60 protein-coding genes (1 of these 60 running past the window's edge) are annotated in these 55,925 nt (G+C 67.4%); 25 read left to right on the plus strand and 35 right to left on the minus strand.

From position 1 onward, the window contains the following. Together glyS and U1872_RS17095 are read right to left on the minus strand one after the other, a co-directional pair. The coding region (gene glyS / locus U1872_RS17090; protein ID WP_332794130.1) for a glycine--tRNA ligase subunit beta at positions 1-1,294 on the minus strand (1,294 nt) is incomplete at its 3' end. Between the two features lie 127 nt (positions 1,295-1,421). Next, positions 1,422-2,291 carry a glycine--tRNA ligase subunit alpha gene (locus U1872_RS17095; RefSeq protein WP_332794358.1) on the minus strand — a complete coding sequence of 290 codons (870 nt, stop codon included), beginning with the start codon at positions 2,289-2,291 and terminating at the stop codon, positions 1,422-1,424. A gap of 267 nt (positions 2,292-2,558) precedes the next feature. Here U1872_RS17095 and U1872_RS17100 point away from each other — a divergent pair, with 267 nt between their 5' ends. The 7 genes from U1872_RS17100 to U1872_RS17130 all read left to right on the plus strand — a co-directional run bounded on the left by U1872_RS17100 (position 2,559) and on the right by U1872_RS17130 (position 7,280). Beyond that, the gene (locus U1872_RS17100) at positions 2,559-2,774 is read left to right on the plus strand and encodes a helix-turn-helix transcriptional regulator (RefSeq protein ID WP_332794359.1); all 216 of its coding nucleotides are present in this window, start codon (positions 2,559-2,561) and stop codon (positions 2,772-2,774) included. Further along, positions 2,761-3,189, plus strand: a complete 429-nt coding sequence (locus tag U1872_RS17105; RefSeq protein ID WP_332794131.1) for a hypothetical protein — start codon at positions 2,761-2,763, stop codon at positions 3,187-3,189. Before U1872_RS17100 ends, U1872_RS17105 begins: the two co-directional genes overlap by 14 nt. Before the next feature lie 33 nt (positions 3,190-3,222). After that, complete coding sequence (locus U1872_RS17110; protein ID WP_332794132.1) at positions 3,223-4,167, plus strand: TraB/GumN family protein; 945 nt, start codon at positions 3,223-3,225, stop codon at positions 4,165-4,167. After that, complete coding sequence (locus U1872_RS17115) at positions 4,164-5,027, plus strand: TraB/GumN family protein (RefSeq protein ID WP_332794133.1); 864 nt, start codon at positions 4,164-4,166, stop codon at positions 5,025-5,027. The genes U1872_RS17110 and U1872_RS17115 overlap by 4 nt, the downstream gene beginning before the upstream one ends. 293 nt (positions 5,028-5,320) lie before the next feature. Then, positions 5,321-6,010, plus strand: a complete 690-nt coding sequence (locus U1872_RS17120) for a 50S ribosomal protein L25/general stress protein Ctc (RefSeq protein WP_332794134.1) — start codon at positions 5,321-5,323, stop codon at positions 6,008-6,010. A 92-nt stretch (positions 6,011-6,102) separates the two neighbouring features. Further along, complete coding sequence (gene pth / locus U1872_RS17125) at positions 6,103-6,678, plus strand: aminoacyl-tRNA hydrolase (protein ID WP_332794135.1); 576 nt, start codon at positions 6,103-6,105, stop codon at positions 6,676-6,678. Further along, a complete protein-coding gene (locus U1872_RS17130; RefSeq protein WP_332794136.1) occupies positions 6,675-7,280 on the plus strand; it encodes a TIGR02466 family protein in 606 nt (201 codons plus the stop codon). The genes pth and U1872_RS17130 overlap by 4 nt, the downstream gene beginning before the upstream one ends. An 18-nt stretch (positions 7,281-7,298) precedes the next feature. Here the strand turns inward: U1872_RS17130 and U1872_RS17135 are convergent, their stop codons facing one another. After that, entirely contained in the window at positions 7,299-7,778 is a 480-nt protein-coding gene (locus tag U1872_RS17135) for a hypothetical protein (RefSeq protein WP_332794137.1), read from the minus strand. Positions 7,779-8,134: 356 nt separating this feature from the next. Here U1872_RS17135 and ychF point away from each other — a divergent pair, with 356 nt between their 5' ends. The 5 genes from ychF (at position 8,135) to U1872_RS17160 (ending at position 13,132) form a co-directional block, all read left to right on the plus strand. Continuing rightward, positions 8,135-9,235 (plus strand): redox-regulated ATPase YchF, encoded by a 1,101-nt coding sequence (gene ychF / locus U1872_RS17140; protein ID WP_133189705.1) that lies wholly within the window; start codon positions 8,135-8,137, stop codon positions 9,233-9,235. Between the two features lie 38 nt (positions 9,236-9,273). Continuing rightward, positions 9,274-9,588, plus strand: coding sequence for a hypothetical protein (locus U1872_RS17145; protein WP_332794138.1), 315 nt, complete (start codon positions 9,274-9,276; stop codon positions 9,586-9,588). 418 nt (positions 9,589-10,006) lie between these two features. After that, positions 10,007-11,254: a hypothetical protein gene (locus U1872_RS17150; RefSeq protein ID WP_332794139.1), complete on the plus strand. Its 1,248-nt coding sequence runs from the start codon at positions 10,007-10,009 to the stop codon at positions 11,252-11,254. Between the two features lie 115 nt (positions 11,255-11,369). Then, positions 11,370-12,644 (plus strand): alkaline phosphatase family protein, encoded by a 1,275-nt coding sequence (locus tag U1872_RS17155; protein ID WP_332794140.1) that lies wholly within the window; start codon positions 11,370-11,372, stop codon positions 12,642-12,644. Positions 12,645-12,682: 38 nt separating this feature from the next. After that, positions 12,683-13,132, plus strand: a complete 450-nt coding sequence (locus tag U1872_RS17160) for a MaoC family dehydratase (RefSeq protein WP_332794141.1) — start codon at positions 12,683-12,685, stop codon at positions 13,130-13,132. 61 nt (positions 13,133-13,193) lie between these two features. On the opposite strand, the gene U1872_RS17165 is transcribed toward U1872_RS17160, so the two are convergent. The 5 genes from U1872_RS17165 to petA form a co-directional block, all read right to left on the minus strand. Next, entirely contained in the window at positions 13,194-13,601 is a 408-nt protein-coding gene (locus tag U1872_RS17165; RefSeq protein WP_332794142.1) for a hypothetical protein, read from the minus strand. Between the two features lie 91 nt (positions 13,602-13,692). Beyond that, a complete protein-coding gene (locus tag U1872_RS17170) occupies positions 13,693-14,229 on the minus strand; it encodes an adenine phosphoribosyltransferase (RefSeq protein ID WP_332794143.1) in 537 nt (178 codons plus the stop codon). Between the two features lie 110 nt (positions 14,230-14,339). After that, on the minus strand, positions 14,340-15,158 hold the full coding sequence (locus U1872_RS17175; protein WP_332794144.1) for a cytochrome c1: 819 nt from the start codon (positions 15,156-15,158) through the stop codon (positions 14,340-14,342). Between the two features lie 15 nt (positions 15,159-15,173). Then, on the minus strand, positions 15,174-16,481 hold the full coding sequence (locus tag U1872_RS17180) for a cytochrome b (RefSeq protein ID WP_332794145.1): 1,308 nt from the start codon (positions 16,479-16,481) through the stop codon (positions 15,174-15,176). A 10-nt stretch (positions 16,482-16,491) separates the two neighbouring features. Next, positions 16,492-17,064: a ubiquinol-cytochrome c reductase iron-sulfur subunit gene (gene petA, locus U1872_RS17185; RefSeq protein WP_332794146.1), complete on the minus strand. Its 573-nt coding sequence runs from the start codon at positions 17,062-17,064 to the stop codon at positions 16,492-16,494. Between the two features lie 187 nt (positions 17,065-17,251). On the opposite strand from petA, the gene U1872_RS17190 reads away from it, so the two are divergent. The 3 genes from U1872_RS17190 to U1872_RS17200 all read left to right on the plus strand — a co-directional run bounded on the left by U1872_RS17190 (position 17,252) and on the right by U1872_RS17200 (position 19,324). Beyond that, entirely contained in the window at positions 17,252-17,701 is a 450-nt protein-coding gene (locus U1872_RS17190) for a tRNA (cytidine(34)-2'-O)-methyltransferase (RefSeq protein WP_332794147.1), read from the plus strand. 188 nt (positions 17,702-17,889) lie between these two features. Beyond that, complete coding sequence (gene hemF, locus U1872_RS17195) at positions 17,890-18,729, plus strand: oxygen-dependent coproporphyrinogen oxidase (protein WP_332794148.1); 840 nt, start codon at positions 17,890-17,892, stop codon at positions 18,727-18,729. Between the two features lie 4 nt (positions 18,730-18,733). After that, the gene (locus tag U1872_RS17200) at positions 18,734-19,324 is read left to right on the plus strand and encodes a GNAT family N-acetyltransferase (protein ID WP_332794149.1); all 591 of its coding nucleotides are present in this window, start codon (positions 18,734-18,736) and stop codon (positions 19,322-19,324) included. Here U1872_RS17200 and U1872_RS17205 read toward each other — a convergent pair. Beyond that, a complete protein-coding gene (locus U1872_RS17205; protein WP_332794150.1) occupies positions 19,297-20,037 on the minus strand; it encodes a hypothetical protein in 741 nt (246 codons plus the stop codon). The genes U1872_RS17200 and U1872_RS17205 overlap by 28 nt on opposite strands. Then, positions 20,034-20,861, minus strand: a complete 828-nt coding sequence (locus U1872_RS17210) for a hypothetical protein (protein WP_332794151.1) — start codon at positions 20,859-20,861, stop codon at positions 20,034-20,036. The genes U1872_RS17205 and U1872_RS17210 overlap by 4 nt, the downstream gene beginning before the upstream one ends. A gap of 126 nt (positions 20,862-20,987) precedes the next feature. On the opposite strand from U1872_RS17210, the gene lipB reads away from it, so the two are divergent. The 3 genes from lipB to U1872_RS17225 all read left to right on the plus strand — a co-directional run bounded on the left by lipB (position 20,988) and on the right by U1872_RS17225 (position 22,851). Beyond that, positions 20,988-21,668, plus strand: coding sequence for a lipoyl(octanoyl) transferase LipB (gene lipB, locus U1872_RS17215; RefSeq protein ID WP_332794152.1), 681 nt, complete (start codon positions 20,988-20,990; stop codon positions 21,666-21,668). A 94-nt stretch (positions 21,669-21,762) separates the two neighbouring features. Continuing rightward, entirely contained in the window at positions 21,763-22,023 is a 261-nt protein-coding gene (locus tag U1872_RS17220; RefSeq protein ID WP_332794153.1) for a hypothetical protein, read from the plus strand. A gap of 150 nt (positions 22,024-22,173) precedes the next feature. After that, positions 22,174-22,851, plus strand: a complete 678-nt coding sequence (locus U1872_RS17225) for a hypothetical protein (RefSeq protein ID WP_332794154.1) — start codon at positions 22,174-22,176, stop codon at positions 22,849-22,851. A 34-nt stretch (positions 22,852-22,885) separates the two neighbouring features. Here U1872_RS17225 and queE read toward each other — a convergent pair whose 3' ends face one another. The 8 genes from queE to U1872_RS17265 form a co-directional block, all read right to left on the minus strand. Beyond that, a complete protein-coding gene (queE, locus tag U1872_RS17230; protein WP_332794360.1) occupies positions 22,886-23,518 on the minus strand; it encodes a 7-carboxy-7-deazaguanine synthase in 633 nt (210 codons plus the stop codon). A gap of 4 nt (positions 23,519-23,522) precedes the next feature. After that, positions 23,523-24,236, minus strand: a complete 714-nt coding sequence (queC, locus tag U1872_RS17235) for a 7-cyano-7-deazaguanine synthase QueC (protein WP_332794361.1) — start codon at positions 24,234-24,236, stop codon at positions 23,523-23,525. Between the two features lie 388 nt (positions 24,237-24,624). Beyond that, complete coding sequence (locus U1872_RS17240; RefSeq protein ID WP_332794155.1) at positions 24,625-25,056, minus strand: DUF3617 domain-containing protein; 432 nt, start codon at positions 25,054-25,056, stop codon at positions 24,625-24,627. A gap of 91 nt (positions 25,057-25,147) precedes the next feature. Next, complete coding sequence (gene hslO, locus U1872_RS17245) at positions 25,148-26,062, minus strand: Hsp33 family molecular chaperone HslO (RefSeq protein ID WP_332794156.1); 915 nt, start codon at positions 26,060-26,062, stop codon at positions 25,148-25,150. 117 nt (positions 26,063-26,179) lie between these two features. Beyond that, positions 26,180-27,097 (minus strand): ornithine carbamoyltransferase, encoded by a 918-nt coding sequence (gene argF / locus U1872_RS17250; RefSeq protein WP_332794157.1) that lies wholly within the window; start codon positions 27,095-27,097, stop codon positions 26,180-26,182. A 158-nt stretch (positions 27,098-27,255) separates the two neighbouring features. After that, positions 27,256-28,455: an aspartate aminotransferase family protein gene (locus tag U1872_RS17255; RefSeq protein ID WP_332794158.1), complete on the minus strand. Its 1,200-nt coding sequence runs from the start codon at positions 28,453-28,455 to the stop codon at positions 27,256-27,258. 110 nt (positions 28,456-28,565) lie between these two features. Beyond that, complete coding sequence (locus U1872_RS17260) at positions 28,566-29,276, minus strand: efflux RND transporter periplasmic adaptor subunit (RefSeq protein ID WP_332794159.1); 711 nt, start codon at positions 29,274-29,276, stop codon at positions 28,566-28,568. Next, the gene (locus U1872_RS17265; protein ID WP_443025404.1) at positions 29,276-30,124 is read right to left on the minus strand and encodes an ABC transporter permease; all 849 of its coding nucleotides are present in this window, start codon (positions 30,122-30,124) and stop codon (positions 29,276-29,278) included. Before U1872_RS17265 ends, U1872_RS17260 begins: the two co-directional genes overlap by 1 nt. A 63-nt stretch (positions 30,125-30,187) precedes the next feature. Here U1872_RS17265 and U1872_RS17270 point away from each other — a divergent pair, with 63 nt between their 5' ends. Beyond that, a complete protein-coding gene (locus tag U1872_RS17270; RefSeq protein ID WP_332794161.1) occupies positions 30,188-30,910 on the plus strand; it encodes a GcrA family cell cycle regulator in 723 nt (240 codons plus the stop codon). A gap of 102 nt (positions 30,911-31,012) precedes the next feature. Here U1872_RS17270 and U1872_RS17275 read toward each other — a convergent pair whose 3' ends face one another. Further along, entirely contained in the window at positions 31,013-31,882 is an 870-nt protein-coding gene (locus tag U1872_RS17275; RefSeq protein ID WP_332794162.1) for an outer membrane protein, read from the minus strand. 161 nt (positions 31,883-32,043) lie between these two features. On the opposite strand from U1872_RS17275, the gene parE reads away from it, so the two are divergent. Together parE and U1872_RS17285 are read left to right on the plus strand one after the other, a co-directional pair. Further along, on the plus strand, positions 32,044-34,026 hold the full coding sequence (gene parE / locus U1872_RS17280) for a DNA topoisomerase IV subunit B (RefSeq protein WP_332794362.1): 1,983 nt from the start codon (positions 32,044-32,046) through the stop codon (positions 34,024-34,026). 49 nt (positions 34,027-34,075) lie between these two features. Next, complete coding sequence (locus tag U1872_RS17285) at positions 34,076-35,386, plus strand: serine hydrolase (RefSeq protein WP_332794163.1); 1,311 nt, start codon at positions 34,076-34,078, stop codon at positions 35,384-35,386. Positions 35,387-35,553: 167 nt separating this feature from the next. Here the strand turns inward: U1872_RS17285 and U1872_RS17290 are convergent, their stop codons facing one another. The 5 genes from U1872_RS17290 to U1872_RS17310 form a co-directional block, all read right to left on the minus strand. Then, positions 35,554-35,835 (minus strand): hypothetical protein, encoded by a 282-nt coding sequence (locus tag U1872_RS17290; RefSeq protein ID WP_332794164.1) that lies wholly within the window; start codon positions 35,833-35,835, stop codon positions 35,554-35,556. After that, positions 35,832-36,359 (minus strand): GNAT family N-acetyltransferase, encoded by a 528-nt coding sequence (locus U1872_RS17295; RefSeq protein ID WP_332794165.1) that lies wholly within the window; start codon positions 36,357-36,359, stop codon positions 35,832-35,834. The genes U1872_RS17290 and U1872_RS17295 overlap by 4 nt, the downstream gene beginning before the upstream one ends. Then, positions 36,356-37,147 carry a LysR family transcriptional regulator gene (locus U1872_RS17300; protein ID WP_332794166.1) on the minus strand — a complete coding sequence of 264 codons (792 nt, stop codon included), beginning with the start codon at positions 37,145-37,147 and terminating at the stop codon, positions 36,356-36,358. Before U1872_RS17300 ends, U1872_RS17295 begins: the two co-directional genes overlap by 4 nt. A gap of 133 nt (positions 37,148-37,280) precedes the next feature. Continuing rightward, positions 37,281-37,679: a Co2+/Mg2+ efflux facilitator ApaG/CorD gene (gene apaG / locus U1872_RS17305; RefSeq protein ID WP_332794167.1), complete on the minus strand. Its 399-nt coding sequence runs from the start codon at positions 37,677-37,679 to the stop codon at positions 37,281-37,283. After that, positions 37,676-38,881 (minus strand): trans-sulfuration enzyme family protein, encoded by a 1,206-nt coding sequence (locus tag U1872_RS17310; RefSeq protein WP_332794168.1) that lies wholly within the window; start codon positions 38,879-38,881, stop codon positions 37,676-37,678. The genes apaG and U1872_RS17310 overlap by 4 nt, the downstream gene beginning before the upstream one ends. 92 nt (positions 38,882-38,973) lie before the next feature. Between U1872_RS17310 and U1872_RS17315 the strand changes: the two genes are divergently transcribed. Next, a complete protein-coding gene (locus tag U1872_RS17315; protein WP_332794169.1) occupies positions 38,974-40,284 on the plus strand; it encodes a phospholipid carrier-dependent glycosyltransferase in 1,311 nt (436 codons plus the stop codon). Positions 40,285-40,341: 57 nt separating this feature from the next. Here the strand turns inward: U1872_RS17315 and U1872_RS17320 are convergent, their stop codons facing one another. After that, complete coding sequence (locus tag U1872_RS17320) at positions 40,342-42,237, minus strand: methyl-accepting chemotaxis protein (protein ID WP_332794170.1); 1,896 nt, start codon at positions 42,235-42,237, stop codon at positions 40,342-40,344. A gap of 68 nt (positions 42,238-42,305) precedes the next feature. Between U1872_RS17320 and U1872_RS17325 the strand changes: the two genes are divergently transcribed. After that, complete coding sequence (locus tag U1872_RS17325) at positions 42,306-43,517, plus strand: carbohydrate porin (RefSeq protein ID WP_332794171.1); 1,212 nt, start codon at positions 42,306-42,308, stop codon at positions 43,515-43,517. A gap of 20 nt (positions 43,518-43,537) precedes the next feature. Here the strand turns inward: U1872_RS17325 and U1872_RS17330 are convergent, their stop codons facing one another. From U1872_RS17330 to recO, 3 genes are read right to left on the minus strand one after another with little or no spacing between them, the layout of a single operon-like run. Further along, the gene (locus tag U1872_RS17330) at positions 43,538-44,653 is read right to left on the minus strand and encodes a glycosyltransferase (protein ID WP_332794172.1); all 1,116 of its coding nucleotides are present in this window, start codon (positions 44,651-44,653) and stop codon (positions 43,538-43,540) included. Beyond that, the gene (leuB, locus tag U1872_RS17335; RefSeq protein WP_332794173.1) at positions 44,650-45,702 is read right to left on the minus strand and encodes a 3-isopropylmalate dehydrogenase; all 1,053 of its coding nucleotides are present in this window, start codon (positions 45,700-45,702) and stop codon (positions 44,650-44,652) included. Before leuB ends, U1872_RS17330 begins: the two co-directional genes overlap by 4 nt. A 43-nt stretch (positions 45,703-45,745) precedes the next feature. Beyond that, positions 45,746-46,372 (minus strand): DNA repair protein RecO, encoded by a 627-nt coding sequence (gene recO, locus U1872_RS17340; RefSeq protein WP_332794174.1) that lies wholly within the window; start codon positions 46,370-46,372, stop codon positions 45,746-45,748. A 112-nt stretch (positions 46,373-46,484) separates the two neighbouring features. Here recO and U1872_RS17345 point away from each other — a divergent pair, with 112 nt between their 5' ends. Further along, complete coding sequence (locus U1872_RS17345; protein WP_332794175.1) at positions 46,485-47,237, plus strand: hypothetical protein; 753 nt, start codon at positions 46,485-46,487, stop codon at positions 47,235-47,237. Positions 47,238-47,281: 44 nt separating this feature from the next. Here the strand turns inward: U1872_RS17345 and U1872_RS17350 are convergent, their stop codons facing one another. The 7 genes from U1872_RS17350 to U1872_RS17380 form a co-directional block, all read right to left on the minus strand. Beyond that, complete coding sequence (locus tag U1872_RS17350; RefSeq protein ID WP_332794176.1) at positions 47,282-48,202, minus strand: GNAT family N-acetyltransferase; 921 nt, start codon at positions 48,200-48,202, stop codon at positions 47,282-47,284. Beyond that, a complete protein-coding gene (locus U1872_RS17355) occupies positions 48,199-49,155 on the minus strand; it encodes a polysaccharide deacetylase family protein (protein ID WP_332794177.1) in 957 nt (318 codons plus the stop codon). The genes U1872_RS17350 and U1872_RS17355 overlap by 4 nt, the downstream gene beginning before the upstream one ends. Before the next feature lie 86 nt (positions 49,156-49,241). Continuing rightward, positions 49,242-50,645 (minus strand): NAD(P)H-dependent flavin oxidoreductase, encoded by a 1,404-nt coding sequence (locus U1872_RS17360; RefSeq protein ID WP_332794178.1) that lies wholly within the window; start codon positions 50,643-50,645, stop codon positions 49,242-49,244. 64 nt (positions 50,646-50,709) lie between these two features. Continuing rightward, positions 50,710-51,852 (minus strand): glycosyltransferase family 4 protein, encoded by a 1,143-nt coding sequence (locus U1872_RS17365; RefSeq protein WP_332794179.1) that lies wholly within the window; start codon positions 51,850-51,852, stop codon positions 50,710-50,712. Positions 51,853-52,056: 204 nt separating this feature from the next. Further along, entirely contained in the window at positions 52,057-53,172 is a 1,116-nt protein-coding gene (locus tag U1872_RS17370) for a glycoside hydrolase family 130 protein (protein WP_332794180.1), read from the minus strand. After that, positions 53,169-53,930 (minus strand): SDR family oxidoreductase, encoded by a 762-nt coding sequence (locus U1872_RS17375; protein WP_332794181.1) that lies wholly within the window; start codon positions 53,928-53,930, stop codon positions 53,169-53,171. The genes U1872_RS17370 and U1872_RS17375 overlap by 4 nt, the downstream gene beginning before the upstream one ends. A gap of 170 nt (positions 53,931-54,100) precedes the next feature. Next, positions 54,101-54,961, minus strand: coding sequence for an alpha/beta fold hydrolase (locus U1872_RS17380; protein WP_332794182.1), 861 nt, complete (start codon positions 54,959-54,961; stop codon positions 54,101-54,103). Positions 54,962-55,024: 63 nt separating this feature from the next. Between U1872_RS17380 and U1872_RS17385 the strand changes: the two genes are divergently transcribed. Beyond that, positions 55,025-55,925: the 5' portion of a protein adenylyltransferase SelO gene (locus U1872_RS17385; RefSeq protein WP_332794183.1), read on the plus strand. It continues 458 nt past the right edge of the window; only the first 901 of its 1,359 coding nucleotides appear in the window; its start codon is at positions 55,025-55,027; its stop codon lies beyond the right edge, outside the window.

The following is a 55,925-nucleotide window of genomic DNA, read 5'->3' on the forward strand; positions in this document are numbered from 1 at the left end:
CCGCCCCGCCGCCCCCCCCCGCCGGGGCCCCCCCCCCCCCCCCCCCCCCCCCCCCCCCCCCCCCCCGCCCCCCCCCCCCCCCCCCCCCCCCCAGTACTGCGTTACCGAGCGGGACGCCTGTTGAGGCGTCCCCCTCTCCCCGGCCCTCTCCCCGGGGGGGAGAGGGAGAAGCAGAGACGATCCCCTCCTCCACCAGCCAGCGCGCGAGCTTCGCGACGCGGTCGACCTTATCGGCCACCGTGCCGAGCTTTTCGTGGAACACGATCCGGTCGAGCTTGGCCGCCTGCTCCTCGAGCGGCACCTTGAGATCGGTCTCGTAGAAGAATTTCGCGTCGGACAGCCGTGCCGCGAGCACCTTGCGGTTGCCCTCGACGATCTTCGCGCCGCCATCGGCCGCGTCGATATTGGCGGTGCAGACGAACGCGTTCGCCAGCGCGCCCGAAGCATCGCGGCACACGAAATACTTCTGGTTCACGCGCGCCGTCAGCTGGATCACCTCGGGCGGCACTTCCAGAAACGCCTCGTCGAAGCGACCGAGCAGCGGCACCGGCCATTCGGTGAGGCCAGCATTCTCGCTCAGCAGCCCCTCGTCCTGCACCAGCTCGAGCCCAGCCTTGCGCGCGGCCATCGTCGCGCCGAGCGCGATGATCTGGCGGCGTTCGGCCTGGTCGACGATCACATGACAGGCGCGCAGCTTCTCGACATAGTCGTTGGCGTTGCCGATCGTGATGACGTGCGGATGGTGGAAGCGATGCCCGACCGTGGCGGCACCGCTGGTGATGCCGGCGATCTCGCAGTCGATCACATCGTCGCCGAACAAAGCGACGATCCCCTGCAGCGGGCGCACCCAACGCAGCGATTCCATCGTGGTCGATGCCGCGCCCCAGCGCATCGCCTTGGGCCAGGGGAAGGCGCGGACGATCGCGGGGATCGCGGCCGCCAGCACATCGGCGGTGGCGCGGCCGGGCTTGTCGATCACCGCGAACAGGATGCCGTCGCGCTCGACGAGCTGCTCGCGCGTCAGGCCGGTCTTGCGCAGGAAGCCTTCGAGCGCTTGCGGCGGCGCGCTGGTCTTGGGGCCCTTGGTCTCTTCCGACACGGCAGCAGTCTGCGCGGGGAGATCGCGCGCGATCAGCACGAGGCGGCGCGGGGTGGCGTAGGTCTGCAACTCGCCTGGCTGGAGGCCGGCCTTGGCGAGCTCGGCGGTGAAGAGCTTGGCGAGATCCTCGCGCGCGCGATCCTGCATCCGCGCGGGGATTTCCTCGGAGCGGAGTTCTAGGAGGAAGTCGGTCATGGCAGAAGAAGGCCCTCACCCCAGCCCTCTCCCGCGAAGAGCGGGAGAAGGAGCCGGGTGCATACAGAAAAGCCCTCTCCCGCCCTTGCGGGAGAGGGTTGGGTGAGGGCCTTCTTAAACGAACCCATCACGCGGCGCTCCACGCGGGATACTCCGCCTTCCAGCCCTCGGCATTCTTGTCCATCCACGCCTGGCAGCTGCCCTTCGCGAGATCGCGCACGCGGCCCATATAGGCCTGCCGCTCGGCGACCGAGATCACCCCGCGCGCCTGCAACAGGTTGAAGACGTGGCTCGCCTTGATCGCCTGCTCATAGGCCGGGATCGGCAGCTTGGCCGCAAGGCTGTTCTCGCATTCGGCGACATGCTTGCGGAAGGCATCGAACAGGCTGTCGGTGTCCGCGACCTCGAAATTCCAGGTCGACATCTCGACCTCATTCTCGTGGAACACCTCGCCATAGGTCACGCCGGCATCGTTGAACGCCAGGTCGTACACATTGTCGACATTCTGCACGTACATCGCGAGCCGCTCCAACCCGTAGGTGAGCTCGCCCGCGACGGGCTTCATGTCGAAGCCGCCCATCTGCTGGAAATAGGTGAACTGGGTGACTTCCATCCCGTCGCACCACACTTCCCAACCCAGGCCCCACGCGCCGAGCGTCGGGCTTTCCCAATCGTCCTCGACGAAACGGATGTCGTGGACCAGCGGATCGATCCCGATCGCCGCGAGGCTGCCGAGATACAGCTCCTGCAGGTTCGTCGGGCTCGGCTTCAGGATCACCTGATATTGGTAGTAATGCTGCAGGCGGTTGGGGTTCTCGCCATAGCGGCCGTCCGTCGGGCGGCGGCACGGCTGGACGAAGGCGGCGTTCCACGGCTTGGGGCCGAGCGCGCGCAGCGTGGTGGCGGTGTGGAACGTCCCCGCCCCCATCTCCATGTCATAGGCCTGGAGGATGAGGCAGCCATGCTGGCTCCAGTATTCGTGGAGCTTGAGGATCATGCCCTGGAAGCTGAGGGGTCTGTCGGTCACGCCGCGGGCTTTGGCGCAGGGCGACGGGAATTTCAACCGCGCGCTGGGCATTGGCGCCGTCCCGTCAGCCTGCACTGACCTTTTGTCAGGGGTTCTTGACATGGACGCAACTCGCTGTCATTTAGTCATGGACAGCTGACATAGTGTCAGCGTCGCATGATGGAGGACAGATGTTCGATGATCCATGCAGCCCCCTGTCGCCGCTCGATTGACGATGCGACTCAGATGGAAGCCGACATGAAAAACCGCTTGAAGGTGCTGCGCGCCGAACGCGACTGGAGCCAGGCCGAGCTTGGTGGCCGGCTCGGCGTGTCGCGGCAGGCGGTCAACGCAATTGAAACCGGCAAATACGACCCGTCGCTGCCGCTGGCGTTCAAACTGGCGCGCCTGTTCGAAATGCCGATCGAGGAGATTTTCGATGATCAGACCGGAAATACCCATGACGCAGAATGACATCGGCCCCGGCGAGGCGGCCGATCGCGCCCGCTCGCGCCGTACGCTCATCACCTTCGCCGTGCTCGGCCTGCTCGGCGGCGCGGTCGGCTTCACCGCCGCGCTGATCGAGCCGCGCGAGGCGTCGCTCACCACCGGCGGTTCGCTGCCGGCATGGTTCGCGATCCTTGCCGCGCTGCTGATGGTCGGTGCGGTGACGGCGGGCAGCATCGTCTATCACCGCACGATGGACGAGCTCCAGCGACTCGACAATTACTGGGCGGCGACGATCGGCGCCAACGTGCTGCTGATCGCCTATCCCGTCTGGCTGATCCTGTGGAAGGGCGGGCTCGTCCCTGCCCCCGATGCGATGACGCTGTATCTCGCAGTGCTCGTCTCGACCGGCCTTGCCTATGCCTGGCGCAAGCTGCGCTGACCTCGACTCACGCCTTTTGATAAGGATTTGAACATGAAGACGCTCGATTTCGGGCAGACGGCGGTCACGCTCGCCGCGCTGCTGTTGGCCGCCAACAGCGCGCCGCAAAACGCCGCGCCTGCCCCCACACCTGCCCCCGCACCTGCTGCGCCCGCGCCCGTCGCCTCCGTTCCCGCCGATCCGGCGCTGTGGGTGGTCAAGGACAAGGACACGACGATCTATCTGTTCGGCACGGTCCATGCGCTCAAACCCAACCTCAGCTGGTTCGATTCGGCAGTGCGAAAGGCGTTCGATGCGAGCGGGCAACTTGTGCTCGAAATCCCGCTGCCGACGCCCGAGCAAGCCAAGACGGTGATCGGACCGCTGGCGATGGACCCGACCGGCCCCACGCTGACGCAGAAGCTCCCCGAGAAGAGCCGCGCGGCCTACGGCGCCGCGCTCGCCAAGCTCGGCGTTCCCGCCGCCGCGCTCGATCGCTTCGAACCGTGGTTCGCCGCGGTGACGATGGGGCAGATCTCGCTGCAAAAGGCGGGCTACAGCACCACCGACGGCGCCGAGATGGCGCTCGACGCCGCAGCCAAGGCCGCGGGCAAGCCGGTCACCGGGCTCGAGACGCTCGAACAGCAACTCGGCTATTTCCACGATTTGCCGCAAGCCGACCAGATCGCCTTCCTGCTCGAGAACGTGAAGGACCTCGATAAATTCGACACCACGATCAACGCGATGGTCGACAAATGGAAAGCCGGCGACGCCGAGGGCTTGAGCAAGCTGATGAACGAGGATCTGACCGGCCAAGAGAATCTCTACAAAGTGCTGCTGGTCGATCGCAACGCGCGCTGGGCGGACTGGATCGACAACCGGCTGAAGACGCCGGGGACGGTGTTCATCGCGGTCGGCGCGGGGCATCTCGCGGGCAAGGACAGCGTGCAGGCGCAGCTCGCCAAGCATCGCATCGTCGCGACGCGGATCCGCTATTGAGACGCCCGGGCGTCGCGATCGGGCTGGCGCTGGCGCTGGCGGGGTGTGGACAGGCGCCGGAGATCCCGGCGCATCCCGCGCTGTGGCGGGTGGCGGACGGCGATACGACGATCTGGCTGTTCGGATCGATCCACGCGCTGCCGCCACGCGTCGCCTGGCAGACGCCCGCGGTGGCCGGTGCGATCGCGGCGGCGGACACGCTGATCCTCGAAGTCCCGCCTGCCGACGATGGCGCCGCGCGTGCGCAGTTCCTGGCGCTGGCCGAGCAACCAGGACTGCCGCCGTTGCTCGACCGAGTGGCACCGGCAGACCGCGCGACACTCGCGCGCGGGATGGCAGTCGCGGGGCAATCGCCGGAAACGCTCGATGGGTTGAAGACATGGGCGGCGGCGCTGACGATCAGCGCAGGGGCCGGTCATGTCGCCGCTGCCGAGGCCGCCAATGGCGTCGAGGCGGTGCTGACGCGGGCGTTTGCGGGCAAGGCGATCGGCGCACTGGAAAGCCGCGAGGGGCAATTGCGGCTGTTCGACCGCCTTCCCGCCGAGTCGCAACGAACGCTGCTGATCGCCGCAGCGCGAGACGCCCTTTCGGCGGCGAAGGGCGATGCCGCGCTGCTCACAGCGTGGACGGCCGGAGATGCGGCGGGGCTCGCCGCCGATGTCGCGCCGCTACGGCGCGATCCGGCGATGGGGGCGGCGCTGGTGACCGATCGCAACGCGCGCTGGGCGAGCGCGATTGTGCGCCGGCTGGCACGGCCTGGGCGGGTGTTCGTCGCGGTTGGTGTAGGGCATTTGGTTGGGCCGGGCTCGGTAGTGGCGATGCTGCAGGCGCGGGGGCTGAAGGTCGAGCGGGTGGAGTGAAATCCTTCTCCCTTTGGGAGAAAGTGGCGCGAAGCGCCGGACGAGGGCAGCTGGGTGTTCCGCTTCGACCCTCACCCTTCCCACGCCTGCGGCGCGGGCCCAGTTTCGGGTGAACAGCGCCCCGCGCTGTTCAGGCCATGCGGGGCATGGCCGACCCGAAACTCCTCTCCCGATGGGAGAGGGAGTTGCGATATTGCACTTCCCCCCCCGCTCCCCTATAGCGCGGCGCTTCGGCCAGGGTCATCCCTGGAGGCTTGGCCGGAAACACCACAACCGTATTTCGGAGTAATGCAATGAGCGACCAATTGGAGCTCGCAGCCGAGACGCGCGAACAGGTTGGCAAGGGAGCCTCCCGTTTGCTTCGTCGCGAAGGCCGCGTCCCCGCCGTGATCTACGGCAACAAGCAAGAACCCCTCTCGATCCACGTCGAGGAAAAGGCGCTGATGCGTCTCCTCATGACCGGTCACTTCATGAATTCGGTCGTCATGGTCGACGCCGGTGGCAAGCAGATCCGCACCCTGCCGAAGGACGTCTCGTTCGACGCCGTCTCCGATCGTCCGACGCATGTCGACTTCCTGCGCATCGGCGCGCACACCACGGTGCACGTCAACGTGCCGATCGCCTTCACCGATGAAGACGACGCCCCCGGGATCGCCAAGGCCGGCGGCGTGCTCAACGTCACGCGCCACGAGCTCGAGCTGGTCTGCGACGCAGCCGACATCCCCACCGAGATCACGATCTCGCTGGCAGGTCTCGACGTCGGTGCCTCGATCCACATCTCGGACGTCAAGCTGCCCAAGGGCGTGACGCCGGCGATCACCGACCGCGACTTCGCGATCGCGACGATCGTTCCCCCGACGGTCCCGACCGTCGAGGACGAAGAGCTCGAGGCTGCCGTTGCCGAAGCCCAGTCGGCTGAAGCCGAGGCCGAAGCCGCTGCAGAAGACGCTGCCGACGACGCCGAAGGCGACAAGGCAGAGTAAGCAGCGCTGTCCCCTTGCGGGATGCGCACAATCGGGGCAGCGGAAGCAGACGCTTTCGCTGCCCCGTTCGTTTGAAAAGGTAGGCTTTCGCCGTGCAAATCTGGGTCGGCCTGGGCAATCCCGGCGCGCAATATGCGCTCAACCGGCACAATGTCGGCTTCATGGCGCTCGACACGATCGCCGACCTGCATGGCTTCGGCGCGGTTAAGAAGGCGTTCCAGGGCTGGACCCAGGAAGGCCGCATCGGCAGCGAGAAGATCCTGCTCCTGAAGCCCGCCACTTTCATGAACGAAAGCGGCCGCAGCGTCGGCGAGGCGATGCGCTTCTACAAGCTGACCGAGGGCGACGTCACCGTCTTCCACGACGAACTCGACCTCGACCCGTTCCGCGTCAAGGTGAAGACCGGCGGCGGCACCGCGGGCCACAACGGCCTGCGCTCGACCGAAGCGCATATCGGCAACGCCTTTCGCCGCGTCCGCCTCGGCATCGGCCATCCCGGCCACAAGGACAAGGTCAGCCCCTACGTTCTCGGCAATTACGCCAAGGCCGAAATGGATTCGCTTGCCGACATGCTCGGCGCTGTCGCGGCCGAGTCACCATGGCTCGCTAGCGGCGCCGACGGCCGATTCATGAGCGACGTCGCGTTGCGACTGGGAGACAAGAAGTGACCACGCGCAACCTGTTCGCGACCCCACTCTACGAGGCGAAGCTCAAGAATGCGGCGTTGGTCGCCGAGCTCGAGCGTTCGTGCCACGCGCTTGCCGAGGACGATCGCGCGGGTCGGAACTGGTCGAAGGCGCATGGCTATCGCGGCTATACCTCCTACGCCTCGCTCAACGACCTGCCGGTGCGCGACCCGGCGTTCGGCGACCTCGTCAAGCTGCTCAACAAGCATGTCGCCAAGTTCGCCGAGGAATGCGCGTTCGAGCTCGAAGGCGGCAAGCTCAAGCTCGACAGCCTGTGGGTCAATGTGATGAAGCCGGGGGGCGCGCATTCTGGCCACGTCCATCCGCACAGCGTGGTCTCGGGCACCGTCTACATCGCCGTTCCACCGGGCGCTGGCGCGATCAAGTTCGAGGATCCGCGCCTCCCGATGATGATGGCCGCGCCGCGCCGCCGCGACGATGCGATCGAGGCGCTCAAGACCTTCGTCGCGCTCGAGCCGCAGGCGGGCAGCGTGCTGCTGTGGGAAAGCTGGCTGCGCCACGAAGTCGCGCCGGGCACCGCCAAGACCGAGCGGGTGAGCATCAGCTTCAACTATCGCTGGTAGGCGCGGGGCGATGCAGCGTCAGAACGCGTAGGTCATCACCAGGTCCGCCACCGGATTGCGCGCGCTATGGCTCTCCTCGCGCAGGCCCGGGACCGTCTCGTCGGCATACATCGCGGTCGAGCGGCCGACCATCATGCCGCCCTCGATCCCGACCTTCATCCGGTCGCTGACCGCAGCGTCATAGCCAAGCATCGCGACCGGCGCGTAATTCTCATAGCCGTCGCGCAGATTCACCGCGCCGACCGGGAGCCGCATCAGCGCGGCGTTGCCAGCCGCGGCGCCCGGCCCGACATCGGAAGCGCGGTACCGCATGTGATAGCTCGATCCGACCGACACACGCAGCCCGCGATCGCCATGCGCATAGGCGTCCTTCATGCCGGTGCCGCGCGCGCGGAGATTCTGCTTGAGCGTCGTCACCGCGTTCGCCTGATAGCCCCGCGCCAGCCGCAGATCGTAGGAGACCGCAGGCTGAGCAGCGGTTTCGGTATGCGGGGACATTGATACGAGAGCACGAGCGGTCGTGCCGTGCACAGCGGCGGGGTCTTGCGTACTCGCCGGGTCTTCGAGCGAAACGATGTGCGATTCGAAGTCGGCCGCACTGGCAACGCCCGGCGCCGAGCCCGAAAGCAGGATCGTGACACAGCAGCTCCGCAGATACTTTCGGCGCATCGCATTGACCCCAGCAAGAAACTCCGACGTACGACTCGGCAAGCGAGCGACTTGATCCAGAATCAACAGCCTATGCCTTTGCGGGTTCCCGGCAAGGGCCTTCATGGTGCGACAGGCTGGTCTTTCGCGGCACAAAGCCGTATCGGGCGGGCTTTCACGCACATCATCGCACACCAAGGAATATCATGGGTTTTCGCTGTGGCATCGTCGGGCTGCCCAATGTCGGCAAGTCCACCCTCTTCAACGCGCTGACGCAGACCGCGGCGGCGCAGGCGGCGAACTATCCGTTCTGCACGATCGAGCCGAACGTCGGCAACGTCGCGGTGCCCGACCCGCGGCTCGACAAGCTCGCCGCGGTGGCCGGCTCGGCCAAGATCATCGAGACGCAACTCGGGTTCGTCGACATTGCCGGCCTGGTGCGCGGCGCGTCGAAGGGCGAGGGTCTCGGCAACCAGTTCCTCGGCAACATCCGCGAAGTCGACGCGATCGTCCATGTGCTGCGCTGCTTCGAGGATGACGACGTCACGCATGTCGAGGGCAAGGTCGATCCGATCGCCGACGCCGAGACGGTCGAGACCGAGCTGATGCTGTCGGACCTCGAGAGCCTCGAGAAGCGCGTCCCCAATTTGCTCAAGAAGGCGACGCAGGGCGACAAGGAGGCCAAGGTTGCGGCTTCGGTGCTGGGGCAAGCACTCGAGCTGCTGCGCGAGGGCAAGCCCGCGCGCTTGACCGTGCCCAAGGACGAGGACGAGACGCGCGCCTTCAGCCAAGCCCAGCTGCTCACCGCCAAGCCCGTCCTCTATGTCTGCAACGTCGAGGAAGCGAGCGCCGCCAACGGCAACAGCCAGTCGGCGCGCGTGTTCGAGAAGGCCAAGGCCGAGGGCGCCGAAGCCGTCGTCGTCTCGGCCGCGATCGAGGCCGAGATCGCCACGATGGCCGCCGAAGAGCGTGGTGAGTTCCTGGCGGAGCTCGGGCTGACCGAGACCGGCCTGACGCGCGTCATCGTCGCGGGCTATCGCTTGCTCAAGCTGTTCACCTTCTTCACCGTCGGCCCCAAGGAAGCGCGCGCCTGGACCGTCCATGCCGGCGCCAAGGCCCCGCAGGCAGCGGGCGAGATCCACACCGATTTCGAGCGCGGCTTCATCCGCGCCGAGACGATCGCCTATGACGATTACGTCGCGCTCGGCGGCGAAACCGGCGCGCGCGATGCCGGCAAGCTCCGCCAGGAAGGCAAGGAGTATGTCGTCCATGACGGCGACGTGCTCAACTTCCGCTTCAACGTCTGACCTTGTCGCGCGGGCGGACACGGCGTAGCGCTGTCCCCGTGTTCGCCCGCCTGATCCTTGCGCTGCTCTTGGCAGCCTTTGCCTTCCCGGCGTTCGCGAGCGCGCCGTGCCATGACGCGCCCCCGCCGAAGGCGACGGCGATGCATCATGCCGGCCACGCCGCGCCGGTTCGCGACGACCATGCGACTGTCCCGCACATGTGCATCGGCTGCATCCCGCCCGCGAGCCTTGCCGCGCGCGGTGTAACCGCGCCGCTGTCACCCGCCGCACCGCCGCGGCGCATCGTTGCCGCGGCATTCGACCCGGCGTCGGGCACTCCGCCCGCTTTGCCCCCTCCGCGCTCGAAAGCCTGAACCGCGGGCCGCGCGCCCGCCTGGCTTTTTTGCGTTCGTGAGGACTGACACAATGACTCGATCGATGATGATCGCGGGCTGTGCCGTGGCAGCGTTGCTGCCGACGGGCGCGCTCGCGCAGATGATGCCCGGCATGAAGATGGACATGCCGATGCCGGCGAAACCGAAGCCGAAACCCGCGAAGCGCGCGGCGCCGGTGCCGGTGCCGGTGCCCGCGCACAAGCACGGGGCAATGCCGGCGTCCACGCCGACCCGCTCCCCAGCTGCTTCTGGCGCAACGGCCACGCCCCAGTCGCAAACGGCTGACGATCACGCACTGCACGCGCCGACGACCGCCGCGACACCCGGTCCGCGGCCTTCCCCGGAACAACTAGGGGGCGACGCCCCCCCGCATGCTGCTTCCGACTCCATGCCCGGCATGACCATGCCACCAGCGTCCCCGGACCCCGCCGCGCATGGCGGCCACACCGACCAGACCGAGCACGCCGGCCACGACATGGCCGCCATGCCCGGCATGACGATGGGCCCGCCCGACGGCGCCTATACCGAAGGCTCGGGCACCGCGCGCAACCCCGGCAACGATGGCGCGATGCGTGGGTCGCACTTCATGGCGGGTGACTGGATGCTGATGCTCCACGGCTATGCCTGGGGCGTCTATACCGACCAAGGCGGTCCGCGCGGCGAGAACGAGGCGTTCGTTACCTCGATGGCGATGCTCTCCGCCGCGCGGGATTATGGCGGCGCGCGGTTGCAGCTGCGCTCGATGATGAGCCTCGAACCGGCGATGGGCAAAAAGGGCTATCCCAACCTCTTCGCCACCGGCGAGACTGCCGACGGGCTGCTCCAGCTGACCGACCGCCAGCATCCGCACGATTTGTTCATGGAGCTGTCGGCGCGGCTCGATATCGATGCCGGGCCCGGCAGCGTGTTCGTCTATGGCGGCCCCGTCGCCGAGCCGGCGATCGGACCTTCGGCGTTCATGCACCGCACGTCTGCGACCTATCAGCCGCTGTCGCCGATCACGCACCATTGGTTCGACAGCACGCATATCAGCTACGGCGTGGTGACGCTCGGCTATGCCGCGCCGCGCTGGCAGTTCGAGGCCTCGGCGTTCCGTGGGCGCGAGCCTGACCAGTTTCGCTGGAACATCGAACGCCCCAGCCTCGATTCGTGGAGCGTGCGCGCGACCTGGACCCCCTCGCCCGCCTGGGCGGTGCAGGTCAGCCACGGCCGGCTCAAGAGCCCCGAACAGCTCGAGCCCGACCGTGACGAGGCGCGCACCACCGCGAGCGTGCAATATGCGCGGAAGGGCGTCTCCGCGCTGCTCGCCTTCTCGAACAAGCATCTGCTCCCCGGGCGCACGCTGACCGCGTGGCTGGCCGAGGCGAATTGGGACATCGACCGCCATCACACGGTGTTCGCGCGCGCGGAAGATGTGGCGAATGACGAATTGTTCCCCGACCGGACCGACCCACTGCACGGCCGCAAGTTCCGCGTCGGCAAGCTCGAAGGGGGCTATGCCTATCGCATGCCGTTCGTCGGGCCGTTCGATCTCGCGCTCGGCGGTTCGGTCGGGGTGTTCGCCAAGCCTGCCGCGCTCGACGCGGCGTATGGCAAGATGCCGGTGAGCTTCAGCCTTTTCGCCAAGGTGTCGCTTGGGGGATAGCACCGCGCAACCGTCACCCCTGGCCGAGCCCGGGGTGACGAATGCGGTCAGAGGCTAGGCGAGGCCGGAGACGCCTGTCATAGCGCCGACGCAATCGTGTCGCAGGGGATCGCACATGCGTTGGACCACCAAGATCTTTGCCGCCGCCTTGTGCGCCGCCCTCCAGGCCTGCGTCACCGCGCCCGCCCCCGGACCGCGCCCAACCGCGCTGCGCGAGGAAGCGCGGGCACCGGTGACGATCCTCGTCTCGATCGACGGCTTCCGCCCCGATTACCGCGCGCGCGGGGTGACGCCGAACCTCGATGCGCTCGCCGCGAGCGGGATCAGCGCGGCGATGCGGCCGTCCTTCCCGTCCAAGACCTTCCCGAATCACTGGACGCTCGTCACTGGCCTCAGGCCCGACCGCAACGGCATCGTCTCCAACGCGATGGAGGACGTCGCACGTCCCGGCGACAAGTTCACGATGGAGGATTCGAAGGACCCCTTCTGGTGGAACGCCGCCGAGCCGCTCTGGGTCACGGCCGAGCGCGGCGGCGTGCGCAGCGCGACGATGTTCTGGCCGGGCTCGAACGTCGCCTGGGGCGGCACGCTCAAGGGCCACGGCGCGACCAACGGCGGGGTGCGGCCCGAGGATTGGTGGCCCTTCGACCAAGCGGTGCCCGGCGAACAACGCGTCGCCGGCGTGATCGACTGGCTGCGCCGGCCGGCGGCACAGCGCCCGCGCTTCATCACGCTCTATTTCGATACCGTCGACAGCGCGGGCCACAGCTTTGGCCCGGACGCGCCCGAGACGACCGAAGCGGTCAGGCAGGTCGACGCCCAGATCGGTGCGCTCGTCTCCGGCCTGCGCACACTCGGCCAGCCCGCCAATCTGGTGATCGTCGCCGACCACGGCATGGCGGCGACCAGTCCTGTGCGCACGATCGCGATCGACAGCATCGCGAGCCCCGCGGACTATCGCCTGTTCGAATCGGGGCCGTTCGCCAGCCTCTATGCGGTGCCGGGACATGAGACGGCGCTCGAAAAGGCGCTGCTCGGCCATCACGCGCATTACGATTGCTGGCGCAAGAGCGAGATCCCACCGCGGCTGCACTATGGCGCCAACCCGCGCGTGCCGCCCTATTTCTGCCTCGCCGAAACCGGCTGGTCGCTCACCGCCACCGCGCCCAAGCCGGATGCGAAGCCCGGTGGCAACCATGGTTTCGACAATGCCGCGCCCGAAATGGCGGCCCTGTTCATAGCAACCGGCCCGGCGATCAAGCCGCTCGGGACGCTGCCCGGTTTCGACAATGTCGACGTCGCGCCGCTGATCCGCGACCTGCTCGGGCTTCCCGCCGGGACCGGACTCGACGGCGACGATGCGCCGTTCCGCGCGGCGCTCGCCAAGTAGCGCTTGCCTTCGTCGCGGGTGCGCGAGACACTCGCGCGATGCAATATTTCGAAGATATCACGGTCGGAACCAAATCGTCGTTCGGCCAGTATGCCGTGCTCCACGACGAGGTTGTGACCTTCGCCCGGGCCTATGATCCGCAGCCCTTCCATTTGTCCGACGCCGCCGCTGCCGAGACGCATTTCGGCCGACTTTCGGCGAGCGGCTGGCATACCTGCGCGATGACGATGGCGATGGTGGTCGAGAATTTGAAGGCGAACGACCAGGCCGGTCTCGGATCACCCGGGCTCGACGAGCTGCGCTGGCTGAAACCCGTCTATCCCGGCGACACGCTGCGGTGCGAGACCGAGATCCTCGACAAACGCGCGTCGCAGAGCCGGCCCGAGATGGGCAGCTATCGCAGCCGGATGACGGTGTTCAATCAGCACGACGTGCCCGTGATGACCTTCGTCTCGATCGGCCTGATCCGCACGCGCCCCGCGGCCTGACGCAAAAGCGCGCCGCCCCCCAACACAGGACGACGCGCTCTCAAGCTCTGCGGAGGGAGGCTTAGCGGCGGTGGCCGCCGCCGCGCCCCGGGCCGCCGCGCCCGCCGAAGCCGCCGCGATTGCCGCCGCCAGGCCGCCCCTGGACACCATAGTCGCGCCACATCGGGCGGATCTCGCGGCGGGCACCGCGCCATGGCTGTGCGCGGCCCTGCCAATAGCCGCGCTGCTGGTTGTTCCAGCGATGCCGCACATTGTACCGGTCGTAGACGTAATAGCCCGAGCCCGGATAATAATAGTCGTTGTTCCAGCCCCAATACGGGTCGGCCCGATAGCCGCCGTAATAGGGGTCCCACCCGCCCGCGCCATACCCGACCTGAACACCGCCATAGCCATAATCGTCGACGCAGGCAGACAGCCCGCCGAGCGACACCAACGCAGCGGCGGCGAGAGCGATTTTCTTGAGCGGCATGACGCGGTCCTTGATCGGCGGCGCGCCGGACGGTTCGTGGGGCGCCATGGTGTGGATCAACCCGAACGCGCCCGGTTGGTTCCTCTGACGCTTAGTGACCCGGAAACGCTATCAGCGAATCGACGGCGATCCCCTCGGCCCGCAGCGCCTCGGCGCCGCCGAGATCGGGCAGGTCGACGAGGAACTGCGCCTGCTCGACCAGCGCGCCGGCCTTGCGCAGCAGCCGCAGCGCGGCGCGCGCGGTGCCGCCGGTGGCGATCAGATCGTCGACCAGCAGCACACGCTTGCCCGGCGCGCAGGCATCTTCATGCATCGCGATCCGGTCAGTGCCATATTCGAGCGCATAATCCTCGGCGATCGTCGCGCCGGGAAGCTTGCCGTCCTTGCGGATCAGCAACACGCCGGCGCCCAGCGGACGCGCGAGCGCGGCGGCGAAGATGAAGCCGCGCGCTTCGATCCCGGCCACGAGATCGATCGGCCCAAGCGCGGTCGCCGCCATCCGGGTGATCGCCTGCCCAAACCCGTGCGGATCGAGCAACAGCGTGGTGATGTCACGAAACTGAATGCCGGGCTTGGGAAAATCCGGAATCGTCCGGATCAGCGCCTTGAGATCGTCATTGTCGGACACGAAAATTCCTCGTCGCCCCGGCGGAGGCCGGGGCCGTTATGTCGGTTCGCGAAACGGGTGTTCCGCGAGTCAACGCAGCGGCCCCGGCCTTCGCCGGGGCGACGTATGGCTCAGTGCTTAATGTCCCGCCAGATGTTCTGATACGCACCATAAGAGAGCGCGCAGAACAGCAGCAGGAAGCCGAGCACCGCGATGCCATAGCCATGCCGCGTCGGCAGGTTCGGTTCGGCCGCCCAGGTCAGGAACGCCGAGACATCCTTGGCATTCTGGTCGACGGTCGACTTGGTGCCATCGAGATAGGTAACCTGCCCATCCTGCGTCAGCGGTGGCGGCATCGCGAGGTTGAGGTTCGCAAAGTACGGATTGTAGTAGAGGCCGTCGGGCACCTTTGCGTCGGGGAAGTGCTTGAGCAAGGCGGCCGGCTGATCTTGATACCCAGTCAGCAGCGAATAGACATAGGCCGGGCCTTCATGGCGCGCCTTGGTGATCAGCGAGAGATCTGGCGGGTTGCCGGTGCCGGGATAATAGACCGTCGGGAAGTAATCGGCCGGCGTGTTGGGCCGCTCGGTCGTGTCGCCCGACTTGGGGTCGAACTGCTTGGCCTTGACCGCCCAGTCGGCGGCAAACTTCTTCACCTGTCCGGCCGAATAGCCAAGCTGCGTCAGGTCGCGGAAGGCGACGTGCTTGAGCGAGTGGCAGTTGGAGCAGACTTCCTTGTACACCTGCAGCCCACGCTGCAGCTGCCGCTGGTCGTAGGTGCCAAGCACGCCGTTGGATGCGAGCTCGACGTCCTTAGGATGACGGTGGAACTCCTCCACCGCCGTCGCGGGGGCCGGATCCGTGATAGCGCCCATGACGGTGCCGAACAGCGCCCAGGCCAGGCAGGCGACGATACCGGCGCCGATGAGGATTGCGATTGCGCGAACCATTGGTCTGAATGCCCCTTATTCGGCCGGAACCGGGCTACCGCTGAGCGCGGTATGAGCCGGACTGGTGCCACCCTTTTTCGCCAGGACCGCCTCGGTGATCGAGTTCGGCAACGGCCGCGGCCGCTCGGCGCGCGAGACGATCGGCAGGATGATCAGGAAGTGCGCGAAATAATAGGCCGCGGTGATCTGCCCGAGCGCGACCTTGAACGGCGAGATCTCCGACCCGCCGACCCAGCCGAGCACCAGCACGTCGAGCACCAGGATCCAGAAGAAGATCCGGTAGAGCGGGCGATAGTTGGACGAGCGCACCGGCGAGCTGTCGAGCCATGGCAGGAAGAACAGCAGCAGGATCGACCCGAACATCGCCAGCACGCCGAGCAGCTTGGCGGGGATGAACAGGAAGTCCGCGGTGAACGAGCGCAGGATCGCGTAGAACGGCCAGAAATACCATTCGGGGACGATGTGCGCGGGCGTCTGCAGCGCGTTCGCCGGGATGTAGTTATCCGGATGTCCAAGGCTGTTCGGCGCAAAGAACAGCAGCGACGCGAAGATGAACAGGAACACGCCGAGCCCGAAGCCGTCCTTGGCCGTGTAATACGGATGGAACGGAACGGTGTCCTGCTCGCCTTTGACGTCGACGCCGGTCGGGTTGTTCGAACCCGGAATGTGAAGCGCCCAGATGTGCAGGATGATGACGCCCGCGATCACGAACGGCAGCAGATAGTGGAGCGAGAAGAAGCGGTTGAGCGCCGCATCGTCCGGCGCATATCCGCCGAGCAGCCAGATCCGGATCGTCTCGCCGACCACCGGGATCGCCGAGAAGAAGCCGGTGATGACCTGCGCGCCCCAGAAGCTCATCTGCCCCCAGGGGAGGACGTAGCCCATGAACGCGGTCGCCATCATCAGCAGGAAGATCGTGACGCCCAAGAGCCAGATCATCTCGCGCGGCGCCTTGTACGATCCGTAGAAGAGGCCGCGGAAGATGTGGATATAGACCACAACGAAGAACATCGAGGCGCCGTTGGCGTGCGCATAGCGCAGGAACCAGCCGCCGTTGACGTCGCGCATGATGTGCTCGACCGAATCGAACGCCACGCCGCCATTGGCCGCGTAATGCATCGCGAGAACGATGCCGGTGACGATCTGGATCGCCAGCGCGGCCCCGGCGAGCACGCCGAAGTTCCAGAAATAGTTGAGGTTGCGCGGCACCGGATAGCCCGCACCGACCGCGCCATAGACGAGCCGCGGGAGCGGCAGGCGCTGGTCGATCCACTTGGTGAACCCGCTCTTGGGTTCGTAATGTTTGGCCCAGGGAAAACTCATATCGCTATCCTCAACCCACCACGACCGTCGACGGCGACGTGAATTTGTAATCCGGCACGAGCAGATTCTTCGGTGCCGGGCCTTTGCGGATGCGTGCCGCAGTGTCGTATTGCGACCCGTGGCACGGGCAGAAATAGCCGCCATACTGGCCGCGATCCTCGCCGCTGGTGATGCCCTGCGGAATGCAGCCTAGATGCGTGCAGACGCCCAGCGTGATCAGCCAGTTCTTCTTGCCACGCGTGCGCTGCTCGAGCGTTTCGGGATCGCGCAGCGACTTGACGTCGACCTTGTCGGCCTCGACGATCTCGGCGGGCGTAAGGTTGCGGACGAAGAGCGGCTGCTTGCGGAACGAGACGACGACGCCCTGCCCGGCCTCGATCTTGGTCAGATCGACCTCGGTCGTGGCGAGCGCAAGCACGTCGGCCGACGGGTTCATCTGGTTGATCAAGGGGACGACGATCGCGAGAGCGCCGACGCCGGCGACAGAGACCGCCGCGATGTTGAGGAAATCGCGACGCCGCGGCTCCCCTTCATGGTGCGGTTCCTCGTGTAGGGGAACGTCCAGGGTGTTTCCGCTTGCCATCCACTCGCCCTTGTTCTTCGCTCCCCCGCCACAGCGCGCGGTCGAGCGATCAATTTTGACACGACGCCCTGCACGACGGATCCACAGGCACGCCTGAACGCTTCCCTCGGTCGGGGAAGCTTAAACGCTCTGTTAGCCGGGCTACCAGGCTTTTGCCACTGCATTTTAGAGGTGCTAGCGGGGCTGCATGCGTATTGCTCTTTATCAACCCGACATGGCCGGCAATGTCGGCGCCATCTTCCGGCTCGGCGCCTGTCTCGGCGTGGGCGTCGACGTGATCGAGCCGACCGGCTTCACCTGGAGCGAGAAGGCGCTGGCCCGGTCGGGCATGGACTATGCCGAACTGGTCGAAGTGCGGCGCCACGTCGACTGGGAGGCGTTCGTCGCAACGGTCCCTGGGCGAATCGTCCTGCTGACGACGCGCGGCGGCGTCCGGATCGACGCGGCCGCGTTCCGCGCCGACGACGTGCTGCTGATGGGATCGGAGGGGAGCGGCGTTCCCGATGCGGTGCACGCGCAGGCCGATCTCGCGGTGCGAATCCCGCTGGCCGAAGGCATGCGTTCATTGAATATCGCAGTCGCGGCCGGCATCGCGCTGAGCGAAGCGCTGCGCCAGACCGGGGGATGGCCCACCTGATCCTCCCCCGGGAACCGGGGGAGGGGGACCGCTCGGCTTCTTCAGCCGAGGGGTGGAGGGGGGCCTCTCCACGAGCGTTCCTCTTGCGGCGCCCCCTCCACCACCAGCCTGAAGAAGGCTGGCGGTCCCCCTCCCCCGCTGCGCGAGGGAGGATTGAAGAAGCAGCGGATTCTCGGCACAACGCCGCCATGGACCTCGACCCCGAACAAACCACCGCCCGCACATGGTTCGAGCAATTGCGCGACCAGATCTGCGCCGAATTCGTCGCGATCGAACGCGAAGCCGGCTCGGACGCCGATTTCGACTACACCGCGTGGGACCGCACCGACCCGAGCGGCGGTGACGGCGGCGGCGGCGTGCGCGGCGTGATGAAGGGCAAGGTCTTCGAAAAGGTCGGCGTCAACGTCTCGACAGTCGGCGGCGCGTTCGAGGGCGAGTTCGCCAAGTCGATCCACGGCGCGGCCGAAGACCCGAGCTTCTTCGCGACCGGCATCAGCCTCGTCGCACACATGGCCAACCCGCACGTCCCCGCAGTCCACATGAACTGCCGCTTCCTCGTCACCACCAAGCGCTGGTTCGGCGGCGGCGCCGATCTCAACCCGCCGCTCCCCTATCCCGAGGATACCGCCGAGTTCCACGCCGCGATGCAGGCCGCCTGCGACCCGCACGGCGCGGACTATTACGCGCGCTATTCGAAATGGGCCGAGGACTATTTCTACATCCCGCACCGCAAGGTGCACCGCGGCGTCGGCGGGATCTTCTGCGACCATCTCGAGGGCGATTTCGCCGCCAATTTCGCCTTCATCCAGGATCTCGGCCGCGCGTTTCTCGACGTTTACCCGAGGATCGTGCGGCGGCGGATGAACGTGCCGTTCACGCCCGCCGATACCGCGCAGATGCTCGAATGGCGCGGGCGCTACGCCGAATTCAACCTGGTCTATGACCGCGGCACGCTGTTCGGGCTCAAGACCGGCGGCAATATCGATGCGATCCTTATGAGCCTGCCGCCACTCGCGACCTGGTCGTGACGCAGTGGGCCTGACCCCGGTCCGTGATGACTCGGTAGCCGCGATCGTCACGACGCTGGAGATGCCGGCGAAGCCGCCGCTGCGCCCCCTGCCCGCCTCGCGGCTGCGGCTCACGCGGTGGGAGGCGCCGACGCCCGATCGCTACCGCGCGCTGTTCCGCCGCGTCGGCGCGCCGTGGCTGTGGTTTTCGCGGCTGGTGATCGACGAAGCCGCGCTGCTCGCGATCATCCATGATCCGGCGGTGGCGGTCTACGCGGTGCTCGACCCTGCGGGGATCGAGGTCGGGATGGTCGAGCTCGACTTCCGCCAGAGCGCGACGTGCGAAATCTCCTATTTCGCGCTCATTCCCGAACTTGCCGGGCAGCGCCTTGGTCGCTGGCTGATGGCCGAAACGCTCGCGCGCGCTTGGGCCAGGGGCATCACGCGCGTCTGGCTGCACACCTGCACGCTCGATCACCCCAGCGCGCTCGGTTTCTACCGCGCGCAAGGGTTCGTCGCGATCAAGCGGACGATCGAGACCTTCACCGATCCGCGCGTGACCGGACATCTGCCGCCCGAAGCGGCGCCTCAGATCCCGTTGCTGAGCCGCCGGTAGAGCGCGATCTCGATCAGGATCGACGCGACGGTGCCGAGCGTACGCGCACCGCCACTGCACAGATCGAGCACCGCGGCGACGACCGGATTGGCCAGCGGCGCGCCGCTCATCGTCTGGCCGATCGCCTCGAACGGCCAGGCGAGCACATCGCCCGCGATCAGCGGGACGCACGCCAGCAGCATCAGCGCAAGGCCATGCCCGCGCGTCAGGGCAAAGCTGCGCCGCCAGGCCGCGATCACGCCGAGCGGGCGCTCGGCGACGAAGGCTGGCCCGACCGTCAGCAAGCGGCCCTTCAGATACAGGCCGGGGATCAGCAGCAGCGAGGCGACGTTGACCGGCAGCGTGACCATGAAGGCGAGCAGCACGTAGCGCGGCAACAGGCCGAGCCCCTGCCGCATCGCCGTCGCCACGTCGGGCCGGTTGCGATCGGCATAGAGCGCGAACAGCGTGATCGAGCCGAACAACGACAGCGCGGTCAGCACCAGCAGGAGCAGATCGTTCTGCCGCGACCACACGGCGACCGCATCGAGCCAGGTCTGAATCGCGACCGGATCCGACGACGACGCCGGCAAGGGCGGGGTCGGCGCGATGAACATCTCCTGCGCGACCTTTGGCACGAACAGGAAGACGCCGGCGACGCCGATCAGCAGATCGCGATCGCGCTGCGCCATCGCCCAGGCATCGCGCAGGACCGCACCGAGATCGAGTTTCATGACGCCGTGACGATCGCCTCGGGCGTCTCGCGCACCGCCAGATAGAGCTTGGCGACGAACACCGCCGCCAGCAGCGAGAAAAGCGTCGACACGGCCGCGACGACGAACTGCGTCAGCACGCTGGCCAGCGTGATCGTGCCCTCGCCGCCGATCAGCAACGCGAAGATCGTCCCGAAGACCGTCCGCGCCGCCATCGAGGCGACCCAGGAGAGGAGGAAATAGAGCAACAGCATTCCGATCACCTTCCAGGCGATATGCCGGGTGAGATTGAACGCGCGGCGATAGACGCCAAGCCCACGCCGTTCCAGCAGCATGATCGGCGGGATCAGCACGACCAGCCGCGCATAGGCCCAGAACAACAGCAGGCCGAGGACGAAAGCGTAGAAGGTCGCGATCAGCAGCGCGCCGCCATTGACCTCGTTCGGCGCCATCCTGCCCGAGGAGAGCGCGGTCATGTCCATTCCGCTCATGCCCAGGATAATTCCGATCGGGAGCGTCAGGACGAATACCGCGAGCAGGGTGACCACGCCGATCCCGAGCACCGGCAACAGGCGGCGGTTGGCGAGCGCCACCGCCGCCGCGCGCCCGCCGCCGGGATCGAACGCGAGCGCGGTGATCACCAGCCCGGCCCAGCTGGTCACAAGCGCCATGAGCAGCACGATCAGGCCAAGCGCCCAATCGCCCTGCGTCCCACCCGAGCGCATCAACGGCATCAGCGTGCCGAGCAGCCCGAGCGGAACGAACAGCCCGAACAGCACCACCGGCGCCAGCGCGCCGCGATTGTCGTCGAGAAATTCGGTAGTGCGATCCCAGATCGTGCTCATCGTCGCCGTCACGTCGCTATTCTCCCCCGGGTTCGGCGCGCGCCACCGTGCCGATGGCTGTTAGCGCAACGCCTCGCCGCTTGCCAATGTCTTGCATGGGCGCGGTGATGCGGCCACATCGCCACGGTGACCGACCTTCCCGACGACATCGAGTGGCGCATCGCGCCGGCACCCGTCCCTTATGCCGAGGCGCTCGCCGAGATGGAGGCGCGCGCCGCCGCGGTCGCCACGGGCGATGCGCGCGAGCTGGTGTGGCTGCTCGAGCATCCGCCTGTCTATACCGGCGGGACCAGCGCCGATCCGGCCGAGCTGATCGATCCGCGCTTCCCCGTCGTGCAGACCGGGCGCGGCGGGCGCTACACCTATCACGGACCGGGGCAGCGCATCGGCTATGTCGTGCTCGACCTCAACAGGCGCGGGCGCGACGTGCGGCAGTTCGTCCACGCTCTCGAAGGCTGGGTGATCGCCGCGCTGGGCGACCTCGGCATCGCCGCCTTCCGCGCGCCCGGCCGCGTGGGCATCTGGACCGACATCGCCGACCCCGCTTCCGGCGGCCCGGCGGTCGAGGCCAAGATCGGCGCGATCGGCGTGCGCGTGCGGCGCTGGGTCACGCTCCACGGCTTCTCGGTTAACCTCTCGCCAGATCTGTCGCATTTCGGCGGGATCGTGCCGTGCGGGCTGCCCGACTTCGCGGTGACCAGCGCGGAAATGCTCGGCCGCCCGACCGATTTTGCAACTTTCGACGCGGCGTTGGCGTTTCACCTCGTCGGCTTCCTTGAAACTCATTCTTTGGGGCGACAAAACTAGGCTTGAGGGCCGAGCGGTTCCGGGCTAATGTCCACCACGGTTTGGGTATTAAAGGTCTCGAGGCCAACCAACCATTTATCTAGGGAGCTTTCCAATGCGTGCATTCATTTCCAAGGTCGCTGCTGGTTCGATGATCGCTGTTGCAGCGATCGCGATTTCGGCATGCACCCCGAAGACCGAGACGACGACGACCGACAACACGATGGTCACCGACATGAACTCGACCGACACGATGGGCGCGACGACCAACGACACGATGACGTCGACGGACGCGGCTGGCAACGATGGCGCCATGATGTCGAACGACACCATGATGACCACGAACACCACGACCACGACCACCAACGCAATGTAATCCTTTCCTTCGGGAAAGATTACGACGAAGGCCGTCCGGGCAACCGGGCGGCCTTTTCGATTCAGCGCACGGTCACAGCAATTCGATCAAAAAGAGTTGGGTTGCGTCCCAAAAAGCCGTAATCGCGGCATCGTTAACGAGAGGCTTCCAATGACCGTGTTGCGTAAACTGACTGCGACCACCGCGCTTGCGGCCGCCGTTTTTGCGGCTGTGCCTGCATCGGCGCAATTCTATTTCAAGTCGCATGATTTCAGCGGCCCGCCGATCCGCGGCGACGAGCCGGGCCTGCCGACGCTGCCGGGTGCCAACGACGAGGAAGTGCGCGCCAACCTGGTGTGGAACCTGCGCTCGGCGCTCAACGTCGCGGCGCTGCAATGCCAGTTCGAGCCGTCGCTGATGACGGTCGAGAATTACAACATCATGCTGATCAACCATCAGGACGAGTTCAAGAAGTCGCTCCTGCTGCTGACCAAATATTTCGCGCGCACCAACAAGTCGCCCAGGCTCGGACAGGATGCGATGGACCGGTATGGCACGAAGACCTATTCGGCCTTCACCACCACCGGCGCGCAGTTCGGCTTCTGCCAGACCGCCGGCGCGGTCGCGACGCATGCCGCTTATGCGCCACGCGGCCAGCTCTACCAGGTTGCCGCCAACGACATGAGCGCGCTGCGCAATGCGCTGGTGCCATGGGGCGAGGAGCGCTTCCCGCGCCGCGTGGTGATCGACACGCGCGTGTCGATGGCGCGACTCGACGACATGTGCTGGTCCAAGCGCGGCGAGTGGGTCGAGCGCAAGTGCGGCGCCTTCACCACCGTGTTCCGCTAAGCACCGGGCACCGCCCGCGCGCGGGCGGTGCCGTTCAGCGCAGGCCGAGCGTCTTGTGCGCCTGCAGCGTCAGCCGCCATTTCGGCCGCGCCATGACGAGTTCAATCGCCGCAGCATGATTGGCCTCGGCCGCTATGCTGTCGAGCGGCTGGACGAGATGGTGCGCAAAATCCCAGCGCTCGAGCTCATCGACGTCGCTGCCCGGCTGCGGCCAGACTAGCTTCAATTCATCGCCCGCGCGTTGGACGACGGTGCTGCCCGCCTTCGGGCTGATGCACACCCAGTCGATACCGGGATGGACCGCGAGCGTGCCATTGCTCTCGATCGCGATCGCAAAACCCGCGGCGTGCAAGGCATCGACCAGGGCATCGTCGACCTGCAGCATCGGCTCGCCACCGGTCAGCACGACGAAGCGCTCGGCGCGACCCGCGCCCCAGAAACCGGCGACGGCGTCGGCGAGCGCCGGCGCATCCGCGAACTTCGCGCCCCCTGCCCCGTCGGTCCCGACGAAATCGGTATCGCAGAATTGGCAGATCGCGCTCGCGCGGTCCTGCTCGCGCCCCGACCACAGATTGCAGCCGGCGAAGCGCACGAACACCGCGCGGCGACCAGCCTGCACCCCCTCGCCCTGCAGCGTGAGGAACATTTCCTTGACCGAATAGGCCATCGCCTCAGACCGCGTAGGCGGTCGGGTCAACCAGGCCGGCTTCCTCGAAGCCCTTCTTGCGCAACCGACAGCTGTCGCAGGTGCCGCAGTGCAGCCCGCCGGGCGCAGGATCGTAGCACGACCAGCTGATCCCCGCATCGAGCCCGAGCCGTGCCGCCTCGCGCGCGATGTCGGCCTTGGTCATGTCCTGCAGCGGCGCATGGATGCGGAACGGGCTGCCCTCGACCCCGGCCTTGGTGGCGATTTCGGCAAGCTGCTCGAACGCGGCGATAAATTCGGGGCGGCAATCCGGATAACCGGAATAATCGAGCGCATTGACGCCGATGTAGAGGTCGCGCGCGCCCGCCGCCTCGGCCCAGCCGAGCGCGAGGCTGAGGAAGATCGTGTTGCGCGCGGGAACATAGGTGACCGGGATCCCCGGCCCGACGCCATCCTTGGGCACGTCGATATCGGCGGTGAGCGCGGAGCCGCCGAACGCCGCGAGATCGAGCGGGAGCACGACATGACGTTCGGCGCCGAGCACGTGCGCGACGCGCCGTGCGGAGGCGAGCTCGAGCCGGTGGCGCTGATTGTAGTCGACCGACAGCGCGAGAATGCGAAAGCCGTCCTCTCTCGCGCGCGCGGCGGCGACCATCGAGTCGAGGCCGCCCGACACGAGCACGACCGCGAGCGGACGGACGGCGGGGGTTTCGGTCGCAGCATCGTGCGGCGACGCCATCGGCGCGGCGGCCGCTTGCGCTTGCGGGGTCTGTTCGACTGTCATGATGCGCTGCGAGGTAGGCCCCGCCCCCGCGTTACGCAAGCGCCCGATAAAAAGCGGGCCGCCCGTAAGGCGACCCAGGGGTGCCCGCTACCGGGCGATTAGGGAAAAAAGCGTGCTGTCCAAGGAGGCACTTGGCGGGTCTAGGCGCGAAAGCTGAAGGCTTCGTTAGCGGGGGGCGCTTAGCGTCCCTCACTCCCCCGTTCGCCCTGAGCTTGTCGAAGGGCTGTTCTTCTTGGCGTCGGTGGCAAGAAGGTCAGTGCTTCGACAAGCTCAGCACGAACGGGGGACAGGGAAACCCACGACAACCAATTTACGCTCGAACCGTTTTCCACGTCAACGCGCATCAGCGCAGCGGCGCAGCCCCCGCCGGACACGCCCCGACGCGGCGCGCCTCATATTGCTCGTCGAACGGCGCGCCGTTGAGGATGCCCTGCGTCTCGAGATTGAAATTGCGCTGCGTGGCAACCTTGACGCTGGTCAGGCCATGCCCGATCCCCGGGCAGGCATATTGTACGGTCGCCACGTTGGCGTCGTTGCTGACGACGGTGTGCTGGCACGGGGTGCTGCCATGGCCGAACTGGATCAGCGCGCGCGCGTCGCCAATGCACACCATGCGGGGCGGCGACGAAGAATCAATCGGCTTCAACTGCCACTGACCGGCCTCGATCCGCGCGATCGCCGCAAGCGGCGGGCCGCCGGTCGGCTTCGCGGCGGCGATCCCGCCGACCAGGACGAGGGCCGCGACACCGGCTCGAATCCATCCCGTACCCTGCATCATATATCCCCGTTAGACCGCAGGCGCGCGTTTGCGCCGGCACGATCTTGCGGCCCTCATCTGGGGGGCGGCACGGTCGATTACAATCGCTTCACGTAACGATATCGTCTGCGGCGCGAACCGGGAACTTGGTCGCGCAAAAGGCGCAATCGACGAAGATGATCCCGTCTTCATCCGCCATCGCGCGCTGTTCGGACGGAGGAAACTTGCCGAGTACCTGCGCGATATAATCGGGTGAGCAACGACAACCGCGGGCGAGCGCGGTATCGCCGTGGAGCCGCACCTCATCCTCCTCGTTGAAAAGGCGCCATACCAGCGTCTCAAGCGGGATCGTCGGGTCGGCGAGCTCGTCGGGCGACATCGTCTGGCCGAGGATCGCGACATGCTCCCATTCGGGATGGTCGAGCCGGGTGTGCAGCCGCTCGCGGCCATCCTCGCCCTCGGGCAGATGCTGGAGCAGCAGCCCGCCCGCGACGCGCACGCCATCGGCGGCACGCCCGACGCCGACGCGCACCAGCGTCGGGATCTGTTCGGACTGGAGAAAGTAATGCTCGGCCGCCTCGCTCAACGATGCGCCGTCGAGCGGGACGATCCCCTGATAGCGCTCGCCGGTGGTCGCCTGGTCGAAGGTGATCGCGAGATAGCCCGCGCCGAACAATGCGAACAGGCTCGGCTCCTCGGGGCCCGCAGCAAGACGATCGGCGTCATACTGGACATACCCGCGCAGCTCGCCGCCCTTGTAGTCGCACACCAGCAGCGTGACGATCCCGTTCTGCGTCTGCGCCTGCATCGTCAGCTGGCCGCCCGCATCCTTGAGCGTCGAGCCGATCAGCGCGGCGAGCGTCAATGCTTCGGCGAGCAGCGCCTCGATCGCGGGCGGATAGGCGTGCGCGGCAAGGATCGTGTCGAGCACCGGCCCCAGCCGCACGATACGACCGCGCGCGTGGCGCTCGGGGATGGTGAAACCGAGCGCGCGGTCGGTGGCGGTGGTGATCGGATCGGTCATCGGAAACTTTCGTCACCCCGGCGGAGGCCGGGGTCTCGTGGGGCTCGGGAGCGCCCTACAACCAGGAGATCCCGGCCTACGCCGGGATGACGGATATGGTGGACCTTTAGAGTAGGTTCAACCGATCTGCCCGAAGCACCAGCGCAGCACCGATTTCTGCGCATGCAGCCGGTTCTCCGCCTCGGGCCAGATCAACGATTGCGGGCCGTCGATCACCTCCGGCGTGACTTCCTCGCCGCGATGCGCAGGCAGGCAATGGAGGAATACCGCATCGGACTTGGCGCGGGCCATCAGCGCGGCATCGACCTGATAGGGCAGCATCGCGGCGAGCTTGGTCTCGGCATGAGCCTGGCCCATCGAGATCCAGGTGTCGGTGACGACGACGTCCGCACCGGCGACTGCTTCCGCCGGATCCGACACGACGCGCGCCCGTCCGCGCGCGCTGGCGATCAGCGCCTCGTCGGGCTGGAACCCTTGCGGACATGCCGCGACGACGTCGAACTGCATCAGCGCCGCCGCCTCGACGATCGAGGCGAGCACGTTGTTGCCGTCGCCGAGCCAGGCGACCTTGAGCCCGGGGAGCGGCTTGCCCGATTCGAGGATCGTCAGCAGGTCGGCCATGATCTGGCACGGATGCGAATCGTCGGTCAGGCCGTTGATGACCGGGATCGTCGCATAGCGCGCCATTTCCTCGAGCTTGGCGTGATCGTCGGTGCGCAGCATGATCGCGTCGCAATAGCCCGACAGCACGCGCGCGGTATCGGCGACGGTCTCGCCGCGGCCGAGTTGGGTGGTGCCCGAATCAAGGATCACCGAACTGCCGCCGAGCTGGCGGATCGCCATGTCGAAGCTGACGCGGGTGCGGGTCGAGCTCTTTTCGAACACCATCGCCAGCGTGTGGCCGGCGAGCGGCGCGTCGGCGTCGGGCTTGCCCTTGGGCCAGCCGGCGCGTGCCGCCTTGCGATCGAGCGCATCGGCCAGCATCGCGGCCACGCCGTCAGGACCGGCATCGGAAAGCGAGAGGAAGTTGCGCATCCTAAATCCTTAATTTTCTCTCCCTGTGGGAGAGGGAGGGAGCGGCAAAGCCGCGGAAGGGTGAGGACAGGGTGTGTTGGCGTGCGCTGCCCTCACCCTTCCCACTCGGCTGCGCCGAGCGGGCCCCTTCCCTCTCCCGCTGGGAGAGGGAGCTTTCTTTACGCCGCGACCGCCACCGGTGCGAAACTGCGCGCGCCATCGCTCAGTTTCTGCACGAACTCGGCGATATGCGCTTCCTCGATCACCAGCGGCGGCAGCACGCGGACGACATTCTCGCCCGCCGACACCGTCAGCAACCCGTGATTGTCGCGCAGATGCGCCACGAAATCGCGCGCGACGACGGCATCCTTGAGCTTGATCCCGAACATCAGCCCCTTGCCGCGCAGGCTGTCGAACATGTCGTCGTGATTGGGCATCATCTGCTCGACCGAAGCGCGCAGCCGGTCGCCCATCGCGGTGACATGATCGAGGAAGCCGGGTTCGAGCATCACGTCGAGGATCGCCTCGCCCGCCGCCATCGCCAGCGGGTTGCCGCCATAGGTCGAGCCATGCGTGCCGAACACCATGCCCTTGGCGGCTTCCTCGGTCGCGAGGCACGCGCCGAGCGGGAAACCGCCGGCGATGCCCTTGGCCGAGGACAGGATGTCGGGGGTGACGCCGTAATGCTCATACGCCCACATCTTGCCGGTCCGGCCATAGCCGCACTGGACCTCGTCGAGCACAAGCAGCAGGCCGTGCTCGTCGCACGCCTTTCGCAAGCCTTGCAGGAACTCGGTCGTCGACGCCGAGACGCCGCCCTCGCCCTGGATCGTCTCGACCATGAAGCCCGCGGTCGTATCGTCGATCAGCGCGAGCGCCGCTTCGAGATCGTTGAACGGCGCATAGGCGAAGCCCGGCAGCAGGGGCTCGAAGCCGTCGCGCATCTTGGGCTGGTTGGTCGCCGAGATCGCCCCCATCGTCCGCCCGTGGAAGGCGTTGTTGAAGGTGATCAGCGTCGTGCGCTGCGGATTGCCGTTGGCGTAGTGATAGCGCCGCGCGGTCTTGATCGCGCATTCGACCGCCTCGGTGCCCGAGTTGGTGAAGAACACCGTGTCGGCGAACGAATTCTCGACGATCCGCTGCGCGAGATGCTCGCCCTGCGGCGAACCGTAGAGATTGGAGACGTGCATCAGCGTCGCTGCCTGCTTGGCGATCGCCTCGACCAGTTTGGGGTGGCCGTGGCCGAGCGCGTTGACCGCGATGCCGGCGGCGAAATCGAGATATTGCTCGCCTTGCTCGCCGTACAGATAGCAGCCTTCGCCTCGCACCGGGCGTACGCCGCACCGCGGGTACACAGGCATCAAAGCGGGGGTCGACACGGGCCGTCTCCTGAAAAAGCAAAAGGGCGACCCAACCGGTCGCCCGAACCGCGTTTTACGAAGATGCGACCGCGAGCGCAACACCGTGCGCGCACGCCGCGCGGTCGGCCTCAGCCAGCCGGGCCGATCGGCGCGATCTTCATGCCGTCGCGAAGCTTGTCCGCGCCCGACAGCGCGACCCACTCGCCCTGCTGCAGGCCCGCCGCGACGCGGATGCCGTCGGGGCTCTGCTCGGCGAGCGTGACCGGGCGCGCGTGGAGCCGCGCGGTGGCGAGATCGACGACAAAGACCGACGCGGCGCCGGAGCGCGGGCCGACGACGGCGCTCGGCGGAATGAGCAGCTTGGTCGACCCCGGGCCGCTCGCGACGATCCGCGCGGTGCCGGTCAGGCCGGAGCTGAGCCGGGCGTCGCGCGGCAGCGAGATTCGCGCGGCGACAGTGCCGTCGCTCGGGGCGCCGAGCCGGATCAACCGGCCGACGACGATGTCCTTGTGGAACGCATCGAAGCGGACCTGCGCGGCGGCGCCGAGCGTCAACCGCGCGGCATCGCCTTGCGGGATCGCCAGATCGAGCGCGTAGCCGTTCGCCGGGGCGGTGCTGCCAGCGGCGGCCGGTGCGGCGCTGCCGGGCATCGCCTCGGCAGCGCGCGCGACGACCCGGCCAGCGGCGCTGATCGTGTCGGCGAAGACGGTGCCGCCGACTTGCGCGATGCGGACCTTGGGGGCTTGCGGAGCCTCGGGCGCCGCGACCTGGGAAGGTGCAGGCTTGCCGCATGCCGCCAGCGCGAGAGTGAGCGCGAGCCCCGCCGGCGCCAGGCGCATCAGCTCTTGATCTTCCAGCCCGAGCGCAGCAGCGCGTAGCACAGGATCCCGAGCACGACGTCGATCGCGAGCACCACCACGCCGCCGACCAGCACCGGTGAATCCGCGGTGCCGAGGAAGCCATAGCGGAAGCCCGAGATGATGTAGAAGAATGGGTTCGCGTGGCTGAACGCGCGGAAGGCCGGCGCGAGCTTGTCGACCGAGTAGAAGGTGCCCGACAGCAGCGTCAGCGGCGCGATCAGGAAATTCTGCACCGCGGCGGCGTGATCGAACTTCTCCGCCCAGATCGAGGTCAGCACGCCGACCAGAGCGAGGAAGGCAGATCCGAGCAGCCCGAACCACAGGATTGCGAGCGGATGCACGGGCATGATGTGGACACCCGGATACAGCAGCATCGCGACGAACACCGCAAGCCCGACGCAGATCGCGCGCGTCACCGCGCCACCGACCATCGCGACGAGCAATTCGGCGGTCGACAGCGGCGGCATCAGATAATCGACGATCGTCCCCTGGATCTTTCCGACCAGCAGCGAGAAACTGGCGTTGGCGAAGGCGTTGGTCAGCATCCCCATCACGATCAGCCCCGGCGCCAGGAAATCCGCGAACGGCACGTCCTGCCCGCCGACATGGACGGCGGCTCTTCCGCCCGTCGCGACGGTGAAAATGATCAGATACAGCAGCGTCGTGATCGCCGGAGCCCATACCGTCTGCAGCTGCACCTTGAAGAAACGGCGCACCTCCTTGATATAGAGCGTTCGAAGACCGCCCCAATTGACGTTCCGGATGACCGGAACGCCCGGAGCGCTCATCATGGTACGAATTTCGCCGATTGGGGGCTGGCTGCTCATGGTGCTGTCGCTAAAGACTGCTGCCGCCGCCCGCAACCCCGGCCTGACGATTGGGAAAAACGAATGAGCTGGACCGACGAACGCATCGATACGCTGCGCAAGATGTGGGAGGCGGGACAGACCGCGAGCCAGATCGCCGAAGAATTGGGTGGCGTCAGCCGCAACGCCGTGATCGGCAAGGCGCATCGCCTTGGGCTGCAATCGCGCCCGTCGCCGGTCAAGCCGAACGAGCCCGCCGCAGCCGCACCGGCCAGCGCGCCGCCCAAGCCGGTGGTGGCCGCACCGCCCGCGCCCAAGCCAGCACCGCCTCCCCCGCCGGTCGCCCCCGTCGTCGCTGCCGCCCCGGTGGTGGTCGTCGAGGAGGAAGAGGATGAGCTCGAGGCCGCGGACGACAGCGAGGTCGAGACCGACGATACCGAAGCGGCGCCCGTCGTCGTGCGCCCTGCCCCGCCGATCCTGCGTTCGGTCGGCCCCGGCGGCTTCCTGCGCCAGGCGCCGGGCGAGCAGCAGGCGCCGATCACGCCCGCGCCGCCGCGCCGCCTCGTGCCCGCCAAGCCATCGGCCGATATGGCGGGCAAGACGACGCTGCTCGATCTCAACGACAAGATCTGCAAATGGCCGATCGGCCATCCCGGCGAGCCCGACTTCCATTTCTGTGGTGATAAGGTGAACCCGGGCTTCCCGTATTGCGTCGGGCATTGCGGCCACGCCTATCAGGCACAGCTGCCGCGCCGCGATCGCCGTCCGGCACCGCCGCTACCCTTCGGCGGCCCCCGCGCACGCTGATCGAAGCGAGTCCCGGGCCGCCCCATCGGCCCGGACCAGACAAAAAAAGGGGCGCTCCGCAGGTCTGCGGAGCGCCCCTTTTTTTGCCCTCAGGCGATCTTCCTAGAAGCGGAAGTTCGCCGTTGCGCGCACGCTGTGCCAGCGGAACTTGTCGTCGCTACGACGGAAGTCGGTGCCGGTGGTGTTCGGTGCGAGCACGAACGGGTTGGTGGCAGCGGCCGTACCAGCGGTCGCCCGGACGCGATAATCGTCGTCCTTATACTGGTTGTACAGATATTCGAGACCGACCGAGAAGTGACGGCTGATCTTCTGCTCGATGCCGCCGCCGGCGACGAAGCCCCACGCGTCATGCTTGCTGCCATTGTCGGTAAAAGCGTTGGCGGTGTTGCTCGTGGCGAAGCTCGACTTGACCTTCGCATAGGCGCCGCCGCCCGTTGCGTAGAACAGCGTCTTGTCGAACGCATAACCGGCGCGCAGGCGGGCGTTGGCGTTGAAATCGACCTTGCGCGTCATCGTGTAGCTGGCGGGCGTGGTGCTGAACGCCGAGACGCTGTCGCGCACTTCGCTCTTGCCGAACTCGCCGACGACACCGAGCACGACATGGCCATACTGCTTGTCGAAGCCGACGCGGCCCGAATAGCTGATGTTGTCCTTGTCGTTGGTGCAGCCGGTCAGCTTGCCGCTGCTGGTGGCGCGGCCGTTGCAGAAACCGGCGCCGGGCTGCGCCGCGGTCGGTGCGAAGGCGTTCGCACCGGCTGCGGTGGTGACGGTGTCGTTGAAATTGCCGTCGAGGTTGCGATCGAACAGGATGCCCGAGCCAACGTCGTTGGGCTGCGCGTCGAAGCCGACGGTGCCACCGACGTAGATGCCGTCGAACGGCTTGTCATCGACGTCCTGCGCCATCGCCGGAGCCGCGAAGGTCAGGCCGGCGGCCAGCATGGTCGCGGCGGAAAGAAGGAACTTGGTACGCATGGTAACTCCTGGAATTGCTGCATCAGCGAAGGAGAGACGATCGAGCCGGCCGATTCGGTGCACCAAGATGAACATTCTGTCATGTTGGTGCATTTTTGCCACAGCTCGCGGGCATGCACGATCAGTTGGCAGCGGCGTCGCGCTGGTCCTATAGCATTGCCATGCCAGAAGACCTGTTCGCCGCCGCGCCGAAACATCTCGCCACCGACTATGACGCTTCCTCGATCGAGGTGCTCGAGGGGCTGGAACCCGTCCGGCGCCGGCCGGGCATGTATATCGGCGGCACCGACGAGCGCGCCTACCACCATCTCGCCGCCGAAGTGCTCGACAATGCGATGGACGAAGCCGTCGCAGGCCATGCGACGCGGATCGAGATCGAGCTGCATCCCGGCAACCGGCTGGTGATCATCGACAATGGCCGCGGCATCCCGGTCGACCCGCATCCGAAGTTTCCCGGCAAGTCGGCGCTCGAGGTGATCCTGTCGACGCTCCACTCGGGCGGCAAGTTCGACGGCAAGGCCTATGCGACGTCAGGCGGTCTGCACGGCGTCGGCGTCAGCGTCGTCAACGCGCTGTCGTCGGACACGATCGTCGAGGTCGCGCGCAACCGCGAGCTCTACCGCCAGCGTTTCTCGCGCGGCGAGACGCTCGGGCCGATCGAGCATGTCGGCGCGGCGCCCAACCGGCGCGGCACGATGGTCAGCTTCATCCCCGACGAACAGATCTTCGGCCCCGAGATGAGCTTCAAGCCCGCGCGGCTGCACAAGCTGGCGCGTTCGAAGGCCTATCTGTTCGCCGGCGTCGAGATCCGCTGGAAGTGCGCGCCCGAGCTGATCAGCGACGACACGCCCGCCGAAGCGGTGTTCCAGTTCCCCGGCGGCCTCGCCGATCACTTGCGCGAACAGGTCGGCGCAAGAGAGTGCGCGATGACCGACTTCTTCGTCACGCGACAGGATTTCCCCGGCAGCGCCGGCCGCGTCGAATGCGCCGTCGCCTGGCCGCTGTGGAGCGACGGCTCCTATTCCTGGTACTGCAACACCATCCCGACCCCCGACGGCGGCACGCACGAAGCGGGCCTGCGCAACGCCTTGGTCAAGGGCATCCGCGCGTTCGGCGAGCTCGTCGGGCAGAAGAAGGCCAAGGAGATTTCGGCCGAGGACATCATGACCGGCAGCGAGCTGATGCTCTCGGTCTTCATCCGCGACCCGCAGTTCCAGAGCCAGACCAAGGACCGCCTCTCCTCCCCCGAAGCGACCCCGCTCGTCGAGAAGGCGGTGCGCGACCATTTCGATCATTTCCTCAGCGACAATATGGAGCGCGGCAAGGCGCTGCTGACCTATGTCATCGAGCGGATGGACGAGCGCCTCGCGCGCAAGGCCGAGCGCGAGGTCAAGCGCAAGACCGCGACGAGCGCGCGCAAACTGCGGCTGCCGGGCAAGCTCACCGACTGCGCCTCGGCCGGCCCAGAGGGCACCGAGATCTTCATCGTCGAGGGCGATTCGGCCGGCGGCTCGGCCAAGCAGGCGCGCGACCGCAAGACGCAGGCGATCCTGCCGATCCGCGGCAAGATCCTCAACGTGGCGTCGGCGACCTCGGCCAAGATCGCCGCCAATTCCGAAATCGCCGATCTGATCCAAGCGCTCGGCTGCGGCACGCGCAAGACCTGCGTCGCCGAGAATCTGCGCTACGAACGCGTCGTCATCATGACCGACGCCGACGTCGACGGCGCGCATATCGCGACGCTGTTGATGACCTTCTTCTTCCAGGAAATGCCCGAGATCGTCCGCGCCGGGCACGTCTATCTCGCGCAGCCGCCGCTCTATCGCCTGACCTCGGGCACCAAGAGCCTCTACGCGATGGACGATGCGCACCGCGAACAGCTCGAAAAGACCGAGTTCAAGGGCAAGAAGGTCGAGATCGGCCGCTTCAAAGGGCTCGGCGAGATGAACCCGATGCAGCTGCGCGAGACGACGATGGACCCCAAGTCGCGCGCAATGCTGCGGATCACGCTGCCGCAGGAATATGAGGAACGTGCCGGGGTGAAGGATCTGGTCGACCGGCTGATGGGCACGAACCCCGCGCATCGCTTCGCTTTCATCCAGGAAAATGCCGCCAGGCTAGATGAGGATGCGATCGACGCGTGATAGGGTCGCCGCATTGGATGCAACGGGGGTAGCGGCGATGCTTCGGTCGATGATAGCGGCACTTGCGGCGATCAGCGGAGTCGCGCCGGCAACCGCGCAGACCCCGCCCGCGCCTTCGGCAACCGTTGCGGCCGACCCGCTGCGGATGCGCGCCGACACGCTCCTTGCGGTCCTCGCCGGCGGCGGCGACACCGGCGCGATCTTCGCCCCGACGGTGCTGGCGCAATTGCCCGACGCAAAGATTCGCGCGGTGTCGAAGCATCTGTCGGACGGCTTCGGCGCGCCGCTCGCGATCGACTCGCTCGACGTCGTGACGCCGCAAGGCGCGCGGATCGTGGTGCGCTATCAGCGCGGCACAGTGGCGATGAACCTGGCGATCGAGCCGGCGGCGCCGCATCGCATCACCGGGCTGCTGGTGACGGGAACCGCGTCGGGCGAGGCATCGCTCGCTGCGGTCGCGGCGTCGATCGAGAAGCTGCCGGGCGTGGCAGGCTTCGCGCTGTCGCGGCTCGGCGCGGGGGCGCCGCAATCGCTCCAGGCGAGCAAGGCCGATACCGATTTCGCGATCGGATCGGCGTTCAAGCTCGCGATCCTCGCCGAGCTGATCCGCGCGACCAATGCCGGCGAGCGGCGCTGGGACGATCTCGTGACGCTCGACGGCAAAGCGCTGCCCGGCGGGCTCTACACGCAGAAGCCCGCTGGCACGACGGTCAGCCTGCGCGAGCTCGCACAGAAGATGATCTCGGTCAGCGACAATAGCGCGACCGACATCCTGCTGAAGACCCTCGGGCGCGAGAAGGTCGAGGCGATCCTGCCGGTGATCGGCTGGCGCCACGCCGCGCGCAACCGACCGCTGATGAGCACGCTCGACCTGTTCACGCTGAAGGGCTCGGCGGGCGGCGCGTTCGGCAAGCGCTGGCGCGAGCTCGACGAAGCCGGGCGCCGCGCGCTGCTGGCGAACGACGTGGCGGCGACACCGCTCAGCGCGATGGACCCCGCCTTGTTCCAGCGCGGCGTGCCGGTGATGCTCGACATCGAATGGTATGCCAGCCCGGCCGACCTCGTCCGCACGATGGACTGGATCCGCCGCAACACCGAAACGGGCGCAGGCGCCGAGGCCCGCACGATCCTGGCGATCAACCCCGGCGTCGGGCCGGCGCAGGCGGCGCGCTGGTCCTATGTCGGCTACAAAGGCGGATCCGAGCCCGGCGTGATCGAGATGACGCTGCTGCTGCGCGGCGGCGACGGGGCGTGGTATGCGCTGGCGGCTAGCTGGAACAATCCCGCCGCTGCGGTGGCTGGCGAACGCTTCGTGGCGCTGGTCAGCCGGGCGGTGGATCTGGTTGCAGCAGCCCGGTAGCGGCCCTCTCCCGCACGCGGGAGAGGCTGCGAAGACTTGGTCCGCCGCCTTCAGGCGGGCCTAGTCGCAGTCGGTGAGCGCCTTCTTCTTATCCGCATCGACGAGAAGAAGAAGAAGACCCTCACCCAACCCTCTCCCGCGAAGGCGGGAGAGGGCTAGAGGGATTCCTACCGCGCGCCGCGCATCCGCGCCTGATGATATTTCGCGCGCACCACCACGCCAGCAAGCAGATGCAGCGCCGCGACGCCCAGCAAGAACAGCGGCAGGATCATCGGCACCTGCGGCCAGTAGCGCGCGCGCAATGCGGCGAGCAGCGCGCCGGCCAGCGCCAGGGCAACGCCCATCCAGCGGATCGGCCGCGCGACCATGCGCAGTTCGGCCTTGTAGGCGGCGCGCTGCGCGGGGTCATTGAGGTCGGGGGGCGGCACTGCGGCCGGGTCGTGCGTCATCGATCGATCCATTCGCTGGCAAGCAGGCCCCACAGCACGGTGTCGCGGATGCCGATATGCGTTTCCCACTCGGCGCGCAGCAGTCCCTCGCGCTGGAAGCCGAGCGATTCGAGCAGGGTATTCGAGGGCACGTTGTCGGGGTCGGTATCGGCGAAGACGCGGCGCTGCTGCTCGACGCGGAACAGCTGGTCGAGCACCGCGCCGACCGCTTCGCGCGCGATTCCCGTGCCCCAATGGTCGCGCGCCAGCATATAGCCGATCTCGTACACGCCCGGCCGTTTGTCGCCAGCCGCGACGAACCCGATCGCGCGATCGTCCCCGTGCAGGGTGATCGCCCAGCCGCGCCACACATCGAACGGCTCGGCAAATTTCGCGCGGGTCTGCTCGACCGACTCGTGCGGGCCGTGCGACCAATAGGTCATCAGCGCGGGATCGGAAAAGCTCGGGAACAACGCTTCGGCGTCGTCAGCGGTGCGCTGGCGCAGGCGCAGCCGCGCGGTTTCGAGGACCGGGATCGCGCTCATGCCGTCAACGCGGCGACGAGCGTCTTGACCTTCTTCTGCCGCCACTGAGGCAACGGCGCGACCAGCCAATAGCCGAGCCGATACGCCGTCGCCTCGGCAACCGCGACGACGCGACCGCTCGCGAGATCGGCGGCGGCGAGCAGTTCGGGCACGGTTGCGCGCCCCAGCCCCTGCGCCGCGGCATCGAGCGCGAGCCCAGCGTCGCCGACGCGGACCAGCGACATGCTGTCGTCGTCGACGCACCCCGGCCAGGCGATCCGCGTGTCGACGCCGCCGCCGGCACGCTCGACCGTGACCATCCCCGCAGAAGCGATCGCCTCGCCCTCATGCTCGCCCGGGCCGTCACCCCAGCGGATCGCGAGATCGAGATTGGCCTCGGTGAAATCGATCGTGTCGTCGGCCGAGATCAACACGAAGCGCAGTTCGCCGTCGGCGCGCGCGATGTCGGCGAGGCGCGGCATCAGCCATTTCTCGGTGAGGTCGCGCGGCGCGGCGATCGTCAGCGACTTGCTGGTCTGCCCGGCCTGCATCGCGCGGACGGCTTCCTCGAACTGCAGGAAACCCTGGCGCAGCGGGGCAAGCCCGGCTTCGCCTTCGGGGGTGAGTTCTAGCCCCTTGGTGGTGCGGCGGAACAGCACGACGCCGAGCGTATCCTCGAGCGCACGGATCTGCTGGCCAACCGCGGCGGGGGTGACGGCGAGTTCGTCGGCGGCGCGGGTGAAGCTCAGGTGCCGCGCGGCGGCGTCGAGCACGCGCAGACCATTGAGCGGGAGATGCGTGCGCTTCACTTTTCTTCCCCTCCCGCTTGCGGGAGGGGATTGAGGGGTGGGCGCGCGCTGTCAACGAGCGGTGCGCTCAACGGAGAGCGCGCGCCCACCCCCAGCCCCTCCCGCATGCGGGAGGGGAGAAAGAAGAGCGCCCTCACGCCCCAACCGCCGGGGCGATCAGCCCGAATTTCGGAATGGCGACGTCGAACCCCGAACCATCCTCGCCCATCATGCCGTAGCTGCCGACCATCGAACCGGTCGACGTCGCGAGCGGGCAGCCCGAGACGTAATCGAAGCTCTCGCCCGGCGCGATCATCGGCTGCTCGCCGATCACGCCCTCGCCCTCGACCGAATGGCGCGCCCCGCGGCCGTCGGTGATGATCCAGTGGCGCATCAGCAGCTGCACCGTCATAGCGCCGGCATTCTCGATGCGGATATGATAGGCCCAGAACCAGCGGCCGCGCTCGGGCTCGGACTGTTCGGGCAGGAAGCTGACCGCGACGCGCACGACCACCCCGCGCGTCTCGGCGACATGCGGGAACAGGGCCTTCACAGACCGACCGCCGTCAGCGCGCGGTCGAGATCCTCGATCACGTCCTGCGGATCCTCGAGGCCCACGTTCAAGCGCAGCAGCCCCTCGGTCACGCCCATTTCCAGCCGCTTCTCTTCCGCGACGCCATAATGCGTCGTCGACGCCGGATGCGTCATCAGCGAGCGCGAGTCGCCGATATTGTTGGAGATATCGACCAGCTGCAGCCCGTCGAGCAGCCCGTGCGCCTGCTTGCGATCGGCCACCTCGAACGCAAAGATCGGCCCGCACGCGTCCATCTGCGACATGGCGAGATTGTGCTGCGGATGGCTCGCCAGACCCGGATGCAGCATGCGGGGCACGCGCGTTTCGAGGAAGGCGCCGACCTTGAGGCTGTTCTCGCTCTGCCGGCGGATGCGCAGGTCGAGCGTCTCGAGCCCTTTCAGCACCACCCAGGCATTGAATGCGCTGAGCGTCGGACCGGTGTTGCGCGTGAAGGGCAGCAGCGTGTTGGTGATGAAATCCTCGGTGCCGCACACGGCCCCGGCGAGCACACGCCCCTGCCCGTCCATCATCTTGGTCGCGCTATAGGCGGTGACGTCGGCACCGAATTCCATCGGCCGCTGCAGCGCGGGTGTGGCAAAGGCATTGTCGACCACCGAGGTGATCCCGCGCGCGCGCGCGATGTCGCAAACCGCTTTCAGATCAACGATATCCATCGTCGGGTTGGCAGGCGTTTCGAAGAAGAACACCTTGGTGTTGGCCTTCGCCGCATCCTCGAACTGCTGCGGGTCGCGGGCATCGACGACCGTCGTCTCGATCCCGAACTTGGGCAGCAGCGTGTCGACCAGCCAGCGGCACGAACCGAAGGCGGCGCGGCCGGCGACGACATGGTCGCCGGTCTGCAGCTGGCACAGCAGCACTGCGGTCATCGCCGCCATGCCGGTGGTCATCGTGCGGCACGCTTCGGCGCCCTCGAGCAAGGCGATCCGCCCTTCGAGCATCTCGACCGTCGGGTTCTGCAACCGCGAATAGGTCATGCCCTGCTGCTCGCCGGCGAAGCGCGCTGCGGCGTCGGCGGCGCAATCATAGGCATAGCCCGAGGTGAGGAAGATCGCCTCGGACGTCTCCCCGAATTCGCTGCGGGCGGTGCCGCCACGCACGGCTTGGGTGGCGGGGCGCCATTGGCGCGTGATGCTCTGGTCCTGGCCGGTACGACGTTTCATGGCCGTGCTTTGCCGGTGGCGGGGGCCGCGCGTCAATGGGGTGCCGGCCTATGCGCTTGAAAGCCGCGCTGTTCGGCTGGATAGAAGGGCGGGTGAGCGCCGTTCCCCCCAAAGCCGCCAGTACCAGCCCGTATCGCGCCGCCGCGCTGATCGCGCTGCTGGCGCAACTGCTGTTCAGCTATCGCCTGACGATCCCGACCAAGCTGATGTTCGACGAAGTCCATTACGTCCCCGCCGCGCGCACGCTGATCGCGCTGTCGGGGCCGCGCAACATCGAGCATCCGTTGCTCGCCAAGGAGATCATCGCCGGCGGGATCCTGCTGCTCGGCGACAACAGCCTGGGGTGGCGCTTCTTCTCGACGCTCGCCGGGACCGCGACCGTGCTCGGCGTGTTCGCGATCGTCTGGCTGATGCTCGGGCGCGTGCGGCCGGCGGTGTTCGGCGCGCTGTTTGCACTCTTCAACTTCACCGTCTTCGTCCAGGCGCGGATCGCGATGCTCGACGGCTTCATGGCCGCGTTCACGCTGCTCGGCATCGCCAGCCTGCTCTGGGCGATGCGCGCCGATAGCGTGCGCGCTGCGTGGGGCCGCTGGATCCTCGGCAGCGTGCTGCTCGGCCTCGCCGTCGCGGCGAAATGGATCGCGGCGCCGTTCGTCGCCTATGCCGCGATCGGCTTCGTCGTCGTGCGGCTGGTCGACGCGCGGCGCAGCGGCCACTCGGCGTTCGCCGCGCTCAATGCACGACCGATCGGCGGCGTGCATCGCCACTGGCGCGGCATGGCCGCGATCCCGGCGATCGTGGTGCTGGGCGCGGTAAGCATCGCAACCTATTTCACGACCTTCGCGCCAGCCTTCTTCTACGCGGTGCAACCGATGAACATGGCGCGGCTGCTGCCGTTCCAGCTAACCATGTATCACCAGCAAACCCAGATACTTGCAGCGCATACTTACCAATCGGGCTGGTGGAGCTGGCCGCTGGTGATCCGTCCGATCTGGTATCTCTACGAGCCGACCGACGGGGCGCAACGCGGCGTGCTGCTGGTAGGCAACCTCGCCATCCTGTGGGGTGGGCTGATCGCGGTCGCGGCGTGCCTCTATGACGGCGTGCGGCAGCGCTCGCTCCCGCTCCTCGGCGCGGCGGGGCTGTGGCTCGGCAGCTATGTCGTGTGGGCCGTGATCCCCAAGTCGCTCGGCTTTTTCTATTATTACTATCTGCCGAGCATCTTGCTGTGCGTCGCGCTCGCCGTGGCGATCGATCGCTATCGGCGCGGGCGCGCGTGGGATGCGGCGTTGCTCGGCGGCGCTATCGTGCTGTTCGCGATGTTCTACCCGATCCTCTCGGCGATGCCGCTGTGGGGGCCCAACGCATTCCGGCTGTGGACGTGGTTTCCGAGCTGGGTTTAGATTCCCGGCGGCCCCGCAGTCTGCCATTATAGCATCGCGCGGGGGCGCCGAGCCATCTCAGAACGAAGTCCAGTCGTCGCCACCCCCGGCGGCGACCGCCATCGCCGGGATCACGCGTGGCCGGGTCGTCGCCGCTTTGGGCGCCATAGAGGCGATCTTCGCGATGCGCGGTGCAGGCGCAGGCGGGGCGACGGAGCGAGCCGGCTGGCGCACGGCATGGCCGATCGTGAACTTCTCCGTCTGCTGCGCAAGCGCAACCACCTCGGTGGCAAGGTTGCGGGCAGCGGCTGACGTCTCTTCGACCATTGCGGCATTCTGCTGCGTCGCCTGGTCCATCGCACGGACCGCCGCGGTGACCTGCGTCACGGCGGTCGATTGCGCGATATTGTCGCCGGCGATTCCGGCCAGCAGCGTGTGCACCTCGCCCACGTCGCTGGAGATGTTCGACAGGGCGCTATCGACCTGCTGGACACGGCTGACCGCGGCCCCGATCTCGGCCTGCGTCGTGGTGATCTGCTCGCGCGCGCGGCCGGCCTCTTCCTCGGCGCGCATCGCGAGCGCGGAGACGAGATCGGCAACGACGGCGAAACCGCGTCCCGCATCGCCCGCCCGCCCCGCCTCGACCGCGGCGTTCATCGCCAGCACGCGCGTCTGGAACGCGATCTTGTCGAGCCCTTCGATCACGTCGTCGATGCCCTTGGCGCTTTCGCTGACGCGCATCATCACCTGAACCGTTTCGGCAGTGACGGTGCGACCGTCCGCGACCGTCGTCATCGCGCCGTCGGCCCGATCGACAGTGCGCGCAGCGGCGCTCGCCGTCGCCTGGAGGCGCTGGTCCATCTGCGCGATCGCAGCCGACGTCTGTTCGAGGCTGGCGGCATTGGTCTCGGTGCGCCGCGCCAGATCCTCGCTCGCCCGCGCGATCTCGTCGGACCCGGTGCGGATCGTCCCGGCGCTTTCGCTGACCGCGCCGATCAACGCGCGCAGAGTCCTGACCGCGGTATTGAAATTGTCCTTGAGCGCCGTGAACGGGGCCTGCAGGTCCGTATCGATCTCGACGGTGAGGTCGCCATCGGCGAGCGCCGTCAGACCGGTGCCGAGACTGTCGACGATGAGCTGTGCCTGCGCGGCCTTCGATGCCTCGGCGGCCTGGAGCTGGTTGCGGAACGCGAGCATCGCCTTGGCCATGTCGCCGAGTTCGTCGCCGCGCTCGGCACCCTCGACCGCGACGTCCAGATTGCCGCCGCCCATGGCGCGCATCGTTGCGGCGAGGGTCTCGATGGGACGAACGACCCGGCGTGTCGCCAGGCGCACGAAGGCAAAGGTGCCCGCGATCCCCAGCGCGAGGACGATGACCAGCAGGATAATGGCAGTCGTGCCGACGGTCTCGGCCCGGTCGGATGTTCGCTGCGCATGCGTGATGATGGCGTCGGATGCCTTGGCCATCGAGGTTTCGAGCGCGCGAAATTGGACGAAGAAGGACGGCAGATTTCGGCGCGCCGCGGTCGGATCGCTTCCCGATTCCGCAAAGATCCGCTCGGCGGCGTCGGTATAGCTTTGCATCGGCGCGGGCAGTTGCGCGGTGACCGCCTTGACGTCGGCCGAGCCATCGAAGGCGCCATCGGCGGCAATACCTTTGCGCAGCGCCTTCAGATGCTCGTCAAAGTCGGCGCTGATCTCCGAGCGCTTGAGGCCACTGCTCGGGTCGTTCGACTCCAATATCGCGAGCACGTCGGCGCGAACGGCATCGTGCATCATGTCGGCCAGCTGGTGGTTCGATAGCAGCACGGCCGCTTCGTTTCGCCGGACAAGCGCGTCGGACTGCATCCAGGCGGCGCCGAGCCCGGTGCCACCGCAAACCACCATCAGGCCGAGCAACGCTCCCCCTGACAAACGGATCGCGCGATCGAGCGACATCTGGCCGCGTGCCTGCATTGGTGTGGTGGAACTCATCGACCCGCTGACTCCATCGTTATGCGAACCATCCTATAATAGGATCGTCTACTTTGGTCGGGCGGTTAATGATGCAGATTACGTATCGTGCGCTGGTTCTGGGATGTTTGCTGGCGACGGCTGCGGGCGGCGCCGCCCCCGCAAGCGCGCAGTCGAGTGCTCCCGAACCGGCGCCCCCGCCGCGCGTCGTCACGGTCGACGGCCGCTATGTCTTCGACGTCATCGGCGTGGCGGCGGGCGGCGACGCCCGCGGTGCCGGTGCGCTGGGCAATCTCGAACTCACCGCCGAGGGCGATCTGGATCGCCTGGTCGGCTGGCACGGCGCGCGCGCGCACGTGCATCTGCTGAGCAATCATGGGCGCGCGATCAACGATCTTGCCGGCACGCTGCAGGGCATCGACAATATCGAAGTCGCCGAAGGGCGCACCAAGCTCTACGAAGCGTGGATCGAGCAGACCTTCGCCCACGATCGGCTCGCGCTGCTGGTCGGCTTGTCGGATCTCAACGCCGATTTCTACCAGAACGACGCCGCCGGACTGTTGATCGCGCCCGCCTTCGGGATCGGTTCGGAGCTTGCATCGACCGGCCCCAATGGTCCCTCGATCTTTCCGTCGACGGCGTTGACCGCGCGGCTCAACATTGCCGTGGCGCCGTCGGCGTATCTGCGCGCGGCCGTCGTCGATGCGCGCGCAGGCGTGCTCGGCGATGCCGCCGGGGTCGACCTCACGATGCAGGACGGCGCGTTGCTGATCGCCGAGGGCGGCAGCACCCGCGGCGGCGGCAAGCTCGCCTTCGGTGTGTGGCGATATACGCGGCGGCAGGACGATCTGCGCGCGGTCGATCTCGACGGTTCGCCGCTCCGCCGGATCGCGCGCGGCGCCTATGGCCTGCTCGACCAGCGGCTGGTCGGCGACGATGCGCACGGCGTTGCCATCTTCGTGCGGGCCGGCATGTCCGATGGGCAAACCACGCAGTTTCGCGGCGGGATCCAGGCTGGCCTGCTCGCGACCGGCCTGATCGCGGGCCGCCCGCACGGCCAGCTCTCGCTCGGCATAGCGCACGCGCTGCTCTCGTCCGGCTTCAAGGATCAGCTGCGCGACGCGGGCGAACGGCCCGACATGGCCGAGACCGGACTGGAGCTGACCTATCAGGACCGGATCGCCCCGTTTCTCTCGGTCCAGCCCGACCTGCAATATGTCCGCCGCGCCTATGGCAACGGCGCTCGCCGCGATGCGCTGATCCTGGGACTGCGGATCATCGCGGCGTTCGAGCGGCACTGAGTCCGGCGCGAACGACGCGGCTAGTAGCGCCCCCAAACAAACCGCGAAGACAGCGCGTAATTCCACACCGCCGCCACGAGCAGCCCGGCGACCGCCGAATAGGCCCACGTCCCATGCTCCATCCGGAACAGGAAGAAGGCCACGCCGACATTCGCCGCCGCGCCGACCGAGCAGACGAGGCAGAACGAGATCCACCCGTCGAGCAACGCGCGCGCGCCCTTCAGCCGGCGCTCGCGATAGGTCAGCGCGTTGTTGAGGAAGAAGTTGAAGGTCATCGCCAACACGACCGCGACGACCGTCGCCGACACGAACGCGACGCCGGCCCTGCGGTACAGCATGTAGAGCACGGCGAGATGCACCAGCGCGCCGAGCGCACCAATCCCCGTGAACATCACGAAACGCACCGGCACGATACGGCCGAACAACCGATCGTAGAGCGCGATCAGGAATTCCATCGCGACGACATAATCGAGCTTGCTCTCGCCCTCGGTGCGCAGCCGGAAGGTGTAGGGCAGCTCGAGAAACTTCAGCGGCCGCGGGCTTGCGGTCATGATGTCGAGCAGGATCTTGAAGCCGATCGCCGAAAGATGCGGGATCAGGTCGCGCGCGATCTGCGTGCGCACCATGAAGAAGCCGCTCATCGGATCACTGAGGTCGGCCTTGAGCACGCGGCGCGACAGCCTCGTCGCCAGCGCCGACTTGTTGACGCGGTCCTGGTCCCAGTCGCCCGTCCCACCGCCTTCGACAAAGCGCGAGCCGATCACCACGTCGAGCGCGGGATCGGCCTGCAGCGCGTCGAGCATCGCCGGCAGGATCGTCTCGTCATGCTGCAGGTCGCCGTCGATCACCGCGACGCACGGCGCGGCGGTGGCGCACATCCCCTCGATACAGGCCGACGACAGGCCGCGGCGGCCGAAGCGCTGGATCACGCGAACGCGCGAATCGGTCTTGCCGAGCTCGCGCGCCGCCTGCGCGGTGCCGTCGGGGCTGTCGTCGTCGACGAAGATCGCTTCCCAGCATCGCCCGGCAAGGGCTTGATCGAGCTTGGCAATCAGCAGGGGAACGTTGCGCAGCTCGTTGAAGGTCGGGATGACGACCGCGAGCTCGAGCACGCCATTCCCCCGCGCTGCGATCATTTCAGGGCGGCCAGCACCGCATCGCCCATCGCCACGGTCGAATGCGTGCCGCCGAGATCGGGGGTGCGCACGCCGCTGCCGATCGCCGCGACGACCGCCGCCTCGATCCGCTGCGCCGAGGCTTCGTCCGACAGCGAGTGGCGCAGCAGCATCGCCGCCGACAGGATCGCCGCGCACGGATTGGCCTTGCCCTGCCCGGCAATGTCGGGCGCCGAACCGTGGATCGGCTCGTACAGCCCGCACGTGCCGGTCCACTCGTTGAGCGACGCCGACGGCAGCATCCCGATCGAGCCGACGCACATGCTCGCCTGGTCGGACAGGATGTCGCCGAACAGATTGCCGGTGACGATCACGTCGAACGCGCCGGGGTTGCGCACCAGCTGCATCGCGGCGTTGTCGACATACATGTGCGTCAACTTCACCTCGGGATAATCGAGCGCGACCTCGTTGACGATCTCGCGCCACAGCTGCGAGGTTTCGAGCACGTTGGCCTTGTCGACCGAGGTGAGGATCTTCTTGCGGCGCTTGGCCATCTCGAAGCCGACGCGCGCGATCCGCGCGACTTCGGCCTCGTCGTAGCGCATCATGTCGTGGCCTTCGCGCAGGCCCATCTTGGTGTGGCCGCGGCCCTTGTCGCCGAAATAGACGTCACCGGTCAGCTCGCGCACGATCACCATGTCGATCGCGCGGGCGACTTCGGGGCGGAGCGCCGAGGCATCCTCGAGCCCCGGGAACATCGTCGCGGGGCGCAGATTGGCGAACAGGCCGAGCGCCTTGCGCAGCCCCAGGATCGCCTGCTCGGGGCGCAGCGTGCGCTCGAGCCCGTCCATGTCGGGATCGCCGACCGCACCGAACAGGATCGCATCGGCGCGGTGCGCCAGTTCGAGCGTCTGCGGCGGGAGCGGATGGCCGAGCGCGCGATAGGCGGCGCCGCCGACCAGGCCGGGTTCGAACTGATGGTTGAGGCCGAGCGCCTCGAGCACGCGGCGGGCTTCGTGGGTGACTTCGGGGCCGATGCCGTCGCCGGCGAGGATCGCGATCAGTGCCAAGATAGAGTTCCCTTCCCCGCCGCCAATGCCGAGGCGCGGCGCGTCACGCAACTGCCCTTTTCAGCCGGTCCACCAGCCGGATGCGCGCCGCCAGCGTGATCGCGCGGCGATCGACCAGGATCTGCCGCTCGAGCGCGTCGCCGGTGAGCGCGAGCGCCGCGAGGATTTCGGGCCATTCCGGCGCTACTCCCGTCGTCAGCGACGGCGGCAGCGTGTCGCGTTCGAGACCGTAGCCAAGCTCGGCGAGCAGCAGCAGTTCGTAGCGCGCGAGCGCCAGCGCCCAGCCCCGCGCGGCCGGCGCCAGTTCGATCGCGGCGATCGTCCCGTCGAGCCCGGCATAGAGCCGCGGATAGGGCTGCGCCTCGGGCAAGGCGGCGGCGGTCAGCGTCGTTACCCATTCGAGCGCTAGCGCGGGGAGCGGCTCGGCATACAGCGGCGCACGGCTGGCGACGAGTTCGACGGTGAGGCTCGCCAGCTGATCGTCGGTGCGCGCCCGCCATTCGCCGATCACGCGGTTGGCAGGTTGCAGGATCGGCCGGATCCGGCTCGACCGCCCGCCGCGGACATAGCCCGCCTGCAGCCCGTGCTCGCCGGTCAGCGCACGCACGATCGCGCCATGCTCGCCGTGGTGGCGGACCGCGAGGATCAGAGCTTCGGCGCGCAGATGCATTGGGAAGGGTGTAGCGTGGGCCGGCCGATTCGCCAGGGTTTGGAGCGCATCGGTCAGCCGGGCGGAACGCCCCGCGCCGTTTCGCGTCCAGCGCGGTCGCAGGGTCCAGACCATGGGCAAGAAGGTCACGGCCTGCCGCAGCGCGCGTCGCGGCCCCTTCGCCTTCCGTAATCACCCGCCTATGGCGGCGCCCATGCTCATGCTTGCCACCGTGCTGATTTCGGCACTGCCCCCCGCTGACGGCAATGAAGCAACCCCGCTCACATGGCGCGGCGATGCGACGAGCCGGGTCGAGGCTCTCGCCGCGCTTCAATCGCTGCAGCTCGACTTGCTGACGCGCGACAGCGCCACGCTGACGCTCGATGACTGGTGCACGCGCCATCAGATCGATGCGCCAGGCAGCAAGATCGTCGCAGATCGCAACACCGCGGTGGTGAAACCGGCGACTGCCGAACAGCGCCGCTTGCTCGGTGTCTCCGATCAGGAGCCGATCCGCTATCGACGCGTAAGCCTGCGGTGCGGCAGCCATATTCTGTCGGAAGCCGACAATTGGTACGTCCCGTCGCGGTTGACGCCACAGATGAATGCCGCGCTAGACCAGAGCAACGCCGCGTTTGGCAGGGTCGTCCAGCCGCTGCACTTCCGTCGTCAGACGCTCTCGGCGCAGCTGTTATGGTCGCCACTGCCGCGTGGCTGGGATAGCGGCACTCCGATCATCAGCGACTCTGCGCCATTGACCATCCCCGACCATGTCATCGAGAACCGCGCATTGCTCGTCACGGCGGGCGGGGTGCCGTTCAGTACCGTCGTTGAAAGCTATACAAAGAGCGTGCTCGATTTCAGGCCACCGTCGCCGCGGGAGTGATGCGCGTGCGGGCGCCGGAACGACCGCATCCGGCAAAATCGCCGCTAGCGCCGCACCCGCCGTGCGATCCGCTCGAGCCCTAGCCGCGCCACCGCGTGCTTGGCCCACAGCGCCACCCGGTCGAACGCCTCGAGCGCGGCGATCGTCGCGCAGTTGGCGAGCGTCGGGCGGAGCAGCAGCACGTCGACGCACGCCACGCCGGCGGTCGCGAAGCTGCGCTTGTGCTGGCCGTCGCCCTCGGTGAAATCGAAGCGGGTGAGGCCCGGCTCGGCGTAGAGGTCGCGCATCGCCTCGAGCATCAGCACGCCGCCGGGGGACAGATCGTTGAACGCCGGGTCGTGCCCGACATGGTCGTAGCGCACCGTCCCGCCTTCGATGGGGCAGTAGAGATACGCCGCCGGCTCGCCAGCCACGTAAAGCAGCCAGGCGCGCATCTGGTCCGCCGCCGCGAGCGCGGTCATGGTGCGCACGAAGGCCGCATCGTCGGGCAACCCGCCGCCGAGCAAGCGCTCCTGATAGGTCAGCTGCGAGATCCCCCGCGCGACCGCGTGGAAGGCGCCGAGCTCGTCGGCGGTGCGGAAGCGCCGAACGTCGAGCGCGCCGCCCGACAGCTCGATCACGCGCTTCGTCTTGCGCTTGAGCCCCGAGCGCGTGTTGCCCGACAGCGCCGCCTGATAGGCCGCAAAGCCGACCGTCAAATCGGTATAATGCCGCGGATAGCGTTGCCGGACGTAACAGAGCATTTCGCCAGCGGTGCGGCGCAGCGCTGCCAGGCCCTGTTCGGGGAGCGAGGTAACGGCATAGCCGTCGATGCCACGGGCGAGCGGCGGAAGGGTCGGCAGCGGGCCGTCGAGCACCGTGTCGAGCGACAGCGGCAGCCGTAGGAGCCTGCGCCGGATCGACCCGAGCGATCGCGCGCCGATCTGGAAGCGCAGCGGCACCACCTCCGCACGCGGCGGTGTCACGCCGCGCGTTCCGCCACCATGTTCGACCAAAGCTGCTCGGCCTGGCGCCAGCGGGTGCGCATCGGATCGGGCGCGAGCGGGGTGTCGCGCTGGCCGAGCCGCAGCGCCGGGCGATCGGCATAGTGCTGCGTGGGCATGTCCGCAGCGCGCTCGGCGAGCAAGGCGCACAGCGCGTCGAAGCGGCGGACATGGACGGTATTGGGCCGCGTCCCCGCACGATTGGCGAGCTCGAAGCCATGGCTGACGATGGTCACTGCGGCATGCTCGGCAATCAGCGCATGGTCGAGCGCGGCGCGCATTTCGCCGACCGACAGCGCGCAGATCTGGAAATTGCGCAGCGCGCCGGGCCGCTCCTCGATCACCGTCACCGGTATTTCGATCACGCCCTCGCGCTCGATCGGCGCGATTTGCCGCGCCGGCAGGTCGATCGCGCTCGGCCAGGGATGTTCGCTGCCATTGTGGCTCGTGTCGTAGCGGAAGCCGAGCTCGCCGAGCGCACGCAACGTGTCGTCATTGGCGCTGTACGATCCGGCACGGAACGCGATCGGATGCGGCGCACCGGCCGCGACGAGGAGCTCGGTCGCGCCGACGATCAGGTCGCGCTGCTCGTCCAGGCTGTATTCGACCAGTTCGAAGCGCGATGCCTGTGCGCCGCCGTCGCCCGCGACCGCGCCGGTCCAGTTGGGGTGGAGGTGCAGTTGCACTTCCTGCCCGGCGGCGAGGATCGTCTCGACGACATGACGCATCGGGGCCAGCCCGAAGGTCAGTGCCGGCATCGGATCGACGAAGAAGCAGGCCTTCAGGCCGTGCCGCGCCAGTACGTCGAGCTGGTAGCTGACCCCCACCCCCGCCGGCTCGAGCGAGCGCGCGAAGATTTCCGCGCTCGCCAGGCCGTCGCAATGATGTCGCCACATCACTTCGGTGTCGACAGTCAGGAAAACGGGGGTGCTCATAGGCTCACGCCTTAGCGCAAGTGGGTGAACAAACTCCCAACCCTTCTGTTACGTACTATTGCTCAGGCGCTCAGGCGCTCAGGCGCTCAGTCGCCGGTGAGGATGCGGTCGACCAATTGCTTGACCGTCGGCACGAACCCGTTCGAGTAAAACGGGTCGCGCTTGAACTGATAGGCGCCGTGCCCGGCGAACATCAAATTCTGGTCGGTGTCGCCGCCATGCGCGATGTCCTGCAACGTCTTCTGGATGCAGAAGCTGCGCGGATCGGCGAGGCGACCGGTCGAATTGGTCTCGGTGTCCGACCAGGACGAGAAGGCGCACTGGCTGAGGCAGCCCATGCAATCGGCCTGGTCCTTGCGGATCACGCCCTTGTCGGGCGTCGTGACGAAGACGAGCGTGTTGTCGGGCGTCTTGAGCGCATCGGTGAAGCCCTCGCCATACCACTGCCGCGCGCGCAGCAGGTCGTTGCGCGTGACCCAGAAGTTCTTGCCCTTCACGCCGACGTCGAGCTGATAGGTATGGTCGCCGGCGCTCTGCGTCGAGAAGGCGATCTGCCGCTCGGAGCGCGCCTGGAGGTGGCGCAGGAACGGGTTGAGCACCGCGCTCGAATAGAAACCGGTCGGCGAGAAGCGGTGCAGCAGCACGTCGCCTTCCTGGATGTTGGTCAGCTTCGCCTTCCACTCCTCGGGGATCGGGCTCTCCTGCGTCAGCAGCGGGCGCGTGCCGAACTGGAAGGCGATCGTGCCGAGCTCGGGATTGTCGATCCAGTCGTTCCAGTCGCGCAGATACCAGACGCCGCCCGCCATGACGATCGGCACGTCGTCAGAAATGCCGCCTTCGCGCATCGTGTCGCGCAGCGCCTTGACGCGCGGATAGGGATCCTGCGGGACGAGCGGGTCCTCGGCGTTGGACAGGCCGTTATGCCCGCCCGCGAGCCACGGATCCTCATACACCACCGCCGACAGCCAATCCGCCGCCTTCGAGTAAGCGCGCTTCCACAGCGCGCGGAAAGCGCGGCCCGAGCTGACGATCGGCAGATAGCTGACTTCGTACGACGCGGTGATCTCGCTCAGCTTGTACGGCATGCCCGCGCCGCAGGTCACACCGGCGACAAGCCCGCGCGTGCGCTCGAGCACGCCGTGCAGGATGCGCTGGGCGCCACCCATTTCCCACAGCACGTTGATGTTGATCGCGCCCTTGCCGCCGGCGATGTCGTACGCCTTGCGGACCTGCTGAACGGCACCCTCGATCGCATATTCGATCAATTCCTCATGGCGCTCGCGCCGCGTCAGCGCCTTGTAGACCTGCGGGATGATCTTGCCGTCGGGATCATAGCTGTCGGCATTGACCGCCGAAACGGTGCCGATTCCGCCGGCCGCCGCCCAGGCGCCAGCGCTCGCATGATTGGTCGCGGCGACGCCCTTGCCTCCCTCGACGAGCGGCCAGACCTCGCGGCCGCCATAGACGATGGGCTTCAAACCTTTGAACAACGTGACGGCCTCCGACTTAACATACGTTTTGATATACGCTTTGGATGCCCTCTCGGGCAAATCCCTAGTGCGTAAATGCCCCTGGGCGCCCGATAACCGCCCCATAGAGATCGGCATAGCGTTTGATCATCGTCGCTTCGTCATATTCGGCGACGGCCTTGCGGCTATTATGCGCGCCCAGCGCCTTGCGCGCCTCGGGCGAGCAACTGGCCAGCGTCTCGAGCGCATCGCGGATCGGGACTTCCTGCTGCCGCCGCTCGATGAAACCGGCATTTTCGGGTGCGACCATGCGAAGCACGTCGCCGACCGGGGTCGACACGATCGGCAGCCCCGCCGCCATCCCCTCGAGCACGCAGATCGGGAATTGCTCGGACCTGGACGACAGCGCCATGATGTCGAACAGCCCGATATAGGCGTGCGGATCGGGCAGGAAGCCCGGCATGACGAGTTGGTCGGCCACGCCCATCCGCTCGGCCGCATCCAGGATCGCCTGCCGCTCGGGGCCCTCCCCCACGATCACCAGCCGCGCGCGCGTCGACATGCCGCCGAACGCGCGCACCAGCAGCGGCAGATCCTTGACCTCGCGCAGGCCGGCGAGCGTGCCGATCACGACCTCGCCGGGCTTGCGCTTGAAGCCGGGGATAGCGTTCGGCTTGGGCGGAATCGCATAGCGCGCGGTGTCGATGCCGTTGGCGATGCGGTGCACGCGCTCGCGCGGCTGCTTCCAGGCCTTGAGCGCGATCTCCTCGAGCGTCTGCGACGGCACGACCAAGGCATCGGCCTTGGTCAGCGCGAAGCGGCGATAGAGGTTGCGCTCGATCTTGAGGCCGTCGGCCTCGTCGGCGTTGAAGCCGTCCTCGTGATGCACCAGCGGCGGCACGCCCTTCGACGACACGCGCCGCGCCATCGCCCCGTCGATCGCACCCCAATTGTAGGTCAGCACGAGATCGAACCGGCGCATATAGGCCGCGATCGCCTCGTAGCGCTTGACCGACGGCGAGCCGGTCAGCGGCGGCGGGTTCTGCGCGATCTCATAGTCGATGCCCGTGGCGATCGCGGCCTGCGCGCCATACTGCCCGTCCATCCCCGACACGATCGTGTGGCGGGCGCTCGCGCCGAACGCGTTCATCAACCGCACCGCGCGCGCTTCCTTGCCGCCGAGCGAAAAGGTCGAGTGTAAGTGCAGGATGTTGACGGGACGGCTCATTTCCGCGCGGCGTTAGCGTGAAATGACTGCGGCGTCATCTGTTGGTGTGGGGGGCTTGCCGCCGTTGAGCGCGCCCCTCTCGCTTCTTCTTGCTCCCCTCCCGCCTGCGGGAGGGGTTGGGGGAGGGTCGTGCCGCGGGCGCAGCGCCAAATGTTCCAGGTCGTCCCCTCCCCTAACCCCTCCCGCAAGCGGGAGGGGAATGCGTTACGCGAACGCGGACTTCGGTATATGCGTGATCCGGCACCCGAGATCAGCCTCGCCGCTCGCCACCACATAGCGGTCACCGGCATCGGCGATCCCCGTCGTGAACACGACATTGTCGAGATACATCAGATCCTTGATCGGCTCGGTCAGCGCCGGATTGGCTTCGATCAGCGGATCGTGGCAGGTGCGCAGCACCACGCTCGGATCGTCGCGGTCGAGCAGCGACCAATAGGTGCGGTACACGCCGACCACGCCCATCGGCTCGACCCCGTGCCACAAAGACAGCCAGCCCTCATCGGTCAGGATCGGCGGCGCGCCGCCCCCCATCCGCGCGGTCGCCATCGTCTTGGCGTGCGGGCGGATGCCGGGCGTGTCGTACGGCTTCCAGTGCAGCGCGTCGGGCGAACTGGAGAGATTGATCGACGGGCCGGAGCGCCATTCGCTCCCCGGCGGATAGGCGAAATAGAGGTCGCCGAGCGGCCGCGTCTGCGCGAAATATTTGCCGCCGACGAGCCCTTCGAAGATCAGCATGTCCTTGTTCTGATGATCGAGCACGATCCCCTCGAGCGTCCAGTCCAGCGCATCGGCCGAACTGTAGAGAGTGGTCGAATGTCGCTCGGGACTGACCGAGCAGGTCGTCATCAGATAGCGATCGCCGACCTTGCTGATCCGCGCATCCTCGACGCCGTAGCATTGGTACGACGTGCGCGGCGCGATCGCCTTGTCGTAATGCACCTGCTCGACCTTGGTCCCGTCGGCATTGAGCTCGACCGGCAGCAGCCACGACAGCGAGGTCAGCGCCATCACCTTCCACCCGCCGCCGCGCATCATGAACTTGCGCGGGTCGGCGGTGTCGACATGTTCGAGCGGCCAGGCGTCGAGCGCATAGCTATGCTCGGTCCAGCGGATCGCATGGATGTGCTGATCGCGGATCGGCGTCTTGAGCGCCTCCGCCACGCGCACCATCAGCAACAGATTGCCGTTGGCGAGCCGCGTCATGCCCGGGTTGAACGCGCCGAGTACATAGGTCTCGGCCTCGACCTTGCCCGCCAGTGGCGACTGGGCGAGATCGACGTCCTTGGGCGAGAAGATCAGCGCATCATGCGAAAAGGTCATTCACCCTCCTGGGCGCGCGGCGAAATCACCAATTGCTGGATCACGCTACGGCGCGGCTGGGTCAGCATATAGTGCACGCCGACCGCGATGTCCTCGGCGCGTAGCGAGGTTTCCTCGTGGATCATCTTGCGCTGCTCGGCCGGCGAAATGTCGGGGAGCTGCATGTTCGAGCCGGTCTTGCCCGGTTCGATCAGGCCGACCTTGATCCCCTTGGGACCCAGCTCACGACGCAGCGCCTCGGAGAAGCCGGCGATCCCGGCCTTGATCCCGGCATAGACGGTCGAGCTCGGCCCGAGCACGTGCGCGCTCATCGAACCGATCAGGATGATGTCGCCATGCCCTTCGAGCTTGTCGACCGCAGCGTGCGCGCTGAGCAGATAGGCGGTGAAATCGACCGCGATCGCGTAGCGCAGCTCGGGTTCGCTCATCTGGGTGAGGCCACCGGCAGCGACCGCAGCGTTGATCACCGCGCAATCCATCCCGCCGAGATAGTCGCTGGCCTGGCGGAAGAAGCTCAGCACGTTCTCGGGATCGGACAGCTCGGTGGTGATGCCGTCGCCCTCCCCGCCGACTTCGCGGATGCGCGCCAGTGCGTCCTCGAGATATTCGGGGTTGCGACCGCAGATGAACACCTTGGCCCCCTCGGCGGCGAGCAGCACGGCGATGGCGCGGCCGATTCCGGTCGTCCCCCCGGTGATGGCGACGCGCTTTCCCTTGAGGCTGGTCATGGCGGTATGCGCGTCGGTAACGGTCTTCATGTAGGGCTCCTGGTGTGTGGTATGGAGACGCGCCGGGCTGCGCGCGGTTCCGCCTCGTTTCCTCCCCTCCCTGGAAGGGAGGGGTCGGGGGTGGGTCGGCCCGCGGCGGCGGCAACCCTCTCCTTGGGCCACCCCCCCCCCACCCCCCCCTTCCAGGGAGGGGAGGAAAACTAGGCCGAGATTCGGGACAATAAACGATCGATTCCCGCCACCGCCGCGGGTTCGCTCAGCGTCGGTGCATGGCCGACCTGCGGGATCGTGACAAGCTCGCCCTGCGACAAGGCCGCGAGCATCTTGGTCGCAGTCGCCGCCGAGAGGATGTCCGACATCTCGCCGCGCACGACCAGCGTCGGTACGTCGGCGAGCACCGCCAGCGCACGCCACATGTCGGGGCCGGCCTCGTTGCCGGGCACACGGAAGGGTTCTGCGATCTTCATGTCGTAATCGAGCACGATCCGGCCCGCACTGTTGAGCCGGTACAGCCGCTTGGCCATTTCCAGCCAATCCTCGAGCGCGAAGCCGGGATAGGCATCGCCATTCGATTCGGCGACGGCGCGCGCGGCGTGGAGCCAGGTCGGCCAGGTGTTCGACTTGCCGACATAGCCGCGGATCCGCGACAGCCCCTCGGGCATGATCTCGGGGCCGACGTCGTTGAGCAGCACGCCCGCGACGCTCTCATGCGCGGTGCCGGCGAGCAGCATCGAGACGATCCCGCCGAGCGAGGTGCCGAACGCGATGTAGCGCGCCACGCCGAGCTCGCCGAGCAACGCCTCGATGTCCTGCACGTAGGTGAGCGGGACGTAGCTCATCGGATCCTTGGCATAACCGCTCTCGCCGCGCCCGCGCAGGTCGATCGCGATCACCCGCCACTCGGGCGACAGCCGCCGCGCAAGCGCATCGTAATCGCGCGCATTGCGCGTCAGCCCGGGCAGGCACAGGATCGGCGGGCGATCGGCGGGGCCGGGATAGTCGCGGCAATGCAGCCGAACCCCGTCCTTGGACCACCAATAGCGATTTTCGTACGGCAGCATGCGCGGGTCCTGGGCCAAGTGCTGGGGGTTGCGTCCGGCGGTGGGTGCCCTCCATATCCACGCATGAGCATCCCCCCGCAAGGCTGTCGGCCCGAAACGACGATCCACGATCTGGGCGACGCCTTCTACGATCGCGTAGAAGCGGCGAACTTCCCGCAGACCCGCCTGCGCTTCCGCAACGATCGCGCGGCCGCCGAAGTCGGCCTCGCCGGGCTCGACGATGCGGCGTGGCTGCAGCATTTCGGGCGCTTCGCCCCCCTGCCCGGCAGCCTGCCCGAGCCGCTGGCGCTACGCTATCACGGCCATCAGTTCCGCCAGTACAATCCCGAGATCGGCGACGGCCGCGGCTTCCTGTTCGCGCAGCTGCGCGACGATCGCGGCCGGCTGATGGACCTCGCCACCAAGGGATCGGGCACCACGCCGTGGAGTCGCTTCGGCGACGGACGGCTCACGCTCAAGGGCGGCGTGCGCGAGGTGCTGGCGACCGAGATGCTGCAGGCGCTCGGCGTCGACACGTCGCGCACCTTCTCGCTGATCGAGACCGGCGAAGCGCTCGAGCGCGGCGACGAGCCTTCGCCGACGCGTTCGGCGGTGATGGTGCGGCTCAGCCACGGGCATATCCGCATCGGCACCTTCCAGCGGCTCGCCTATCTGCGCGATGCCGAGAATATGGAGCGGCTGGTCGGCTATGTGCTGCGCAACCTCTATGGCGAGGAGCCCGGCGCCGACGCGCCGGTGCGGCTGCTCGACCTGGTGGTCGATCGCACCGCGAAACTCGCCGCGAGCTACATGGCGGCGGGCTTCGTCCACGGCGTGCTCAACACCGACAACATCAACGTGACCGGCGAAAGTTTCGATTACGGCCCGTGGCGGTTCGCGCCGACGTGGGATCCGGGCTTCACCGCGGCCTATTTCGACCATGCCGGGCTCTATGCGTTCGGCCGCCAGCCCGAGGCGATCCACT

The organism is Parasphingomonas frigoris, assembly GCF_036663815.1.
Classification (GTDB): Bacteria; Pseudomonadota; Alphaproteobacteria; order Sphingomonadales; family Sphingomonadaceae; genus Sphingomonas.

Coding starts and splice junctions, on each gene's coding strand:
- U1872_RS17265 (WP_443025404.1), bottom strand. CDS start 30,124: ATGAGCAGCCAGCCCCCAATCGGCGAAATTCGTACCATGATGAGCGCT.
- U1872_RS17160 (WP_332794141.1), top strand. CDS start 12,683: ATGCAATATTTCGAAGATATCACGGTCGGAACCAAATCGTCGTTCGGC.
- U1872_RS17105 (WP_332794131.1), top strand. CDS start 2,761: ATGACGCAGAATGACATCGGCCCCGGCGAGGCGGCCGATCGCGCCCGC.
- U1872_RS17165 (WP_332794142.1), bottom strand. CDS start 13,601: ATGCCGCTCAAGAAAATCGCTCTCGCCGCCGCTGCGTTGGTGTCGCTC.
- U1872_RS17180 (WP_332794145.1), bottom strand. CDS start 16,481: ATGAGTTTTCCCTGGGCCAAACATTACGAACCCAAGAGCGGGTTCACC.
- U1872_RS17175 (WP_332794144.1), bottom strand. CDS start 15,158: ATGGTTCGCGCAATCGCAATCCTCATCGGCGCCGGTATCGTCGCCTGC.
- U1872_RS17135 (WP_332794137.1), bottom strand. CDS start 7,778: ATGTCCCCGCATACCGAAACCGCTGCTCAGCCTGCGGTCTCCTACGAT.
- U1872_RS17365 (WP_332794179.1), bottom strand. CDS start 51,852: ATGAGCCGTCCCGTCAACATCCTGCACTTACACTCGACCTTTTCGCTC.
- queE (WP_332794360.1), bottom strand. CDS start 23,518: ATGGCCTATTCGGTCAAGGAAATGTTCCTCACGCTGCAGGGCGAGGGG.
- U1872_RS17260 (WP_332794159.1), bottom strand. CDS start 29,276: ATGCGCCTGGCGCCGGCGGGGCTCGCGCTCACTCTCGCGCTGGCGGCA.
- U1872_RS17190 (WP_332794147.1), top strand. CDS start 17,252: ATGCGTATTGCTCTTTATCAACCCGACATGGCCGGCAATGTCGGCGCC.
- parE (WP_332794362.1), top strand. CDS start 32,044: ATGCCAGAAGACCTGTTCGCCGCCGCGCCGAAACATCTCGCCACCGAC.
- ychF (WP_133189705.1), top strand. CDS start 8,135: ATGGGTTTTCGCTGTGGCATCGTCGGGCTGCCCAATGTCGGCAAGTCC.
- U1872_RS17325 (WP_332794171.1), top strand. CDS start 42,306: ATGATGCAGATTACGTATCGTGCGCTGGTTCTGGGATGTTTGCTGGCG.
- U1872_RS17220 (WP_332794153.1), top strand. CDS start 21,763: ATGCGTGCATTCATTTCCAAGGTCGCTGCTGGTTCGATGATCGCTGTT.
- hslO (WP_332794156.1), bottom strand. CDS start 26,062: ATGACCGATCCGATCACCACCGCCACCGACCGCGCGCTCGGTTTCACC.
- U1872_RS17210 (WP_332794151.1), bottom strand. CDS start 20,861: ATGAGCACGATCTGGGATCGCACTACCGAATTTCTCGACGACAATCGC.
- U1872_RS17095 (WP_332794358.1), bottom strand. CDS start 2,291: ATGATCCTCAAGCTCCACGAATACTGGAGCCAGCATGGCTGCCTCATC.
- U1872_RS17270 (WP_332794161.1), top strand. CDS start 30,188: ATGAGCTGGACCGACGAACGCATCGATACGCTGCGCAAGATGTGGGAG.
- U1872_RS17240 (WP_332794155.1), bottom strand. CDS start 25,056: ATGCAGGGTACGGGATGGATTCGAGCCGGTGTCGCGGCCCTCGTCCTG.
- U1872_RS17370 (WP_332794180.1), bottom strand. CDS start 53,172: ATGACCTTTTCGCATGATGCGCTGATCTTCTCGCCCAAGGACGTCGAT.
- U1872_RS17205 (WP_332794150.1), bottom strand. CDS start 20,037: ATGAAACTCGATCTCGGTGCGGTCCTGCGCGATGCCTGGGCGATGGCG.
- U1872_RS17110 (WP_332794132.1), top strand. CDS start 3,223: ATGAAGACGCTCGATTTCGGGCAGACGGCGGTCACGCTCGCCGCGCTG.
- U1872_RS17150 (WP_332794139.1), top strand. CDS start 10,007: ATGACCATGCCACCAGCGTCCCCGGACCCCGCCGCGCATGGCGGCCAC.
- hemF (WP_332794148.1), top strand. CDS start 17,890: ATGGACCTCGACCCCGAACAAACCACCGCCCGCACATGGTTCGAGCAA.
- U1872_RS17320 (WP_332794170.1), bottom strand. CDS start 42,237: ATGAGTTCCACCACACCAATGCAGGCACGCGGCCAGATGTCGCTCGAT.
- U1872_RS17285 (WP_332794163.1), top strand. CDS start 34,076: ATGATAGCGGCACTTGCGGCGATCAGCGGAGTCGCGCCGGCAACCGCG.
- U1872_RS17100 (WP_332794359.1), top strand. CDS start 2,559: ATGAAAAACCGCTTGAAGGTGCTGCGCGCCGAACGCGACTGGAGCCAG.
- argF (WP_332794157.1), bottom strand. CDS start 27,097: ATGCGCAACTTCCTCTCGCTTTCCGATGCCGGTCCTGACGGCGTGGCC.
- U1872_RS17290 (WP_332794164.1), bottom strand. CDS start 35,835: ATGACGCACGACCCGGCCGCAGTGCCGCCCCCCGACCTCAATGACCCC.
- U1872_RS17330 (WP_332794172.1), bottom strand. CDS start 44,653: ATGATCGCAGCGCGGGGGAATGGCGTGCTCGAGCTCGCGGTCGTCATC.
- U1872_RS17275 (WP_332794162.1), bottom strand. CDS start 31,882: ATGCGTACCAAGTTCCTTCTTTCCGCCGCGACCATGCTGGCCGCCGGC.
- petA (WP_332794146.1), bottom strand. CDS start 17,064: ATGGCAAGCGGAAACACCCTGGACGTTCCCCTACACGAGGAACCGCAC.
- queC (WP_332794361.1), bottom strand. CDS start 24,236: ATGGCGTCGCCGCACGATGCTGCGACCGAAACCCCCGCCGTCCGTCCG.
- U1872_RS17310 (WP_332794168.1), bottom strand. CDS start 38,881: ATGAAACGTCGTACCGGCCAGGACCAGAGCATCACGCGCCAATGGCGC.
- U1872_RS17155 (WP_332794140.1), top strand. CDS start 11,370: ATGCGTTGGACCACCAAGATCTTTGCCGCCGCCTTGTGCGCCGCCCTC.
- U1872_RS17380 (WP_332794182.1), bottom strand. CDS start 54,961: ATGCTGCCGTACGAAAATCGCTATTGGTGGTCCAAGGACGGGGTTCGG.
- U1872_RS17120 (WP_332794134.1), top strand. CDS start 5,321: ATGAGCGACCAATTGGAGCTCGCAGCCGAGACGCGCGAACAGGTTGGC.
- U1872_RS17295 (WP_332794165.1), bottom strand. CDS start 36,359: ATGAGCGCGATCCCGGTCCTCGAAACCGCGCGGCTGCGCCTGCGCCAG.
- U1872_RS17345 (WP_332794175.1), top strand. CDS start 46,485: ATGGGCAAGAAGGTCACGGCCTGCCGCAGCGCGCGTCGCGGCCCCTTC.
- recO (WP_332794174.1), bottom strand. CDS start 46,372: ATGCATCTGCGCGCCGAAGCTCTGATCCTCGCGGTCCGCCACCACGGC.
- U1872_RS17355 (WP_332794177.1), bottom strand. CDS start 49,155: ATGAGCACCCCCGTTTTCCTGACTGTCGACACCGAAGTGATGTGGCGA.
- U1872_RS17375 (WP_332794181.1), bottom strand. CDS start 53,930: ATGAAGACCGTTACCGACGCGCATACCGCCATGACCAGCCTCAAGGGA.
- U1872_RS17225 (WP_332794154.1), top strand. CDS start 22,174: ATGACCGTGTTGCGTAAACTGACTGCGACCACCGCGCTTGCGGCCGCC.